Source organism: Bradyrhizobium sp. CCBAU 11434 (assembly GCF_028128895.1).
GTDB lineage: Bacteria > Pseudomonadota > Alphaproteobacteria > Rhizobiales > Xanthobacteraceae > Bradyrhizobium > Bradyrhizobium zhengyangense.
In genome coordinates this window covers 1-55,692 of the sequence record NZ_LBJX01000083.1, presented here as the reverse complement: position 1 = coordinate 55,692, position 55,692 = coordinate 1, and the positions used below count along the sequence as shown (strand labels likewise).

Sequence of the window (55,692 nt, the reverse complement as noted above, 5' to 3'; positions counted from 1 at the left end):
TTGCAGCGTTCGGCGTGGGCGGCGGCTCGACCCTTGCGGCGATGGAGGTTCAAAATCGCTTCTTTCGTCTTGGGATCGCCGTCTCGCACACCTCCGACCCGATCCTGATGCGCATGGTCGCCGCGACCTTTGGCCGGGGTGATGTCGTGGTCGCCATCTCGACCACCGGCATGGCGAAGGAGGTGATCGAGGCAGCTGGGATCGCCAAGCAATACGGTGCGCTGGTTGTCGCGATTACCAAGCCGCAAAGCAGGCTGGCCTCGATCGCCGATATTGCGCTCGGCGTGCACGTGCCCGAAGCGCCCGATGCGCTCAAGCCGACCGCGTCGCGCTATGCCTTTCTCGCTGCCATCGATCTGCTCGCCGCTTCGACGGCCTATTGCAAGCCGCTCGAAGGCCAGACACGGATGCGTCGGATTAAGTACGAGTTGCTGAAGGGGACGGACGGGAATTCAAATGGCCCGCTCGGCGACTGAATCGCGCTGCCGGGCACGCGGCGAGAAATCGCAAATATACGGAGGATGAATGTGAGTATGATGCATGACAACGGTGAGCTTTGATCCAGGAACAGTCGAAACCGTTCCATCGATCAACGGATGTTGACGGACGCTCTCTGCGACGCCTTCATGAAGCCCAGCGTCAGTTTCGCTCCCCCGCCGTCCGACTGGACTGAGAGACCTGTTCGTTCAGAAATGTCTCCAGGATGCGGCTGACAAACTGGTTGCCTTCAGGAGTAAAATGCGCCCCGTGCTCCGCGCCGTAGGCAGCTGCTCCATCCAGGGTCACGAATGGAATTCGACGCTGCTGCAAAGAAGAGATGAGCTGGTCGTCCTTGTGCTGCAGGGCGACGAGCAGCCGGCTGCTGTTGCCAGTGACGAAATCGTCGATCGCGCCCACCAGTCTGTCGGTGGGATCGGGGACGAAGATCTGCGGCGCGTGGACCTCGACATAAGTGAAAGAGGCGAGACGCGCCAGCCACGCATGGCGCGGCAGCCATTCATCGCGGATCATCAGCTTTAGCGATTTCGGGACCGGCTGCCCCCTGGCAATCAGCGACCCGTCAGCCGTCATCTCGAAATAGGGCTTGCGGTAGCCGCCGTATCTGACATTGGTTCCGTTGTCCAAGCGATCGTTGTCGGTGCAAAACAGCAGTACGACGACGGCGGGCTTGATTGTAGGCCAGAGTCGCTTCAGCCAGAGCAGCTCTTGATCCGTCCCGTATCCGGAGACGCCCGCATTGAGGATCGAGAAGCGCGGGAGCCGCTCCCTCAGCAGATCGGTGAAGCGTTCATTGGCCTCGGCATCAACACCCCACACGAACGAGTCGCCGAGAAACAGGATGGTTGGCCTGCCATTCGGTAGGAACTCGATGTCGCGCAGTCCGAGGCTGTTGTGTTTGGCGTGGATCGTTCGCGCGGTCGTGACGACGGCTTCGGAATAGGGGACCGGGATCCAGCCGAGTTCGGCATCGTAGTCATAGGACAGTGAGCGCTCGCTCGCATCCTGGCGCAGCACCCGAAAGTCGGCAAGCCGTAGCGCGGCTTCCACGGCGAGTAGCGACAAGAGGATGGTGACGAGCGTCGACCCAAGCGATTTGAGATTCAAGGCGGCTCCGTCGCGTGAAAATATGCCCTGGAATATTGATCACATTGACGACAATTTGCACCCGTCATGAATCGGCGCTTTGCGCTCGCGGCGCCACGTCTTCTTTTAGCGATGCTCGTCGCCGGAGGTCAAAGCCCGGCGCTCTTCGCAGTGCTTATTGTGGTGCAACAAAAACGAGCACCAGATTGAATCCGCCACTCCCTTGCCTTGAGTTTTGACGCCTCGAACGGATAAGCTGGCAGCGTCTGATGCCAGGCGAAGGTGCTTTGGCCAGACGGGGCGTGGGGGGCTGATGCAGTTTCTGGAACCGTCCGATGACGAAATCGTCGCCGGACCAAGCAATCGCAATTTCGGATTCACGATGGCGTCAGTGTTTGCGCTGATTGGTCTTGTCGGTCTCTATAAGCATTCGTCTCATGCGCCGCTCTGGCTTGGCGCCGCGGTCGCCTTCGCTGGTCTGACGCTCTGGCGGCCGCAAACGCTAGGATTAGCCAACCGGGCCTGGCTGAAGCTCGGCCTCTTGATGTATCGCGTCGTCAATCCGGTCATCATGGCGATCCTGTTCTTCGGCGTCATCCTGCCGATCGGATGGATCATGCGATTGTCCGGCACGGATTTTCTTCGGCTCGGGCGGGATCGTGCATCACCGACCTATTGGCTTCCCCGTTCCGACCCAAGAGACATATCCGAATCGATGCGCCAGCAATTTTAGGCACAGCACATGTCATTCCTGCAGGAGTTATTCGCGTTCATTCGAGCCCGCCGCAAATTTTGGCTCATTCCGATTTTGGCAGTAATGCTGGTTCTGGGCGGGCTGTTGATCGTCACCAAGGGATCGGCGCTGGCGCCGTTCATCTATACGCTTTTCTGAGTGGTCGCGATGCGCATCCTGGGGATCTCGGCCTTCTACCATGACAGTGCCGCGGCGCTTGTGATCGATGGCAAGATCGTCGCGGCGGCGCAAGAAGAACGCTTCACGCGCAGGAAGCACGATCCCGGCTTTCCCGGCTCCGCGATTCGTTATTGCCTTGAGGAAGCCGGCATTGGCGCGAGCGCGCTCGATCATGTCGTGTTCTACGAAAAGCCATTTCTCAAGTTCGAGCGCCTGCTCGAGACCTATCTTGCCTTTGCGCCGCGTGGCTTTCGGTCGTTCCGGACGGCCATTCCGGTCTGGCTCAAGGAAAAGCTGTTCCAGAAGAGCGTTCTCCGTAATCATCTGCGTGCGATTGATGACGCCGTCGATTGGGAGGCAAGGCTTCTGTTTGCCGATCATCATCAAAGCCACGCGGCCTCGGCCTTTTTCGCCTCTCCGTTCACGGAATCCGCGATCCTCACGCTCGATGGTGTCGGCGAGTGGACGACGACGTCGGCTGGCTTTGGCCGTGACAACACGCTCGATTTGCGGCGCGAGATCAACTTCCCGCATTCGATCGGGCTGCTCTATTCAGCTTTCACCTATTACACCGGCTTCAAGGTCAATTCCGGTGAGTACAAGGTGATGGGGCTCGCCCCCTATGGCGAGCCGAAATATGCGAAGCTGATCCTCGAGCATCTCGTCGATCTCAAGGACGACGGCAGCTTCAGGCTCGATCTCGGCTATTTCGATTATTGCACCGGTCTCACCATGACCAATAGCCGTTTCGACGACCTGTTCGGCGACAGGCCGCGCGATCCATCGGAGCTATTGGAGCAGCGTCACATGGATCTGGCGGCGTCTGTCCAGCATGTGACCGAGGAGATCGTGCTGCGTCTCACCCGCAGCCTGGCGCGCGAGGGTCTATCGAAAAATCTCTGTCTCGCCGGTGGCGTCGCGCTGAATTGCGTCGCCAACGGCAAGATCCTGCGTGACGGGCAATTCGAGAAGATCTGGATCCAGCCGGCTGCAGGCGATGCAGGAGGCGCGGTTGGCGCCGCGCTGGCGGCGTACCATCAATTCGCAGGCAAACCCCGCATCCCCGCCACGGGCGATGCCATGGCGGGGAGCTATCTTGGGCCCGCCTTCGCGCCATCGGAGATCGAAAGCCGGCTGCGAGCAGCCGGCGCCGTGTTCACAGAGCTCGACGATGACACCATCATTCGCGATACCGTCGCGGCGCTGATCGCGGAGAAGGCGGTCGGATGGTTCCAGGGGCGAATGGAGTTCGGTCCACGCGCGTTGGGCGCGCGCTCCATTCTCGGCGACCCTCGGTCCCCCACCATGCAGAGCTCGCTCAATCTGCGCGTCAAGTTTCGCGAAAGCTTCCGTCCGTTTGCGCCTGCGGTGCTCCGTGAGGATGTCGGCGACTGGTTCGAGCTCGATGAGGATAGTCCTTATATGCTGCTCGTCGCTGATGTTCTGAGGACGCGGCGGTTACCCGCCGACCCGCGCCACGAGACGCTGTTCGGTATCGAGCGCCTCAATATCGCTCGATCGGAAATCCCCGCCGTGACCCACGTCGACTATTCGGCGCGCGTCCAGACCGTGCATGCCGATACCAACCAGCGATTTCATGACCTGCTCACGGCCTTCAAGGCCGCGACGGGGTGTCCGGTGCTGGTCAACACCAGCTTCAACGTGCGCGGCGAGCCGATCGTGTGCACGCCGGAAGATGCCTTCCGCTGCTTCATGGGCAGCGATATCGAGGTCCTGGTGGTCGGCAATTGCTTCCTGAAGAAGGAAGACCAGTCGCCGACGCTGAAGCTCGACTACAAGAACCGCTTCGAGCTCGACTGATGGTCAGGGATGACGAGGCCGCTCGCAAAGATAAAATGCTTCGTCACTTGCTCCATTCGCTCGTCGCAATCTTGATCATGACGGCCGTGACGTTGGCAGCTTTGGAGATCGGGCTCCGGATCGCCGATTTTCGCGAGCTGCGGGAGGGCGTCAGCGAGCGCTCGCTGAGTTACGCCTATGACGCCGAACTCGGATGGGCCCCGGTTCGGGGATCGACCTCCGTCGGTGTGGTTGCGTCCGCCCCGCCGACACCGGAGGCGCGGCGCTGGTGACCTCAGGGCCTGGCCGCCTCCCGTCACCCGCCATCTCCCGTCTCCCGCGCGCTTCAGCACGGGATCGCTCACCCGTACCCTGACGGTTCGTCGCATTGGCGACCGCTGCCAATGCGCCATGCACAAACGCCGCTGTACAGAGGCCGCTGCCGTCCGTAACCTCTGCGCCGCACATTTGGGGAGATGCGGCGTGGCGAAGAAGACGGCGACCAAGAAGAAAAGTGCTTCAAAGAAAGCAAAGAAGATCGCGAGTAAGAAGACCTCATTCCGTAAAGGGGCTGTCGCGAAACCGACCGTCAAGACAGCGGTCAAGAAGGCCACGGCGCGTCGCCCCAAGGGGCCGGCCTGGCAATGGTCCGCGGTCGAGACCGCCGCCGCGATCCGCTCCGGCGCAATCTCCGCGGTGGAGACCGTTGAGGCGCATCTGGGGCGGATGCATGCGGTCAATCCCAGGCTGAATGCGGTCGTGGTCGATCTTGGAGAGGAAGCGCTGAAGGCGGCGCATGCGGCGGACAAGCAGCGCGCCAAGGGTGGCGAGCTCGGCCTTCTGCACGGCGTGCCCGTGACCATCAAGGAGAATGTCGACTACGAAGGCAGGCCCAATTTCAACGGCGTTCCCGCCAACAAGGATCTCGTTGCGCCGTCGGATTCGCCTGTCGTGCGCAACCTGAAAAAGGCCGGCGCGATCGTCATCGGCCTCACCAACACGCCGGAATTCTCGTTCCGCGGCTTCACCGACAATCCGCTGCACGGATTGACGCTCAACCCCTGGGATTCCGATATCACCTGCGGCGGCTCTTCGGGCGGCGCGGGATCGGCGGTCGCCGCCGGCATCGGCACCATCGCGCATGGCAACGATATCGGCGGTTCGCTGCGCTGGCCAGCACACTGCAACGGTGTTGCGACCATCAAGCCGACGCAGGGGCGCATTCCCGCCTTCAACGCGAGTGCCACCGCGGAGCGACCGATGCTGGCGCATCTGATGTCGGCGCAAGGGCCGCTCGCACGCCATGTTGCCGACGTTCGTCTTGCGCTGGAAGCGATGAGCCAGCGCGATCCGCGCGACCCCTGGTGGGTGCCGGCGCCGCTGGTCGGACCGAAGCCGAAGGGACCGATTAAGGTCGCGCTGGCAAAAATCCCTGAAGACATGAAGGTTGATCCGTCGGTCAGCGCGGCGCTGCGGCAGGCCGCCGATCATCTGGAGCGTTCCGGCTATCGCGTCAGCGAGGTCGAGGTGCCCGACATCAACGGCGTCTGGCAGACATGGTGCGACATCATCACCAACGAGACGGTGGTGATGCAGGAGGCCGGTATGCTGAAGGTGACGTCCGAAGACTTCCACAAGGCCTGGGGTGGCATGAAGGCCAAGGCCAATGTCCTCGACCTCAAGGCCTGGATGCAGGCGACAGCCGCGCGCAGCGGCCATATCCGCGCTTGGCAATTGTTCTTCGAGCAGTATCCAGTGGTGCTGGCGCCGACCACGGTGAAGCCGACGCCGGGCCCGCGCGACGACACCATCAGCGCCGAGCGCGTGCAGGAAATCTTCTGGGGTGAGATTCGCTTCATCTCCGCCATCAACGTCCTGGGCTTGCCCGGCGCTGTGGTGCCGGTGACCGCGCATGACGGCAAGCCGATCGGCGTGCAGCTCATCGCCGGCCGCTACCGCGAGGATCTCGCGCTGGACGCTGCCGCTGCGATCGAGAAGCGGGCGGGCGTGCTGACCCATCGGCTCTGGGAGATGATGGAGTAGGGCGATAGGACCGGTTCTCCCTCTCCATGTGTGAGGGAGAACCTTTTGGCGAGCCCGACGCAGTCGTTAATCCAAATTGACTCAAATTTTAGCCAATTCACCAACAACCGTTAGGGTTACTTCCTCGATCTCTAAGCGAATTATTGTCCGCTTTACCACCCGCCTCTAACAGAGGGACGGCGGACAGCGCACATGCCTCATACAGGCCAATAAGTGCGGCCCGCGTCCCACGCGGAGGTGGTACGATGCGCAACGAGACGATCGCTATTCACGCCGGCTACGAGCCCGAAGCCACCACGCACGCAGTCGCCGTGCCGATCTACCAGACTGCCGCCTACGCCTTCGACAGCGCTGACCATGGCGCAGCGCTCTTCAATCTCGAGGCCGAAGGCTTTCGCTACAGCCGCATCGCCAATCCCACCAGCGCCGTGCTGGAGAAGCGCATCGCACAGCTCGAAGGCGGCGTCGGCGCGCTCGCGGTTGCGACTGGCCAGGCCGCGCTGCATTTCGCTTTCGTCAACGTCGCCGACCACGGCGGCAACATCGTGTCAGTGCCGCAGCTCTACGGCACGACGCATACGCTGCTTTCCCACATCCTGCCGCGGCAGGGCATCACCGGCCGCTTTGCCGAGAGCGATGCGCCCGACGCGATCGCAAGGCTGATCGACGAGAACACCCGCGCCGTGTTCGCCGAGACCATCGGCAATCCCGCCGGCAATGTTTGCGACATCGAGGCGCTGGCAAAAATTGCGCATGCTGATGGCGTGCCGCTGATAGTCGACAACACCGTCGCAACGCCCATTCTGCTCAAGCCGTTCGACTACGGCGCCGACATCGCCGTGCACTCGCTGACCAAGTTCCTGGGCGGCCACGGCACCACGCTCGGCGGTGCCATCGTCGATTCCGGCAACTTTCCCTGGGCGAAGCACGCCGACCGTTTCCCGGCCTACAACAAGCCCGACGCCTCCTATCACGGCCTCGTCTATGCCGAGCGGTTCGGCAAGACCGCCTATATCGAGCGTGCGCGCAGCGTCTATCAGCGCACCATGGGCTCGGTGCTGTCGCCGTTCAACGCCTTCCTGCTGCTCCAGGGCATCGAGACCGTGGCGCTGCGCATGGAGCGCCATTGCGAGAATGCCCGCAAGGTCGCCGAATTCCTGCGCAACGACCCGCGTGTCGCCTGGGTCAATTACACCGGCTTCCCGGACAGCCCGTATTACCAGCTGGTCCAGAAATATCTCGACGGCAACGCCTCCTCCCTGTTCACCTTCGGCATCAAGGGCGGCATGGAAGCCGGCAAGGCCTTCTATGACGCGCTGAAGCTGATTACGCGGCTCGTCAACATTGGCGACGCCAAGTCGCTGGCCTGCCATCCGGCCTCGACCACGCACCGGCAGATGTCGGCGGAGCAGCAGCGCACTGCAGGTGTTCTGCCGGAGACGATCCGCCTTTCGATTGGCATCGAGCACGCCTCAGACATCATCGAGGACATCGATCAGGCGCTGGAAAAGGCCTGTCCGGCCGCGCGTCTTCAGGCCGCGGAGTAGGCAGTCGGACCGATGAGCGTCTTGATCGCCAGGGATCAAGGTATCGCGAGCCCGGCGCTGGTTCCAGCCGAAGGCGACCTCGCGCGCGATCATGCGGTTCCTGAGCTCACCATCGGGTTGATCAACAACATGCCGGATACGGCGCTAAAGGCGACCGAGCGGCAGTTCATGAAGCTGCTCCAGGCCGCTGCAGGGCCGCGCCGCATCCGCTTCCATTGCTTCTCGCTGCCGTCGGTGAAGCGCTCGCCGGAAGCGAAGTGGCATGTCGAGAGCGAATATTCCGACATCGCGGATCTCAAGCACCAAAAATTCGATGGCCTGATCGTGACGGGCGCGGAGCCGGTCGCGCCCGAGCTCGACCAGGAGCCGTACTGGCGCGATCTTACCGAGCTGATCGACTGGGCCAGGGTCAATACGCGCTCGACGATCTGGTCGTGCCTGGCCGCCCATGCGGCGGTGCTGCATCTTGATCGCATCGAACGACAGCGGCTGCCGTCGAAATGCCATGGGATATTCGACTGCGAGGCCGTGACCGGCGACCCGCTGACCCGCAATGCGCCGGCACCGCTCAAGGTCTCGCATTCGCGCCTGAATGAAGTGACCGAACGCGATCTAGCGCAGGCCGGCTATCAGGTGCTGAGCCGGTCGGCCCAGGCTGGCGTCGACGTCTTCGTCCGGCAGTATGCCAGCCGCTTCGTGTTCTTCCAGGGCCACCCCGAATATGATGCGCTGTCGCTGCAGCGCGAATATCTGCGCGACATCGGTCGTTATCTCGCGCGTGAGCGGGAGGTCTATCCCGCCCTTCCGGTGAGTTATTTTGACGCAACGACGGAGGATAAGCTCGCCCGCTTCGAGAAACGGGCGAAGCACCAGCGTCATCCGGCGCTGACCAACGAGCTGCCAGCGCTGACTTTGCGCACAGATATCGCGGCTGGCACCGCCGCAGCGGCGCTTTTCAGCAATTGGCTGCAATATCTCGGTGCGGACGCCGATGCTCCGCTGCTTGCGCGTTAGTCCGAGGCTGGTGGCTCCGCATTAGGATTACCCAAGCGTTAAGCTTGCCTCACACCCCGCGCAAATGTTTCAGTACAGAAACACAGACTCACAGGGAATGCACTCGTGCTGTCGGGCCTCAACGGACGCTTGAGCAATCGGCTGGCGCGGCATTTCCGCGCCGCTCCGCACCGCCTGCCGGCGCACGCGCCGATGGTGAGCTTCACCTTCGATGATGCACCCGATAGCGCAGCAGGCGAGGGCGCTGCGCTGCTGGAATCGCATGATGGGCGCGGCACGTTCTATATCGCAGGCAGCCTGATCAATCAGCCCGGAGACCACTGGCACGGTCTGTCGAACGAGGCGATCGTTCGGCTGCATCGCGCCGGTCACGAGATCGGCTGCCATACTTTCTCGCATTCGCGCGCGGTCGATCTCGACGAGAGTGCGATGGCGCGCGAGATCGAGCGGAACCGCAGCCATTTCCGCGGCATCGATAGCTCGATCCGGCTTGAGAATTTTGCCTATCCGTACGGCCTCGCCTCGGTCTGGCGCAAACCGCAGCTCGCCAAAATCTTCCGCTCGGCGCGGGGGATCCTTCCCGGCGTCAACAGCGACGTGATCGATCTCCAGTTCCTGCGCGCTTCGCCGCTGGTCAATTGCGAGATCGATACGGATGGTGTCGATCGCTATTTCGACGAGGCGGTGGCAAGCGGCGGCTGGCTGATCTTCTACGGCCATGACGTTGTCGATGCGCCGAGCCCCTATGGCTGCACGCCGGCCCTGCTGCGCCACGCGCTGATGGCGGCGGCATCACGCAACATGCCGATTGTGACGGTCGCCGAAGCCTTGCGCCGGATCGGGGCGTAGCTTTTCAACTCTTGCGGCAAGTGGAAGGTGAAGATGGGCTTGCCACGCCCGCGCGGTCATGCGACTGGCGTTGTGGCGAATCTCTTAGACCCTCGACACCCCCATGTCCGTCCCTTCCACCGCTCCGCTGCCCGCGCCGGCCGATGGCCGCGATGCGCTGTCGGTGTTGCGTTCGGTGTTCGGCTTGCCGGGCTTTCGCGGCGCGCAGGGTGAGATCATCCGTCATGTGACTGATGGCGGCAATTGCCTGGTGCTGATGCCGACCGGCGGCGGCAAATCGTTGTGCTATCAATTGCCGTCGCTGTTGCGCGAAGGCTGCGGCATCGTGGTCTCGCCGCTGATCGCGCTGATGCGTGACCAGGTCGCGGGCCTGATCGAGGCCGGCGTCAACGCCGCCGCGCTGAACTCGTCGCTGTCGTTCCAGGAGGCCTCCGAGATCGAGCGGCGCCTGATCGCAGGCGATCTCGACCTGCTCTATGTCGCGCCCGAACGGCTGGTGACGCCGCGCTGCCTGTCGATGCTGGCGCAGGCCAAGGTGGCGCTGTTCGCGATCGACGAGGCGCATTGCGTCTCGCAATGGGGGCACGATTTCCGGCCTGAATATGTCGGCCTCTCCATCATCGCCGAGCGCTTTCCCGACGTGCCCCGCATCGCGCTGACCGCGACCGCGGATGAGCTGACGCGGAAAGAGATCGTCCAGCGGCTCCAGCTGGCCGACAGCCCGCAATTTGTCTCCAGCTTCGACCGGCCCAACATCCGTTACGAGATCGTCGACAAGCGCAATGCGGTGTCGCAGCTGAAGGATTTCATCCGGGAACGGCATGCTGGCGACGCCGGCGTGGTCTATTGCCTATCGCGCAATCGTGTCGAGGAGGTCGCGGCCGCACTCGACGAGGCCGGCATTTCGGCGCTGCCCTATCACGCCGGCCTCGACAGCAGCGTGCGCTCGCGCAACCAGGACCGTTTCCTCAACGAGGACGGCATCGTCATCGTCGCGACCATCGCTTTCGGCATGGGCATCGACAAGCCCGACGTGCGCTTCGTCGCCCATCTCGACCTGCCCAAGAGCATCGAGGCCTATTACCAGGAAACCGGACGCGCCGGGCGCGACGGCAAGCCGTCGGTCGCCTGGATGGCCTATGGCCTCTCCGACATCGTGCAGCAGCGCCGGATGATCGACGAATCCAGCGGCTCCGACGATTTCAAGCGCGTGTCGATCGGCAAGCTGGATGCACTGGTCGGCCTCGCCGAGACCGCGCAGTGCCGGCGCAGGCGGCTGCTCGCCTATTTCGGCGAGACGGTAGGCACCGAGAATTGCGGCAATTGCGACAACTGCCTGACGCCGCCAAAAATGCGTGACGGTAAGGTGCTGGCGCAGAAACTGCTGTCCTGTGTTTATCGGACGGGACAACGTTTCGGCGCGATGCACCTGATCGACGTGCTGATCGGGCGCCTGACCGACAAGGTGACGCAGTTCGGCCACGACAAGCTGTCGGTGTTCGGCATCGGGCGCGAGCTCAACGAAAAGCAATGGCGGACCGTGCTGCGGCAGCTGGTCGCGATGGGGCATTTACAGGCCGACAGCGAAGCCTACGGCGCAATGAAGCTGACGGAGACTGCGCGGGGCGTGCTGCGCGGTGAGACCGAAGTTTGGCTGCGCGAGGAAGCACCTGGAACCCGCGTCCGCGCAAGTCGTGCCAAGGCCCGCCGCGGCGACCTTGCGCCCGCAGCGAACACGCCGCAGGGCGATATCGATCCCGAATTGCGCGCGCGACTACGGTCGTGGCGCTCGGATGTGGCGCGCGAGCGCGGCGTGCCGGCCTATGTCGTGCTGCACGATGCCACCATCGACGGCATCGTGCGGGCCTGGCCGACCACGCTCGACGAGCTGCGCAATGTCCCCGGCATCGGCGACAAAAAGCTCGAGCATTACGGCGAGGAGCTGTTGCAGATCGTCAGGACGCGGTAGGGGCGCGCCGATCTTTCCATATCGTCATCCCGGACAAGCGCGCCTGAAGCGCGCGCAGATCCGGGATCCATACCGCGTGATTGATCGATTGTGATCGGCAGAAGTCTCAAACTGCAAGTCTTCGCCAAACATCTCCCCGGGGGTATGGGTCCCGGGTCTGCGCTTGCGCTTGCCCAGGACGACACCAGTTGTGTTCGGCGCGAGCAGAGCCTCTTAACCGTTCCGGAACGCGTAACCGTAGCCGTTCAGTGCCGGCGCGCCGCCGAGATGGGCGTAGAGGACCTTCGCGCCCCTCTCGAAATAGCCCTTCTTGGTGAGGTCGATCAGGCCTTGCATCGATTTGCCTTCATAGACAGGGTCGGTGATCATCGCTTCTAACCGTGCGGTGAGGCGGATCGCTTCCTTGGTCTCTTCCGACGGCACGCCATAGGCGGGATAGGCGTAGTCCTCGATCAGCACGACGTCGTCTGCAACGATGTCCTTGCCGAGTTCGACGAGCTTGGCCGTGTTCTGGGCGATCGAGAGCACCTGCGCCTTGGTCTGATCAGGGGTGAACGAACCATCGATGCCGATCACCTTTCGCGCGCGGCCGTCGTCGGCGAAGCCGACCAGCATGCCGGCATGAGTCGAGCCGGTAACGGTGCAGACGACAATGTAGTCGAACTTGAAGCCGAGCTCTTTCTCCTGCTTACGCACTTCCTCGGCGAAGCCGACATAGCCGAGACCACCGAACTTATGCACGGACGCGCCGGCGGGAATAGCGTAAGGCTTGCCGCCCGCAGCCTTCACTTCCTCGACCGCCTGCTCCCAGCTCTTGCGGATGCCGATGTCGAAGCCGTCGTCGACCAGGCGCACGTCGGCGCCCATGATGCGCGAGAGCATGATGTTGCCGACGCGGTCATAGACGGCGTCCTCGTGCGGCACCCAGGCTTCCTGCACGAGCCGGCACTTCATGCCGATCTTGGCCGCGACGGCCGCGATCATGCGGGTGTGGTTGGACTGCACGCCGCCGATCGAGACCAGCGTATCGGCGTTCGAGGCGATCGCATCGGGAATGATGTATTCGAGTTTGCGCAGCTTGTTGCCGCCATAGGCGAGGCCGGAATTGCAGTCTTCGCGCTTGGCGTAGATCTCGACATTGCCGCCGAGATGTTTTGACAGCCGCTCCAGCTTCTCGATGGGCGTCGGACCGAAGGTCAGCGGATAGCGCGCGAATTTGTCCAGATTCATGGGATCATCCCTGATGGCGTTGTGTCTGGGATGTGGCTATCATTGCAGAATGAGAAGGTGCTCTCGAATTTTGCGCCAACATTGCGCGTTTTCTTGCAGAAATATCCATATCGGCTAAGATTTCTTCCTAGTAAGTCCAAATATTTGGAAGTTTCTTCCATGTCAGCGCGGCTCGACCGTATCGACCTCAAGATGTTGAGATTGCTGCAGAATAACGGCCGGCTCAGCAACGCCGAGCTGGCTGTGTCAGTCGCGATCAGCCCCGCCACCTGCCATCGCCGCACCCAGCGCCTGTTCGAGGACGGCTTTATCGCCACGGTTCGCGCCATGGTGGCGCCGAAGAAGGTGGCCAAGGGCACGCTTGTGATGGTCGGCGTCGTGCTCGACCGTTCGACACCGGAGAGCTTTGCCACCTTCGAGCAGGCGATTGCCAAGCTCAAATTCGTGCTCGACTGCCATCTCGTCGCCGGCGATTTCGACTACTTCCTCAAGATCCGAGTCGGCGACATGGAGGATTTCAACCGCATCCATGGCGAGCAGCTCATCGCGCTGCCCGGCGTGCGCCAGACCCGCACCTTCTTCGTGATGAAGGAAGTCGTCGACAACGCGCCGCTGGAGTTCTGAGCGATAGCGTTTTCCAGCGAAGTGGAAACCGGTTCGCGCTATGAAAACGCGTCAAACGACAGTCCAGAGCTATTGATGCGCGATGCGCATCGTGAGAGATTCGCCCAATGCCACCGCTTCCCTCTCGTCCGCATGATCCCGCCGCCCCTAGCTACCGGCGCGGCTGGGTCGACGAGGCCGTGGCCGCGATCGAAGCCGATCAGTGTCGCACGGCCGACACTCATCTGATCCGGCTGATCGTGCCGGCGCTGTCAGGCATCGATCTCTACCTGAAGGACGAATCCACGCATCCGACTGGCAGCCTGAAGCACCGGCTGGCGCGCTCGCTGTTCCTCTACGCGCTCTGCAATGGCCACATCCGCGAAGGCACGCCTGTGGTGGAAGCGTCGTCGGGCTCGACCGCGGTGTCGGAAGCCTATTTCGCAGAGATGATCGGTGTACCCTTCTACGCCGTGATGCCCCGCACGACTTCGGCGGAGAAGATCGCTGCGATCGAGCATTATGGCGGCAATTGCCATCTGATCGACGATGGCCGCGCGCTCTATGCGGAAGCCGCCGCGCTCGCGACCCGGTTGAACGGCCACTACATGGACCAGTTCACCTTCGCCGAGCGAGCCACCGACTGGCGCGGCAACAACAACATCGCCGAATCGATCTTCACGCAGTTGAAGGGCGAGCCGCATCCCCTTCCGGACTGGATCGTGATGGGGGCGGGCACCGGCGGCACGTCGGCCACCATCGGCCGCTATTTGCGTTATCGCCAATATTCGACGCGGCTCTGCGTCGCCGATGTGGAGCATTCCGCTTTCTTCGACTGCTTCCGCTCGCAAGACCGCTCCCGTGTTTGCGAACGCCCCTCGCTGATCGAAGGCGTCGGCCGGCCGCGCTGCGAGCCATCCTTCGTGCCTGGCGTGGTCGATCGCATGATAAAGATCCCGGATGCGGCGACGATCGCCGCGATGAACGTGCTGTCGCGCCGCCTGCGCCGCGCGGTCGGCGGCTCCACCGGCACGAATTTCCTGGCGCTGTGCCGGCTCGCATCCGAGATGCGAAAGGCAGGTCAGACGGGATCGCTGGTGACGCTGATCTGCGATTCCGGCGAGCGTTATCGGCAGACCTATTATGAGCCGGCCTGGCTCGCCGCGCGCGGTCTCGATCCCGCGCCCGTCGAGGCGGCGTTGTCGTCATTCCTCGAGACCGGACAGCCGCTGGAGCTCGCAATCGACGACGTCGTCAACCCACAGAGGCCGTGAGCCTTGTAGGCTTCGTGCTGCCATTTTGTGAATTTGCACGGTCGTCACAGCAACTTCACTTGTCATGTACGCGCACGCGGGCGACGGTCGCCCCTTCTCAACGAGGAGATCCTGCCGTGCGCCTTCCCATTCTCGATCCGAAAGAGCTGAGCGACGAACAGAAGCCGCTCTATGCCGACATGCAAGCGGGCATCAAGGATCACTTCAAGGGCTTTGTGAACATGCGCGAGGACGGCGCACTGCTTGGTCCCTGGAATCCCTGGATCAGCGAACCGCGCTTCGGCAAGCCGGTATGGGAGCTGGTCAAGGCGATTGCGTCGAACCCACTGCTTCCGGCGCCCGTGCGCGAGGTCGCGATCCTCGTCACCGGTTCGCATTTCCGCTCGGGCTACGAGCTCTACGCCCATGTGCTGGTGGCCGAGCAGCGCGGCCTCTCCGACGAGAAGCTCGCGACCATCGTCGCCGGACAGCGGCCGGTCGATCTCACCAAGCAGGAGGCCGTTGCCTATGACATGGCGTCTGCGCTGGTGAGCGGTGGCGTTCTGCCTGAGCTGACCTATCGGGCCGCGGTGAAGGAATTCGGCGAGCACGGCGCGGCCGAGCTGTCCTATCTCGTCGGGGTCTATTGCATGGTCTCGGTGACGCTGAACACTTTCGATGTACCTGTGCCGGATTAAATCGGCTGCGGACGATCACTCCGCCGCCCTGTTTGCAGGCGGCGGAGGATTCCAGGCGATGCAGCGATTGCGGCCCTCGTTCTTGGCCTGGTAGAGCGCCTCATCGGCCGCGCCCATCAGCGCGTCGATGCCGGACATGCTGACGGTGGCCTCGGCAATTCCAATGCTGACGGTGACGCCGAACTGCACCTGATGGGCGTTCAGCCGGATCGCCATCGCGCGTTTGCGGATTCGCTCTGCGACGAGTTTGGCGCGTGACAGGCTGGTCTCGGGCAGCAGAACCGCGAACTCCTCGCCGCCGATACGACCGACGAGATCGGACTTGCGCTTGCCCTCGTTGCATGCGGCTGCAACGGCCTTGATCGCTTCGTCACCGACCGCATGACCGTACCGGTCATTGACCGACTTGAAATGGTCGATGTCGAGCATCAGAACCGAGACGGAGCGGTAATAGCGCTGGAAGCGGCTCCATTCCGCATCGAGCGCCCCCAGGAAATGCCGACGGTTGTACAGGCCCGTGAGCGAATCGGTGGTCGCCAGTCGCTCCAGCATGGCGGCCTTGTTGGTGAGATCAGTGATGTCGACATAGGTCAGCATCCGGCCGCCATTCGACATCGTGGTGCAATGAGCCCTGATCCGCCGCCCGTCGGGCGTTTGAAGGTCGCGCACGTGATCGCCGGCCATGACCTCGGCAACGCGCTTGCCCGGGAATTTTGCCAGCTCGTTCGCCGCCAGGTCGGGTGCGCTGGCGCGCTGCATGCGGCTCACAAGTGAAGCGTAGGCCGGGCGGACCGCGGCCTCCTCCTCGCTCGCCTCCCAGAACCGGCGCATCCGCAGATTCATGAAGCTCGCGTTCAAGTCGGAGTCGAGCAGGAGAACGCCGTCCTGAACATTCTCCAGGGCGTCCCGCAGCAGCTTCAGCTCGTCCGAGGTACGCACAATGTCGGTGACCGGCGTATAGGTCAGCATGCGCCCGCCGTCCGGCAATGGCGTGCATTGGACGCGCACGACGTCGCCATTGGTTTGGCGCACATCGATGGGGGTCGGATCGCCAGCCTCAATCACGCGGACGCGCTCCATCACGTGGGCCTCGAGGACGGGGTCTGGCACCTCATAGGCTCCGATGTCGCGCCCGTGATGAAGCAGCGTGAGAATGGACGGATTGCTGTCGGCGACCTGGTCAGGCAAGTGCCACATCTGGCGAAACGACCGGTTGATGAGGCGCGCCCTGAGATTGGCATCGAGCAGCACGATTCCGGTCGGCACGTGATCGAGGGCCGCGCGCAGCGCCAGCATCTGGGCGCGCATCAGCGCATCGGTCGAGCGTCCCTGTCCGTCGCCGGCCGGGCGATCGATGGCGTCCGGCTGCTCGAAGGCAACCCCGACCTGACGGTCCGACCGCCAGATCACCCGGCAGCTCAGGATATCGCGTCCCTGAAGCCTGAGCTGGAACCGGTCGGGAACACCGAGGCCGCTCTCCATTTCGAGCGTCGCGGCTTCCTCGGAAAGCCGGCGCACGACGCAGTCGATCGACGACTGGCCGAAATTGAAAAAGATCTTCCCAGCAAGGAACGTCCGTTCCGTGACCAAGCGGGACATTCGCAGACTCCAGTGCGAAAACGAAGTGAAAGGTCGCCTCAGTGTCGCGCTAGGTTACTTGCGGCAATGTAACGCGCTCGACGTTTTCGGAAGAGGATTAACGAGCGGTTGACGCGGTGTTTGCAAAATATCCACCATGGCTCGCGGTCAATTGCGCACGGCGTAAAGCGGCGTGCGCAGGGTCACCTGATAGGACGGCTTCGGCATCCACGCGATCTGCGCGGTGATGCCGAACAGACGGTTGTCATTGTCATCCATGCGGTCGAGGTCGAGCCGCAGGATGGGCTGGGTGAAGGCCTCGGCCAGCGTCCGGCCCGCGAGCTGCGCGCCGCCGAATGATTGCACGCCCAGGCGTCCGGTGAACTTCCAATTGCTTGGCCATTGGTAATAGCCGCCGGCATAGAGGATCGTGTTCGGCTTGATCCGGGCGAGCGGACTGGCGATGTCGGTGTGGGTGTATTGCACGCCGGCGAGCCAGCCCCGCGTCTCGTCCTCGTCAAGCGCGTTGTCGAATTCCAGAACGTGGTTGAACGAATTCGTCATGCCCTGTTCGTTCGGCACCGACTGCGTCAGGGTGGATTGCAGCGTGATGGTCGGGATCGTGCCTCCGTTCTGCTGGTGGAGATCGGCCTGCACGCCGATATTCCAGCTGGTGATGTCGAAGGACGACCAGCCGCCACCGATATCCGTCGACGAGCCGGAGACGCCGCCATAGAGGGACACGCGATCGCTGACATCCACGGTCAGCGGCAGGTCGACGGCGATCGATTTCGCGGCCGGCAAGCCGTTCGGCAGTGTCCCGCCGCGCAGCGTCGCCAGCGCCTCGAACGCGGCTGAGAGTGAGGTGTTGCCGAACCCAAGTCCGAACGTGCCCGCGGGGATCGTTGCATAGGTCGTGCGGAGATCGAGATAGATGTTCGGGACAGCAGGCTTTGCCGGCGTGTCCTCCTCATCGGCGGCGTAGGCGGCGCCCGCCGAGGCCGTCAGGCAAAGCAGTCCCATCGCGACGGCGCGCCAAGCCGGACGATATGGTGGGCTGCGGTGGAGCACGTGACTATCCGACGCGTGGCACTCAGGTGACGGAATGGCTCGCTAGATGGAACGTGATCGTCCGTGGGGTCAAGGTCTATCCGTGCGCCGTGGACGATGCGGACGTGCCCGGTTACCTTGCCGTAATCGCGCAGACACACTTGCCCACCACAGTGCCGGCAGGCCAATAGAGGACGACAGCCATGAACACGTCACGCCGCATCCTGCTCGCTGGTCTGGCTGGGCTTGCCGTGGCTCCGACCGCCGTGACCGCCGCGCCGATTCCGGCTGTTGGTGACACTACCGTCGCCGAAGAGCGCTTCGCGCGCATGATTGCCGCAGCCCATGCACCCGACGTCACCTGCGTGCGGCAGGCCGGACGCTATGCGGATGCGCATTGGCCGGAATATGTTGCCGCTGCGAAGGCCGTGCTCGACGCGAGAGCGTGACTCGCGTGCCTACTTCTCCACCGCGCGTCTGACCTGCTCGCCGATCTGCGACAGTACGAGCTGCGCCTGCGGCAGGATCGCGCCCATGGCGTGGAAATTGTGGACCATGCCGTCATGGCAGACGTGCTCGACCGAGACGCCCGCGGCGAGCAGCTTGCGCGCATAGGCATTGCCCTCGTCGCGCATCGGGTCGAACTCGGCGGTGTGGATGATCGTCGTCGGCAGGCCTGCGAGCCGCGTCGCGCGCAGCGGGGAGATGCGGGGATCGGCGGCATCCAGCCCCTCGGGCAGATAGTCGGACAGATCGGCCTCGATGGTGACGCGGTCGATCAGATGCCCTTCCGCGAACGCCTCGCGCGAGGGGGAGATCTCCTCGAAATCCAGCACCGGACAGATCAGGCATTGTGCGGCGATAGAGAGGCCGGCGATCTGTGCCGCCTCCTGACAGACGATCGCCGCAAGCGTGGCGCCAGCAGAATCGCCGCCGACAACCAGCCGCTCGGCATCGATGCCGAGTGTTTCAGCTTCGCGCGCCACCCATTCGGTGGCCGCGATCGCGTCGTCGACGGCAGCGGGATATCGGTGCTCGGGCGCGAGGCGGTAGTCGACCGACACGAGACGGCACCCGGTCGCATGCGCCAGCGCCGCCGCGATACGGTCATGCGTCGCAATGTTGCCTGCCACCAGCCCGCCGCCATGAAAGAAAACGAAGCCTGGCGAGCGGGCGCCGGCAGACGTTGGCGAATAGAGCCGATAGGGCAGCTCTCCGCCGGGGCCGGGCAATACGCCGTCGGAGGCAGTCACATCAGGCGCCTCGGCTCGGGCAAACTGCATCAGCTTCGCCAGCGATTGCCGACGCGCCTCGACGCTCGGCCGGGTCCGCGCCTGCGGCGCAGCTGCGGCCATCATGGTCAGCAAGCGCTTCGCGAGTGGATCGAGCGGCATGGGAAACTCCAGTGACGTGCCGGGCATTATAGCCGGTTTGCTCGCGATGTTGTCTCAACCTCCGTTCGGGGCGAGAGTTGATGCTTCGCCGCAGCAAATCGTTTAGAAATTGGGACAATAGTGCCCGGATATTTTTCGAGGGAGGCCTGTCGTGGCCGAGATCAAGAAGCCGATTGACTATTCGCCGAGCTGGACCTTCTTCGAAGGCAAATGGCACGAGGGCAATGTGCCGATCATGGGGCCGCGTACGCATGGCGCCTGGCTCGGCTCGGTGGTGTTCGACGGAGCGCGGGCCTTCGAAGGCGTCGCGCCCGATCTCGACCGTCACATTGCCCGCGCCAATCAATCCGCGATCAATTTCGGCCTGAAGCCGGTGGTCGATGCCGACACCTGGTTGGCGCTCGCCAATGACGGCATCGCGCGATTCGCACCGAATGCCGAGCTCTATATCCGTCCGATGTATTGGGCACAGAATGGCGCCGGCGGCGGCGTGCTGTTCGACCCCGAGACCACCAATTGGTGCCTGTGCATCTACGAGGCGCCGATGCCAAAACCAACCGGCAATGCGATCACGCTGTCGCCGTTCCGCAGGCCTACCGCCGAATGTGCGCCGGTCGATGCGAAAGCCGCCTGCCTCTACCCGAACAATTCGCGCTCTCGCCGAAGCAGCATCGCGCGGCTTCCAGAACGCGCTGATGCTCGACCTGCTCGGCAATGTCGCCGAGTTCGGCAATTCCAATGTGTTCATGGCCAAGGACGGTGTTGTCTTCACGCCGGCGCCGAACGGCACCTTCCTCAATGGGATCACGCGCCAGCGCGTGATCAACCTGCTCCGCGGCGACGGCGTCACCGTGGTCGAGAAGACGCTGCGCTATCAGGACTTTCTCGCCGCCGACGAGATTTTCTCCACCGGCAATTTTGCCAAGGTCGCGCCCGTGATTCGTATCGACGAGCGGGAGCTGCAGCCGGGTCCGTTCTACACCAAGGCGCGCAAGCTCTATTGGGACTTTGCCCATGCGGTGAAGCTGGCGGCCTGACGAAAGCTAGCCCCGCCGCCGAAACCGGCTGAACTGAAACGCCTGTGTCGATTGCCACGGCGTTTGATGTGTCTCGCTGCGCGTCTCGACCAGCTCGAACCCGGGCCCAAGCTCGCTTGAGAGGCTCGCGCTGTCATGCCGTTGCACCGGCAGCCCGCTGCATTTCTCCGGGCCGTCAGGCGCGAACGTTGCGATGATCACGTGTCCGCTCGGCGCAACCGCCGACCGCAGTCGCTCGACATAGGCAGCCCGGTCGTGCGGATCGGTTAGGAAGTGAAACGCGGCGCGATCGTGCCAGACATCCCACGTCCTCGCCGGGCGCCATGACGTGGCGTCGGCAACGATCCAGTCGACCGCTGAGGCGGCCGTACCGATTCGCGTCTTTGCAGCGTCGAGCGCGTTGGCGGAGAGGTCCAGCACCGCAATGTCGCGATATCCATCTTGTAGCAGCGCATCGACCAGCCGCGATGCGCCGCCACCGATGTCGATGATGCCGACGGTATGATCCGGACTGGCCGCTCGGATCATCTCGAGCGAGATCGCCGGGTTGTCCTGAAACCAGCTGACCTCGGTCTCGCCCTTGGTGGCGTAGACATTCTGCCAGTGCGTAGTTCGGTCAGACATGGCGGCTCCGGCCCTGGCCGGGGAGGGCGGCGCCGCCAACGGCGATGCCGCAATCAATCGGGAATTCGCGCGCCCGCCGCAGTCGGACGCGCCCGCCGTTGTGAAGGGACTTACTCGTCCTTCTTCGACATCCGCTCGAGGCGTTCCTGCATGTCCTTCATCTGCTGGCGCAAGTCGTCGATGTTGGTGTCCTTGGCCGGCTCCGCGCTGGCGTCGGGTTCTGGCTCCGGCGTGCCCGCCGGGCGGCCCGGCGTGGGGACAAACGGCTTGAACATCGAGAAGGTCTGCTGGAACAGCTCCATGTTGCGGCGGACCTGTTCTTCCAGCGGCGCGAAGGGCGTGCCGGACAGCGTGTTGGCGATCTGCTTGCGGAACTTCTCCTGCTCCTGGGTCAGCGTCGCGATCGACTGCTCCAGATATTTCGGCACCACCATCTGCATGCTGTCGCCGTAGAAGCGGATCAGCTGGCGAAGGAAGGTGGTCGGCAGGAGATTCTGGCCGGCCTTGTTCTCCTGCTCGAAGATGATCTGGGCGAGCACGGAGCGGGTGATGTCGTCACCGGTCTTGGCGTCGTAGACCAGGAAATCTTCGCCGTCCTTGACCATGGCGGCGAGGTCTTCGAGCGTCACGTAGGTGCTCGTTCCGGTGTTGTAGAGCCGGCGGTTCGCGTATTTCTTGATCGTGGTGGGTTGGTCTGATTTCGCCATGGGCTCTCACTTGCAAACGCGGAGAACAGGAACCTGCAGGGCTATGCCGCAGGGCGGGAAGAGTACGCAACGCAACAAAATAAGCATTTTCAAAGGGCTCACGCTACCGTTTTGTGCGGCACGGTTAATCGCGGTGCAAAATCTTGCTTGCGAAAGCGCCAAGAACGCTATTTTGAATGCGCTGCGGCATGAATTCGGTCGCCGGCCGATTGACATGCCTCAACGACGTTAACAGGATGGCTCACGAGACTGGCGAACGCTTTTCCAGCCCCGCCGCCCCCTCTACACAGAACCTCAAGCCTCAGGAGATGCCCATGTCAGACGATGTCGTCATCGTCAGCGCCGCCCGCACCCCGGTCGGAAGCTTCAACGGAGCCTTCGCGACCCTTCCCGCACATGACCTCGGCGCCGTCGCCATCAAGGCCGCGCTGGAGCGCGGTGGCATCGAGCCCGGCCGGGTCTCGGAAGTCATCATGGGCCAGATCCTGACCGCTGCCCAAGGCCAGAATCCGGCCCGCCAGGCCTCGATCATAGCCGGCATCCCCGTGGAGAGCCCGGCCTGGGGCGTCAACCAGCTCTGCGGCTCGGGTCTTCGCACGGTCGCGCTCGGCTACCAGGCGCTGCTCAATGGTGATTCCGAGATCGTGGTCGCTGGCGGCCAGGAATCCATGAGCATGGCTCCGCACGCCCAGTACCTTCGCGGCGGCGTCAAGATGGGCGCGGTCGAGTTCGTCGACACCATGATCAAGGACGGTCTGTGGGATGCCTTCAACGGCTACCACATGGGCAACACCGCCGAGAACGTCGCGCGGCAGTGGCAGATCACCCGCGCCCAGCAGGATGAGTTCGCAGTCGCCTCGCAGCAGAAGGCTGAAGCTGCGCAGAAGGCCGGCAAGTTCACGGATGAGATCGTCCCCGTCACCATCAAGACCCGCAAGGGCGACATCGTCGTCAGCGCTGACGAATATCCGCGCCATGGCGCCACGATCGATGCGATGGCCAAGCTCAAGCCTGCCTTCGAGAAGGACGGCACGGTCACCGCCGGCTCTGCCTCCGGCATCAATGACGGCGCCGCCGCCGTGGTGCTGATGACGGCCAAGCAGGCCGCCAAGGAAGGCAAGAAGCCGCTCGCGCGCATCGTGTCCTGGGCGCAGGCCGGCGTCGATCCGAAGATCATGGGCTCGGGCCCGATCCCGGCCTCGCGCGCCGCGCTGAAGAAGGCCGGCTGGAGCGTCGGCGATCTCGACCTGATCGAGGCCAACGAGGCCTTCGCGGCGCAGGCCTGCGCCGTCAACAAGGACCTTGGTTGGGACACCTCCAAGGTCAACGTCAACGGCGGTGCGATCGCGATCGGTCATCCGGTCGGCGCGTCCGGCGCGCGCGTGCTGGTGACGCTGCTGCACGAAATGCAGAAGCGTGATGCGAAGAAGGGCCTTGCCACGCTGTGCATCGGCGGCGGCATGGGTATCGCGATGTGTCTCGCGCGCGACTGAAGCTGACACTTGACTGACGGGTGCGCTGCACACGTCAGTGAGTGCGTTGCACGCGATTAAAAAAGCAGCGGTTGCAAATCAAATATTCTTCGCAACCGCGCAAGCCTCAACTAAATACAAACGCCCGGCTCAACGCCGGGCGTTTTGTTCTTGATGTCCGTCAAACCAACCGCATAATCCATCACTAAAAACGATCACTCAGAACGTCCGAAGAGTCCAAGGGAAGGAATACGATATGGCACGAGTTGCATTGGTGACGGGTGGTACGCGGGGCATCGGAGCTGCGATCAGCAAGGCGTTGAAGGCGGCCGGCTACAAGGTCGCCGCGAGCTACGCCGGCAACGACGCGGCGGCTGAGAAGTTCAAGGCCGAGACCGGTATTGCCGTCTACAAATGGGACGTCAGCAGCTTCGATGCCTGCGCCGAGGGCGTGAAGAAGGTCGAGGCCGATCTCGGGCCGGTCGAGGTGCTCGTCAACAATGCCGGCATCACCCGCGACACCGCCTTCCACAAGATGACGCTCGAGCAGTGGAACGCCGTCATCAACACCAATCTCGGATCGCTGTTCAACATGACGCGCCAGGTGATCGAGGGCATGCGTTCGCGAAAATTCGGGCGCATCATCTCGATCTCGTCGATCAACGGCCAGAAGGGTCAGTTCGGCCAGGTCAACTATTCCGCGGCGAAGGCCGGCGACATCGGCTTCACCAAGGCGCTCGCGCTCGAGAACGCCAAGGGCGGCATCACCGTGAACGCGATCTGCCCCGGCTACATCAACACCGAAATGGTGCAGGCGGTGCCGAAGGACGTCCTGGAGAAGAACGTGATTCCGCAGATTCCCGTCGCCCGGCTCGGCGAGCCCGAGGAGATCGCGCGCGCGGTCGTGTTCCTCGCGGCCGACGACGCCGGCTTCATCACGGGCTCGACGATGACCATCAATGGTGGTCAGTATCAGGCCTGATAGGACATCAAGCCTGTAGCGTTGGACGCGACAAGGCGATAGTGAAAACGCAAATGCCCGGCCTCGTGCCGGGCATAAGCGTCCTCAGAGCCTTTTGATCGATGACCCCGCGCACCGCCACACTGATCGGATTGACCGCGATCCTGATGTGGTCGCTGCTGTCAGTGATGACGGTCGCGACCGGCAAGATTCCGGCGTTCCAGCTCGCCGCCATGACGTTTGCGATCGGCGGTCTCGTCGGGCTCCTCACCTGGATCGGCCGCGCTGACGCCGCGAACAGCCTGCGTCAGCCACTGGTCGTGTGGGTCGTCGGCGTTGGCGGCTTGTTCGGCTACCACGCGCTCTATTTCCTCGCGCTGCGCTTTGCGCCGCCCGCCGAAACCGGCCTTCTGAACTACATGTGGCCGCTGCTGATCGTGCTGTTCTCGTCCTTCCTGCCTGGCGAGCGGTTGGCCGTGCATCACATCATTGGTGCTGTCCTCGGTCTCGTCGGCACAGTGCTGCTGTTCGCCGGCAATACGTCAGGCTTCGCGCCGGGTGCGGTGCCGGGATTGATCGCGGCCTTCATCGCCGCCTTCGTCTGGGCGACCTATTCGGTGCTGTCGCGGCGATTGAAGGCAGTGCCGACCGATGCGGTCGCCGGCTTCTGCCTCGCCACATCGCTGCTCGCCGCGCTGATGCATGGTCTGCTCGAGACCACGGTATGGCCGGAGACCATTTTGCAATGGCTCGCCGTGATCGCGCTCGGCATCGGTCCCGTCGGTGCGGCCTTCTATGCGTGGGACATCGGCATGAAGCGCGGTGACATCCGCGTGCTTGGCGCCGCTTCCTACGCGACGCCGCTGCTCTCGACCGGCTTCCTCATCGCCGCCGGCTTTGCCAAGGCCAGCGCCAACATTGCGATTGCCGCGATCCTGATCGCCGGCGGCGGCTTGATTGCGGCGAAGGACATGGTGTGGAGGAAGCGATGATTCGCTTGATCGCCGTTTTACCGATCCTGATCTCCGTGCTCGCTGCTCCGGGCGCGACGGCGCAAGTCAGTGCGACGCCCAAGACGTTCACGGGTATTCATCGGAGCGAGCGCGGGAATAGCCGACCCGAGACGGTTACGGTCACCGATGGAAAATCCTTCATCCAATTGACAGTCGAAGAATATCGAATCGGTGGTTATCGACCGGCCTACGAAAAGCTTCCGACGAGGATTATTCGTCGACTGCCTGTCCGGGCTCCCGCGCCAGCCGATCTGGATTGATGAGCGCGCATCAAGGCGCCGGCTGCCAGCCCGGCGGTCGATACATCGCTTCCGGAATCTGTCCGAGTTCGGAGCGCTGCAAGCGCTCTGGTGTCAGGCCATAAAATTCCTGGAAGCTAAGGATCAGCGGCCGCCATTTGTCGGGATCGATGCGGTTGCTGGTTCCGCTCATCATGATTCCGCGATGCGCATGCACGCGGGTGATGCGGACCTCGATTGCTGCGAGATTGCCGCGCCAGACCGCGTCATCCTGTGCCATGTCGTGTAGATGGGCGACCTTGGCCTCCATCTGCACTGGACATTCAACCGCGCGCGGCGCGCTGACCGTTTCGCCCTGTAGCGCCGTCAAGCCGCTGAGGCCGAACTTGTCCTTCTCGTGCCTGTAGCCGCGATAGAGTTTTCCGAGCGGGACTGGATCCGAGCCCGTAGTGCGGGCGAGGCGGTCGACCGTCGCGACGAGGTCGGCCGACGGCAGATTGAGCACGCATTCGCCGGTGCGAATCATGTTCTCGGTGGTCTTGGAATTGCGGGCGAGTCCGAGCATGCAGCGCCACCCCACCCACCACGCCGAGGACATCGGTGCGAGATTGTGTGAGCCGTCCTCATTGGTCGACCCGATCAGGACGACGGGTGTTCCGAAATAGAGAATGGCCGGGTCGATCTGAACCGTCGGGGGATCGAATGTACCGTGCATCTTGCGCTCCTGCTTATTGATAGCGCCGTCCTACGATGCGCGATGGACCGAACCCACCCGATTCCAGATTGCGGCGCTACGGCTCCCAGCCCTTCGGCGCGAGCTCGAACTTTGCGAACTCGAACGCCGGCGCCACTGTGCAGCCGACCAGCGTCCACTCACCGGTGGTCTTCGCCATTTGCCAGGCGTCCGCCGGCACGATCGCCTGCGGCCGCTCGCCGCCCACAAGATCGGTGCCGAGCCGCACCTCGTGTTGGGAGCAGCCCTCATGGGCGATGCGCAGTATCAAGGGGCTACCGGCGTAGTAGTGCCAGGTCTCGACCGCATCGATCCGGTGCCAGTGCGAGCGCTCGCCGCGCGCAAGCAGGAAGTAGATCAGGGTCGAGCGCGAGCGGCCATTAACGTCGGTGGTCTGGTCGCGAAAGGTCTCGCGGTAATGGCCGCCCTCGGGATGCGGGCGGAGTTCGAGGCGCGCGATGATCTCGGCTGCGGTCGGCATCGATCCCCGTCAGGAGTTAGTCTTCAGGACTTTGCTTTAGGATTTGTTCTTCAGGACTTGTTCTTGCGCTCGCGCAGCTCGCCGAACACTGCGGCGGCATCCGCGCCCTTCATGTGTAGCCTGGCTGCGACCGCCGGTTCATCGGCGCGCAGGAACACGTTTGCTCGCTTCTCATCACCAAGCAGTGAGGGAATCGTCGGCTTGTTCTCTGCCCGCAGCCTCGCAACCTCCGCCGCTCGTGCCTGAAGCGCCGCATTGTCGGGCTCGACCGTGAGCGCGAACTTGACGTTGGACGCCGTGTATTCGTGGCCGCAATAGAGCTTGAAGTCGTCGGGCAGGGCGCGCAGCTTCAACAGCGAGTCCCACATCATCGGATAGTTGCCTTCGAACACGCGGCCGCAGCCGATCGAGAACAGCGTGTCGGCGGCGAACAGCGTCTTTTCGGTGTCGAACACGTAAGAGATGTGGTCGAGCGTATGGCCGGGCGTCTCCAGCACGCGCGCGAGCAGCGTGCCGACCTTGACCACGTCGCCATTGGCAACGCGCAAATCGACGTCCGCAATTTTCGTCGTCTTGTCATGCGGCGCGACGACGCGGCAATCGTATTTCTGCTTGAGCTCGGCAACGCCGCCGACGTGATCGCCGTGATGGTGTGTGATCAGGATGTCGGTGAGCTGCCAGCCCTCCCGCTCCAGCGCCCTGATGATGGGGCCAGCTTCGGGGGCGTCGATCGACGCGGTTGCCTTGGTTTCCACATCGTGGATCAGATAACCGAAATTGTCGTTTAAACAGGTGAAAGTACGAATTTCGGCGGCCATGACATCTCCATCGCGCTCAGCCCCGCCAGACAAATATGGCGTTAACGTTGCGCAGGCAATGCAATATTGGGCGCGCGACCGCGCCCCGGCGCATGTTACATTGCCGTCATGACCATCGACGTTGTCGACCTTCGCGAATTTTATTCCCGCCGCCTCGGCATCGTGGCGCGGCAGATGATCAATCGCGGCATCAGGGAACGCTGGCCGGGCGCCGGAGGCCAGCGCGTGCTCGGCATCGGCTACCCGACACCCTATCTCGGGCTGTTCCGCGAGGACGCGGAGCGTTGCATCGCCTTCATGCCGGCAGCCCAGGGCGTGCTCAAATGGCCGACCGGGCGGCCCGCGCTGGCCGCGCTGGTCGACGAGTTCTCGCTGCCGCTTCCCGATGCCGCGGTGGACCGCATCCTGCTGGTCCATGCGTTGGAGATGTCGGACGATCCGGCCGCGCTGTTGCGCGAGGTCTGGCGCGTGCTGTCGCCCTCGGGGCGGGTCATTGCGGTGATTCCGAACCGGCGTGGCGTGTGGACGCGCAGCGACAACACGCCGTTCGGCCATGGCCGTCCCTATTCGCGCTCGCAGATCACGGACCTGTTGCGGCAGGCCTGGTTCACGCCGACCGGCTGGGGCGAGGCGCTGTTCATGCCGCCCTATGCGGGCCGCTGGGTGCTGAAATCGGCGCAGATGTGGGAGCGTGCCGGCGCAGCACTGTCGCTGCCCTTCGCCGGCGTCCACATCGTCGAGGCGACCAAGCAGGTCTATCGCGCGATCCCGGCCAAGCGCGAACGGGCGCGGTTGATTCCCTCCCTTGCAAAGCCGGTGCTGGTGCCGTCCTCGACCACGGTGACGGGGGGCTGAAAACAAATCGTCCCGGCGAGGCCGGGACGATTGCAATCCATCAAGATCGGAAGTGTGACCTACTCGCCCGGGGCGAGATCGTCGCTGGTCGCGGCAGGAGCTGCCTCGCGCTCAGGACGCGGGCCGTTATGCGGCCGGCGACGTCGCCGCGGATAGCGCTCGCCACCGCCGCCATTGCCACCTTCGAAGCCGCCCGGAGCGGCGTTCGCCTGCGGCTGCGCGCCGGTGATGAAGGACGGCAGGCGATCGACGCTGCCAGCATCACCGACGACAGGCTGCGGCTGGTTCGGCGGTTGCGGCTGCTGATGATATTGCGGCTGCGGACGATGGTCGCGTTCGCGATGCTCGCGCGGCTGCTGCTGATCGCGCTGATAGGGCTGCTGCTGGTTGTCGCGGTTGTCGCGCTGCTGGTAGTCACGCTGGTGGTCGCGCTGGCCGTCGCGGTCGCGCGTGAATGGCTGCTGCTGCGGCGGCTGCGGAACGAAACCCGGCTCCTGGCCGAAGGCCGAAAAATTCTCGCCGTCGTCCTCGCCGTCGTCGCTGCTGGTGCTGACGGGTTCGTCGCCGCGCGGCTGCTGGTTCTGGCGGAACTGTTCCTGGGCCGCCGCGATCAGGCGGAAATAGTGCTCGGCATGCTGGTAGTAGTTTTCGGCGGCAACCGGATCGCCCGAGGAGCGCGCGTCACGCGCAAGCTGAAGATATTTTTCGGCGATGTGGGAGGCGGTGCCGCGGATCTTGATGTCGGGGCCGTTCGATTCGTAGACCCGGGTCATCGGGTTCTGGCCGCGTCGGTTGTTGTTATTGTTGTTGTTGTTGTTGCGGTTGCGCATCCGCTGCTTGTTCTGACCGTTTCTCATGTCCTGCCTTTAATTCCAGCCCTAAAGGTTGCACGCATTACTGATTGCTAGGAGTGACCTGATGACAGCGGTTCACAGGCCTCGCGCGCACCGCGCGCAAGGGCGGCTTGAACCCTGCCAATGTTCGTCGACCGTCGCGCTCAACAAAGACGCGTTCCCCACCCGCCAGCATTCATTGCCAGCGAACCCATTCATATCGCCTGCCGAAACAAGCCCAGCTTTGTTGCGTAAGTCTTCAAGCGCAATATCAGGCTTTCGTTCACGTTGCGGTCGGAGAGCAGCGCAGCTCCAATGGCCATCGCGCTCAACAGGACCTGCGGCTTGGAACCTATAATCAGTAAAGCTCTCGCCCGAGAGCCCGGCTTTCGCCCGTAGGTCTACGGGGCCGGCACCGATGTGTTGATCGGAACGTAGTCGTTCCCACGGGATATTCCAAGAGGTTTTTTCGAGCCCAATCCGGCTTTTATGGGGGCATTTTTCGGGCCGAGACGGCCCGGGGAATGCCCGCCAGGTCAGCCTTAGGGGGCCTGTCGATCAATAACGCGGCGGCTGCCATCAAGGTTTCAATATTCCCGGCTTGGCCCTGTCCGGCCTCGACGATCAGCGCCCCGCCGGGGGTGAGCAGGCCGGCTGCCTGGGGAATCAAGGCCCGGTAGGCATCGTATCCGTCATTGCCGCCATCGAGCGCCAGATGCGGATCGTGCTCGCGAACCTCGATGCTCAATTTCGGAATCTCCCCTGCGGGAATGTAGGGCGGGTTCGACACGATCAGATCGAACGGGCCGCGAAGGGCCGCCGCGTAGGAGCAGGCGACGAAGTCGGCGCGGTCGGCAAGGCCAAGGGCGGCGGCATTGCCCTTGGCGGTATGAAGCGCGGTCAGGCTGAGATCGGTGCCGACACCAAAAGCCTCGGGAATCTCGTGCAGCAGCGCAAGCAGGATCGCGCCCGATCCGGTGCCGATATCGGCGATAACAGGCGGATGAGAGAGACCGAACTCGCGAAAATGCTCGAGTGCACGCTCGACCACCGTCTCGGTATCAGGGCGAGGGACCAGGGTTGCTTCCGATAAGCGAAACGGCAGGCCCCAGAATTCCCTGACGCCGAGAATGCGGGCGATCGGTTCATGTGCGAGCCTCCGCTGCGCGTACCCTTCGAGCCGCGTCGCCTCCTCTGGCGTGAGCGGTCTCGTCGCCTGCGTGATCAGGCCCGTCAAATCGAGTCCCAGCGCGGCACCGACCAGCAGGCGCGCATCGAGGGACGGCTCCTCGATGCCGGCCGATTGCAGCAGCGCCGACAGCGTGCGTCGCGCGCTCTCGATGCTCTGTCCGGGATCAAAGCCTGTCGCCAAGGGAACCATCCTGCCTGGCATCGTGGATAGATCGGCTGCCTTGCTTGCGTCAACGGAAAGGAGCGCGTTTGATCGCACCGCGCAGCGAAGGAGGACATCCATGACGGCCTATGACGATCAGAATGTCTTCGCAAAGATCCTGCGCGGCGAGATTCCCTGCTTCGAGGTGTTCAGGGACGAGCGCAGCTTCGCCTTCCTGGACATCATGCCGCGCTCGCCAGGGCATACGCTGGTGATTCCACGGGCGCCGGCGCGAGGTATTCTCGACATTGCCGATGACGATCTCGCCGCGGTCGCCCGGACCGCCAAGCGGATCGCGGTCGCGGCCATGAAGGCGTTCGATGCGGAAGGGATTATCCTCCAGCAGTTCAGCGAGCCGGCCAGCGGGCAGGTGGTGTTTCACCTGCATATGCATGTCATGCCGGTCCGGGCCGGCGTCGAGCTGCTGCCGGCGCAGACGCGCAAGGAAGACATGGCCGCGCTCGCCGGTCACGCCAAGCGGATGATCGCGGCGCTTGGTCGCTGATCTTCGCGATTAAACGCCGAGATAACGCTGGAGCAGCTCCGGCTGGGCCTTGAGCTCCTGCGCCGGCCCCTCATGCACGATATGGCCGTTGTTGATGATGTAGATCCTGCTCGCCAGTGCCAGCGTCGCCGCCAGGTTCTGCTCGACCAGCACGATGGTCTGGCCGGCGGCCGCGAGCTCGCGGCAGGCCTTGACGAGATCGTGGACGATCACGGGGGCGAGGCCCTCGAACGGCTCGTCCAGCAGCACGATCTTGGGATCGCGCACCAGCGCACGCGCGATCGCCAGCATCTGCTGTTCGCCGCCGGAAAGCTCGGTGCCGCGGTTGCTGCGTCGCTCCTTCAGCCGCGGGAACATCTCGTAGATGCGGCCGAGCGGCCAGCGTTTTGGCGCGGTGATGCCCGCAAGGAGGATGTTCTCCTCCACCGACAGGCTGCCGAAGATGCGGCGCTCCTCGTGCACCAGCTGCATGCCGGCTTGCGCGATCTTGTGGCTCCGGCGGCCGGCGATATCGATGCCATCGAACTTCACGCTGCCGCTGCGTGGGGCCACCACGCCCATTAGGCTCTTCAGCGTCGTGCTCTTGCCGGCGCCGTTACGGCCGAGCAGCGCCACGACCTCGTGACGTTCGACATGCATGGCGATGTCGAACAGAATGTGCGAGTCCCGGTAATAGCTGTTCAGGCCAACGACCTCGATCAGGCTCATGCGGCGATCTCTCCGTGCACGCCGCCGAGATAGGCTTCCTGCACCGCGGCGTTGGTCTTGATTTCCTCGGGCGTGCCGGAGACCAGCACGCGGCCCTCCTGCAGCACGGTCACGCGCTCGACCAGCTCGAACAGCGAATCCATGTCGTGATCGATGATGATCATGGTGCGGCCGCGCGCGATCGATTTGAGCAGCCTGACGGTCTCGATTCGCTCGCGCGGGCTCATGCCCGCGAGTGGCTCGTCGAGCAGCAAGAGGCGCGGTGACGTCGCGAGCGCGAGCCCGATCTCCAGCCTGCGCTTCTCGCCATAGGCGAGCGCGGATACGGGCGTGTCGGCGCGGCGGGTCAGGTTGACCAGCGCGAGGGTGTGCTCCACCTGCTCCGTGAGACCCTTGACGCCGGCGAGCGTGCGGAACAGGTCGAGCCGGAATTTTCCGCGCAGCTCGGCGAGGGCTGCGATCGTCAGGTTCTGCCGCACGGTCAGGCCCGTGAAGAGCTGGTTGACCTGGTAGCTCTTGGTAAGCCCGAGCTGGCAGACGTCCGTGACCTTCAGTCCCGTGATATCGCGGCCCTCGAACACGATCTGCCCCGACGTCGGTGCGATCTCGCAGGTCAGCATCTTGAAGAAGGTCGATTTGCCCGCGCCGTTGGGGCCGATGATGCCGCGCAGCTCGCCTTGGTTCACGCTGAAATCGATATCGCTGTTGGCAACGAGTCCGCCATAGCGCTTGGTGAGACCGGTGGCTTTCAGGATCGGGCCGGAATAGGCGGGGTGTGCCACCTCCTTGGCCTGCATCGGCGCGGGCGGAGCTTGCAGTGGCGGCTCGACCTCAGCTTCCTCCGTCTCCGAGGCCTTCCGGGCTCGCTTGCCCGAGACGAGGCCGTAGAGATCGATGAGGCCGCCCACGATCCCGCCACGCAGGAAGCAAACCAGCAGCACGAACACGACGCCGAGCACCAGTTTCCAGGCTGCTCCCAGACCCAGCGCGGACTGAAGGAAATCCTGAAGGAACAGCCAGACGGTGGCGCCGACCAACGGGCCGAACAACGTGCCCCGGCCGCCGATGGCGGTCTGCATCACAAGCTGGCCGGAGGTGTCAAAGGTGAAAGCGTCGGGGGGCATGAAGGCCTGGAGCACGCCGAGCAGGCCGCCGGCAAAGCCCGCATAGGCCGCGGCGATCACGAAGGCCGTCAGCTTGTAGCTATGGATGTTGTGGCCGACCGCGGTGGCGCGCAGCGGATTGTCCCTGATGGCGCTGAAGATGGCCCCGACCGGCGAGCGCACGATCCTGAGCGCAATGATGACGCCGATGAAGTAGCACAGCGCGATGAACTGATAGAGCGACCAGCCATTGGTGAAATGGATGGTGGTGAAGCCGAGATTGAAGCTCGGCGTCGGCACGCCCGGCAGGCCGTTCTCGCCGCCGGTGAAGTCGGAGAGCGGATTGAACTCGACGAAGAAGAACACTTCCGCGATCGCCACCGTGATCATGGCGAAGTAGATGCCGGTGCGGCGCAGCGCGATCAGGCCGATCAGATAGCCGGTTGCCGCCGCCGCGATCATGCCAATGACCAGCGCGCCCAGCACATTGCTGAAGCCGGCGCGGGTCAGCAGATAAGCGGCGACGAAGCCACCGGTGCCGTAAAAGGCGGACTGGCCGAACGACAACAGGCCGGTGAAGCCGAACAGGATGTCGAAGCCGAGGCCGAACAGGCCCCAGACCAGGATCCGGTTCACCGTGTTCGGCGCGAAGCCGAGATGAGGCAGCACGAAGGGAGCCACGATCAGGCCGACGGCCGTCAGTGTCTCGATCAGGAGCGGGCGTTGCTTGAGCATCAGCGGATCACTTATTCGCGGCCCTGCACGCCGAGCAGGCCATGCGGTCGCACCACAAGCACGAGCGTCATCGCCGCAAACAGCATCACATAGGCGTAGCCGGGGTTGAACATGGAGGTGACGCTGATGATCTCGCCGGCGATCAGGCCGCCGAGAATCGCGCCGGGGAACGAGCCGACGCCGCCGATCACCACCACCACGAAGGTCTGGACCAGGATGTCGTCACCGATGCCCGGGGTCAGCGACACCACCGGCGCATTGACGATGCCGGCAAAGCCGGCGGCCATGGCGCCGATGCCGAACACGATCATGAAGACGCGGTAGACGTTGATGCCGAGCGAATCGACCATCACCGAATCCTCGATGCCGGCGCGCACGATCATGCCGAGCCGGGTGCGGTAGAGCACGATGAACAGCGCGCCGAGCGCGATCGCGACGATGCCGACCACGGCGAGGCGGTAGGTCGGATAGAACATGAAGCCGAGATTGGTGATGCCCTGGAACAACGCCGGCGGCGGCACGATCTGCGACTGGCTCGAAAAGACCAGGCGCACGAGCTCGACGAAACAGATGCCGAGCCCGAAGGTCACCAGCAACTGATCTTCATGCGGGCGGTGATAGAAGTGCCTGATAATGGCGCGCTCCATCAAGACGCCGAGCAGCATCACGAACAGCGAGCCGGCGATGACGGCGAGGATGAACGATTCCGTGTACTGGTAGGTGACGAAGCCGGCATAGCCGCCGATCATGAACATCGCGCCATGCGCAAGGTTGAGCACGCCGAGCGTGCCGTAGATGATGGTCAGGCCGGAGCTGATCAGCGCGAGCAAGGCGCCGAGCGCCAGTCCGTTGAAAAGCTGCGAAACGAGATTGGGCCAACTGATCATGCAATAATCGCTGTCGTGACGCGGCGCTGCGCCAAAAAAGGCGACGCCGCAGGTCCAGAGGTCGGCCTACGGCGTCACAGGGGTTGGCTCGGGATCAGGTGTAGTCGCCGAGATGGCAGCCGAAGGCATCCGGCTTCTGCATCAGGCCTTCACCCGGGACGATCTCGACGACGTCGTACCAGTCTTCCTTGTTCTTCATGTCCTTCTGCTGCTTGCCCTTGACGATGATGACAGGGCGGACGCACTGATGATCCTCCGGGCGGTAATGCACATCGCCGACCAGCGAGGGGATGGTCTCGCCCTTCTCATAGGCCTTGATCACGTCGGGCGGGTTGAAGCTGCCGGCTTCCTCACACATGCGGGCCCAGTGGGCGAAGCTGACATAGGCGTTCTCGGCGCCCCATTCCGGCTTGTAGCCGTACTTCTTCTCGAAGGCCTCGTTGAACATCTTGGCGAGCGGGAACTTGTCTTCGATCGTCCACCAATAATCGGTCGCGGCGTAGACGCCCTGCATCAGGCCGCCGGTCTCGCGCGCGATGAACGGCACCTGGTAAGGGACGACCAGCTTCATCTTGTCGAGCACGCCGAACTGCTTGGCCTGCTGGGTCGACAGCACCGCGTCGTGGCCCCAGTTGACGTTGATGAGCACATCGGCGCCGGAATTCGCGACGTTCAGCAGATAGGACGAATAGTCGGGCGCGCCGAGCGGGGCGACCTGGTTGGTGACGGTGGTCCAGCCGGCGGTCGCGAGGAAGTCCTGCATCGACTTGGTGACGGTGTGGCCGTAGGTGTAGTCAGGCGTGAGATACGCGGCCTTCTTGCCCTTGCCGAACTCCCGCACCATCACCGGGCCGATAGCCGCCGCAGCGGTCTGGCCGAAGAAGTTCTGGCGGACGCCGTAGCGCACGCAGTCCTTGCCGGTGGTGTCGTTCGAGCCGGAGATGCCGCAGACGAACAGCACGTGCTCGCGCTGGGCGAGCTTGTTCAGCGCGACCGCAACGGCGCTCGAGGTGCCGCCCGTGATCATGATCGCCTTGTTCTCGCTGATGAAGCGCTGCTGCGCCTGCACCGCTTCGTTGGGCTTCGCCGCCGAATCCGCGACGCCGAATTTCAGCTCCTTGCCGAGCACGCCCTTGCTGGTCTTGGGTGAAATCTTCTTGATCAGCTCGTGGCCTTCGTTGATGTGATCGATCGCGAGCTGATAGCCCTTGAGCTCGTCCTCGCCCTGCACGGCGTAGGTTCCGGTGCGCGGCACCGATATGCCGATGAAGGCGGTGGAACCCGACACGCCCGCGGGATAGGAGCCGATCGCCGGCTTGTCCTCGGCGAATGCCGGCATTGCCGGCAGCATCGAGCCGCCGATGAGGCCTGCGGTGGTCTGGAGCAGGCCACGGCGCGAAAGGCCGCGGCGGATGAGATCGTCAGTCATGGTGGTTCCTCCGAACATCGTTCTTGTTTGCAGGCAAAACACGACCTGTCCGGCGGCGACCGACCTCATCGGCCTGCCGTGCCGGGCACGTCACATCCGCGTGTAGTTCTTGGACGCAAGCATTGCTTGTGAAGGCCTTCTGTCAATTTCGCCTTTGGTCGAACGACGAAAATTATGTCGTGAAAACATATCGGATAACGATATATATTAGTCTTTGTGAGTACGGCTATGGCGGGTTCGGCGAGAGACATGGTGCGGCAGACGACAGTGGCGGGTAGCCGGAAGCAACAATCCTGGCCGCAGGAAACGGAGCGGCAGGAGGCCGCGTGGCCTTCGGAGGGCGGAGATGCCGCTCGCGCGTCCGAGTCGCGCAATCGCCCGGGCGGCGAGCGAGGGCCGGCTGTGGGCGCCGTTCAGGCCAAACGTGCGCCTGCGCCGATGAAGCGGCTCAGCGTCCGAGCCCAGAACGTCCTGAAGGAACTCGCAGTCGAGCTGACCGGCGAGCAGCCGCCGAAGGGCAATTGGTCGCCCTCGCGCGAGCTGTTGCTTGCGCTGACAGCCGAGCGCCTCACGACTGCGCGCAATTGCGGACCCCATACGATGCGGGAGATCGTCGACTGGGCGCAGGGCTGCGGCGTCACCATCAAGCCGGTGATCACAGCAGGCGGCTCGCTGTCGCAGATGTGGGCGGATTTGATTGCCAATGCGTCGGCAGGCGGCCTGACCGCCGCAGAGATCGCGGGCGCGCTGCAGCGCTCCATCCGGCGCAAGAGCGTCCGCATCCCGATCGCATTTCAGGTCATCCTGGTGAAAATCCTGCTGTCCAGCTTCGAATAGGCCATCGGATAGCTGTGCATCCGTGACATCGGCCGGTTGGTCCGGCTGCGGCCGTTTGCTACTTTAGGCTAAGTCTTCCGCGACGGCGGGCGGCATGGTCGAGGCAGGCATGGCTCAAGCGAAGAAAGCGCAGCGGTCGAAAGTGGTGATCTCGGCGAGGCGCAGCACGATGCGTGACTCCGATTACGCGGCGCTGGCGCAGTTTCGCTACCAGATCCGCAGCTTTCTGGCCTTCAGCGAGGCGGCGGCCGCCGAACAGGGATTGACGCCGACGCAACACCAGGCCCTGCTCGGCATCAAGGGCTTTGTCCGTCCGGGCCCCGCAACTGTCGGCGATGTCGCGAAGTTTCTGCTGATCCGGCATCACTCCGCTGTCGAGCTGATCAATCGCCTCGAAAAGCAAGGGCTGGTCAGTCGCGCCGCTGATCCCGAGGATGCCAGGCGCGTGCATCTCAAGCTGACGAAAAAAGGCGAACAGAAGCTGCAGGCGCTCTCGCGCAAGAACCTCGAGGAGCTCCGCCGCGCCGCAAGCCCGGCGCTGAGCCGTCTGTTGAAATCCTTCGGAGAGCCCGGCGAGGCCTGAACGCCCCGCGGCCTGTTAGGCCGCTGCGCCCTGTGCCGCGAGCTGTGCGGCCTGGTGCTCTGTGGTCAGCGCATCGGTCAATTCGCCGAGCGCTTCGCCGGCGATCACCTGCGGCAGCTTGTAGAGCGTCAGGTTGATGCGGTGGTCGGTGACGCGGCCTTGCGGGAAATTATAGGTGCGAATGCGCTCGGAACGATCGCCAGAGCCGACCTTCTCCTTGCGCTCGGCCGAGCGTGCAGCGTCGACGCGCTGCCGCTCGGCATCGTAGATGCGCGAGCGCAGGATGTTCATGGCGGAGGCGCGGTTCTTATGCTGCGAGCGGCTGTCCTGCATCATCACGACGATGCCGGTCGGAATGTGAGTGATGCGGATCGCCGATTCGGTCTTGTTGACGTGCTGGCCGCCGGCGCCTTGCGCGCGCATGGTCTCGATGCGCAGGTCGTCGTTCTTGATCTCGACGTCGACATCCTCGACCTCGGGCAATACGGCGACCGTGGCGGCCGACGTATGGATGCGCCCCTGCGTCTCAGTGTCCGGCACGCGCTGCACCCGGTGCACGCCGGATTCGAACTTCAGCTTGGAGAACGCACCGCGGCCCTGCACCTCCGCGATGATTTCCTTGTAGCCGCCGACAGTGCCTTCGCTCGCCGAGATCACCTCGACCTTCCAGCCCTGCAAGCTGGCAAAACGCTCGTACATCCGGAACAGATCGCCGGCGAACAGCGAGGCCTCGTCGCCGCCGGTGCCGGCGCGGATTTCCAGCACCACGTTGCGGTCGTCCATGGCGTCCTTCGGCAGCAGCGCGATGCGGATCTTCTGGACCAGATCCTCGATCTTCGGATTGAGCTCGTCTCGCTCGGCCTCCGCCATGCTGCGCATCTCGGCGTCGGTTGAGGGATCGGCGATCAACGCCTCGGTGTCGGCGAGTTCCTTCACGGCGGACCGATACGTCTTCACCGCTTCGACCAGCGGGGCGATCTCGGCGAGCTCGCGCGTGACCTGCACATAGCGCTCAGACGATAGTTGCCCCAGCGATTCGGCTTCGAGCGAGGCGTGATGCGCGAGCAGGACGTCCAGTTTGGCTTCGGGGAGTGACGACATGGTTCAGTCTCAAATGGCGGAGGGAGGCGAGGTAGCGAGGGCCAGCGGCAGGCCCGCTACAACGCCAGGCCCTCGGCCTCGGCAAATTCCGTCAGCTTCTGCCGGATCGAGACGCTGCCGGTCGGCGCATCCAGCAGGGGCCCCAGCATCGCTGCGGCCTTCTTGACGTCGAGATCGATCACCATCGCCTTGACCGGGCCGAGCGCGGTCGCCGACAGCGACAGCGAGCGGTAGCCCATCGCCAGCAGCGCCAGCGCGCCGATCGGCTTCGAGGCCATCTCGCCGCAGAGCGAAAGCGATTTCTTCGCGGCCTGCGATTTCCGTGCGATGTCGCGCAGTGCGCGCAGGATCGGCGTCGACATGGTGTCGAAGCGCTCGGAGACCTTGGCATTGCCGCGGTCGACCGCGAACAGGAACTGGAACAGATCGTTGGAGCCGACCGAGATAAAGTCGACCTTCTTCAGCAATTCGTCGAGCTGGTAGAGCAGCGCCGGCACCTCGACCATGGTGCCGATATCGATGCGCTCCGGCAGGGTGTGGCCATGCTGGCGCAAATAAGTCAGCTCGCGCTCGACCAGCGCCTTCGCGGCATCGAACTCGGCAACCTCCGAGATCATCGGGAACATGATGCGCAGTGCGCGGCCGCCGCCGGCGCGGAGCAACGCGCGGATCTGGCCGCGTAAGAGGCCCGGACGGTCGAGCCCGAGCCGGATCGCACGCCAGCCGAGCGCGGGATTCTCCTCGATCACCGTCTCCATATAGGGCAGCGCCTTATCGCCGCCGATGTCGAGGGTGCGGAAGGTCACGGGCTTGGGGCCTGCGGCATCCAGCACGGCGCGGTAGAGCGCGAGTTGGTCGCTGGTGCGCGGCAGGCTCTGGCCGACCATGAACTGCAGCTCGGTGCGGAACAGGCCGATGCCGGCGCTGCCGGTGTCGTCGATATGCGGCAGGTCGATGGCGAGGCCCGCATTGATCAACAGCTCGACCTTCTCGCCGTCCTTGGTGACGCAGGGCCGGTCGCGCAGCGCCAGATATTGCGCCTGGCGGCGGGCGCGGAAGCGCACCCGTTCGGCATAGGCTGCTTCGATCTCCTGCGACGGGCGCACATAGATCGCGCCCGAGGTGCCATCGACGATGATGGCATCGCCTGGATCGGCAATGCCGGGCGCGTTGGGCACCTCGCCGACCGCGGGAATGCCGAGCGCGCGGGCCACGATCGAGACGTGGGAGTTGGCGGTGCCTTCCTCCAGCACGATGCCGCGCAAGCGCTTGCGGTCGTAGTCGAGCAGCGCCGCCGGTCCCATCGCACGCGCGATGACGATGGCGTTGTCGGGCATCTGCTCGCGCGAGGGCGCATGATCCTGGCCGACCAGCTGCCGCATCAGGCGGTAGCCGAGATCCTCGAGATCGTGCAGCCGGTCGCGCAAATAGGGATCGGTCACGCGCAGCATGCGGGCGCGTGTGTCGGATTGCACGCGCTCGACGGCGGCTTCCGCGGTGAGGCCCGTCGCCACCGCCTCGTGCAGCTTGTGCGACCAGCCCTGGTCGTTGGCGAACATGCGGTATGCTTCGAGCACGTCGCGGTGCTCGCCGCCCTCGGCGACGTCGCCGCGCTCCAGCATGCGGTCGAGATCCGAACGCAGCTTGGCCAGCGCGGTGTCGAGCCGCTTGATTTCCTTCGGCAGGTCCTCGGCGATGTAGTCCTTGATGACGACGCGCGGCTCGTGCAGCACGACGTGGCCGAGCGCGATGCCTTCCGAAAGGATCGCGCCGGCCTTCTGCGTCGAATGGCGCGCGGCCGGCTCCAGGCCGGGCTGGGCGAGCGCGGACAATTCGCCTGACGCGATCAGCTCCGCCAGCACCATGGCGGTGGTCTGCAGCGCCTCGAGCTCCTCCTCGACATAGGTGCGCTTGGCGCGGTTCTGCACCACCAGCACGCCGAGCGTGTTGCCGGCGCGCAGGATCGGCACGCCAAGGAAGGAGTGATAGATCTCTTCGCCGGTCTCCGGGCGGAACGAGAAGGCGGGGTGGCTCTGGGCGTCGTTCAAATTGAGCGGCGTCGCCTCACTGGCGACGAGGCCGACAAGGCCCTCATGGGCACTGAGCACGGTATGGTGCACGGCCTCACGGTTGAGGCCTTCCGTAGCGTAGAGCTCGAGGGTGTTGTCGATGCGCAGCACATAGACCGAGCACACCTCGGCCACCATGTTGGCGGCGATCAGCACCACGATCTTGTCCAGCCGCTCCTGGGCCGAGACCTGCTCCGCCATGGTTTCGCGGAGCCGTCTCAACAAGACGCGGGGACCTCCCGACGCGCTCCGCATGAACCGTCAATCTCCTCCGTCTGCCTGGCCCGGCGATATTGGCCGGCGGCTGGCCCAAAATTCCAGAAAAACAATCAATTTGTTTGTCCGGCGCAGGCGCAAACAACCGCTTGCGCCGAATCAGCGCCGCCTGAACTGGGACACAGTCTGCGGCAGCCCACCCTGTCCGCCGTATAGCGAATTGAGGCTTGTTTTGCCAAGCAAAACGCCTGCCAAACGCGAAGGTGTGTACACCTTCGCGTTTGCTGCGACCGCTAAGAGAAAATTAGCCTTGGCATGGTCCGGAAAAGTGCGAAGCGGTTTTCCGGAAAGACGGGTAGCGCCTCAGGCCTGATCGAGGCCGTAAAGCGTATGCAGCGTGCGCACCGCAAGCTCGGTATAGGCGGTGTCGATCAAAACCGAGAATTTGATCTCGGAGGTTGTAATGGCCCGGATGTTGATATTCCGTCCTGCGAGGGCCGAAAACGCCTGGGCCGCGACGCCGGCATGGCTGCGCATGCCGCTGCCGATCACCGAGATCTTGGCGACGTCGGTTGCGGTATCCAGCCGTGCATACCCGATCTTGGCCTTGGCGGCGGTAATCGTGTCCTTTGCCCTGACGTGGTCGGCGGCCGGCACCGTGAAGGTCAGGTCGGTGGTCTTGCCGTCTTCGGACACGTTCTGAACGATCATGTCGACGTTGATATTGGCATCCGCGAGCGGGCCGAAGATCGATGCGGCAACGCCAGGCTTGTCCTCGATCTGGCGCACCGAGATCTGCGCCTCGTCCTTCGAAAAGGCGATACCGGTGACGACGTGGTTTTCCATGATCTCCTCCTCGCCGCAGATCAGGGTGCCGGGCGGCTGGTTGGCATGCGGGTCGATATCCTCGGGCTTGTCGAAGCTCGAGCGGACGAAGATCGGCATGTTGTGGACCATGCCGAGTTCCACCGAGCGCACCTGGAGCACCTTGGCGCCCTGGGAGGCCAATTCCAGCATGTCTTCGAATGCGATCTTGTCGAGCCGCTTGGCCTTCGGCACGATTCGCGGGTCGGTGGTGTAGACGCCGTCGACATCGGTGTAGATGTCGCAGCGGTCGGCCTTGACGGCGGCGGCGACGGCCACGGCCGAGGTATCGGAGCCGCCTCGGCCCAGTGTGGTGATGCGGTTGGTCCTGGGATCGATACCCTGGAAGCCGGCGATGACAGCGACCTCCTTGCGATCCTTGAAACGGGAGATGATCTCGCTGCCGTCGATGTCCTCGATCCGGGCCGAGGCATGCGCGTCGCTGGTTTTGATCGGGATCTGCCAGCCCTGCCAGGAGCGGGCCTGGATGCCCATACCCTGGAGAACGATGGCCAGCAGGCCCGAGGTGACCTGTTCGCCGGAGGCGACGACTGCGTCGTATTCGCGCGCGTCGTGCATCGGCGAGGCCTCGGTGCACCAGGCCACCAGCTCGTTGGTCTTGCCCGACATCGCCGAGACGACCACAGCCACTTCATGGCCGGCATCGACCTCACGCTTCACATGGCGTGCGACGTTGCGGATACGTTCGATATTGGCGACGGACGTGCCGCCGAATTTCATCACGAGACGGCTCATGACGACGCGTGCATTCCCTCTTGAGGATCAGTATGGTGACCCGCGCCGGACGGATGCCCAGGGGGATACCGACCGCGCGTATACAGAGGGGCGGGGCCGGGGGCAAGCGGGTTCCTGCACGGCCAATCCTGGCAATGGGTTATCAGAGGTTATGGCGCGCTATATTGACGAAATCCTGCAGCCCGGCGAGCGGGTGCTGTATTCGACCAATGCGCACTGGATCTTCTATGTCCCGGCCATTCTGGCCTGGATCGTGGCAATCGTCCTGTTCGCGGTCTCCCGCCAGAGCGACGTCTACAGCATCATGATCCTCTGCCTGTTCGGCTCCGGCCTGGTGGCCTTGGCCGCCCTGTACTGGACGGTGAAGGGCTGGTTCCATCGCCTCACCACTGAAACCGACGTCACCAATCTCAGGGTTGTGCACAAGATCGGCTTCATCAAGCGCCGCACCTTTGAAATGGCGCTGGACAAGGTGGAGAGTGTCGACGTCAACCAGACCATCCTTGGGCGTATTCTCAACTACGGCGACGTGACCATCAATGGCGTCGGCGAAGGACGCGAGACGATCAAGACCATCGCCTCTCCGCTGGCCTTCCGTAGTTCGATCACCACGCGGTAGGACCGCGCGTAACCATGAGCATGCAGCAAGATAGTTCCGCAACTGCCACCGTACCGCCGGGCTCGACCGTCGACGCCGCCGAGATCGCGAAATTCTCAAAACTCTCGGCCGAGTGGTGGGACCCCAAGGGCAAGATGGCGCCGCTGCACCGGATCAATCCGCTGCGGCTCGGCTACATCCGCGACGCCGCCTGCCGCAAGTTCGAGCGCAATGTGCGCAGCCTCAACTGTCTCGGCGGCCTGCGCGTGCTCGACATCGGCTGCGGCGCCGGCCTCTTGTGCGAGCCGCTGTCGCGGCTCGGCGCGCAGGTGATTGGCGTCGATCCATCGCAGAGCAACATTGCCGCCGCGAAGCTGCATGCCGACAAGAGCCATCTGTCGATCGACTACCGCTGCACCACTGTGGAGGAGATCGACCCGCGCGAGCGCTTTGACATCGTGCTGGCGATGGAAGTGGTCGAGCACGTTGTCGACGTCGGCGTATTCCTCAAGCGCTGCGCCTCGATGCTGAAGCCGAACGGGCTGATGGTGGTCTCCACCCTCAACCGCAATTGGAAGAGCTTTGCGCTCGCCATCGTCGGCGCCGAATACGTGTTGCGCTGGCTGCCGCGCGGCACCCACGAGTGGAACAAGTTCGTCACCCCGGACGAGCTGACCAAGTATCTCCTCGACAACCGCCTCGTCATCACCGAGCAGACCGGCGTCGTCTACTCCCCCTTCGCCGACAAATGGACGCTCTCGTCCGACATGGACGTGAACTACATGGTGGTGGCGGAAGGGATGGTGTGAGGGTGGCATGAGAGAGATGCGAGCTCTCACAACCCGAACTGTGTCGTCCCTGCGGACGCAGGGACCCATAACCACAGGCCCCAGTCCTTAGCCGAGATGGGCGTTTCGAGCATGTACTTCGTCTACATCCTCGCCAGCAGCCGTCACGGAACACTCTATATCGGGGTCACCAATTCGCTCTAAAAGCGGTTGGAAGAGCATCGCGCCGGCAAGGGCTCGAAATTCGTCAAGCGATATGGGGTGTATCGGCTCGTCTATACCGAAGCCTACGAGCGGGCAGAAGAGGCGATTGCCCGTGAAAAGCAGCTGAAGCGCTGGAAGCGCGACTGGAAGATCGAGTTGATCGAGCGCGAAAACCTGGAGTGGCGCGATCTGAGCGATCTCCTGGTTTGATTTGGTATTAAGCAACCAAGCAAAAGCTGTCGTCCCTGCGCACGCAGGGACCCATACTGCGGAATCTGTCGGTGAGGGCGCGGTGTTGGAGGCGCGTGTTAGCAGCCTCCGCAAAACTGCTCCCTGGGGTTATGGGTCCCTGCGTTCGCAGGGACGACAGTGTGCTTGTTGCGAGAGCATCGCTCCCATGACGTTCGTGTGGTTGACCCGTTGAATAGCTGACGGCAGGTTGGCTGCAACAACCCTCCTGTCCCAGCCACCCACCCCATGTTCACCGTCACCAGCCTCTGGATTCCCTTCACCGTCGTCGCTGCGCTCGGCCAGGTGGCGCGCAATGCGATGCAGCGGTCGCTGACCAAGCCGCTGGGGACATGGGGCGCGACCAACATCCGCTTCCTGTTCGGCTTCCCGTTCTCGCTGCTGTTTCTCGGCGTGGTGCTGGTCGCAACCGGTGACCATATCGGCATGCCGCCATCGATGTTCTGGCCGTGGCTGCTGCTGGGCGCGCTCAGCCAGATCGTCGCCACCGGGCTGATGCTGCTCGCGATGAACGACCGCTCCTTCGTGGTGACGACGGCGTATCTCAAGACCGAGGCGATCCAGACCGCGATCTTCGGCTTCGTCTTCCTCGGCGATCACCTGACCTGGCTGAAGGTGCTGGCGATCGTGATCGCGACCGTTGGCGTCGTCATCACCGCGCTGCGCCCCGGCGGCGAGAAGAGTTTTGCGGAGATGAAGCCGACTATCACGGGCCTCGTTGCCGCCGCCGCGTTTGCGCTGTCGGCTGTCGGCTTCCGCGGCGCCATCATCACCGTACCGAACGTGTCCTTCGTGACCGCGTCGTCGTTCACGCTGGTGCTCGGCCTGTTCGTGCAGACGCTGATCCTGACGATCTATCTGCTCTGGCGCGCGCCAAAAGTGCTTCAGTCGATCCTGGGATTATGGAAGCCGTCGCTGCTGGCGGGCTTCATGGGCGCCTTCGCCTCGCAGTTCTGGTTCCTGGCCTTCGCGCTGACGGCGGCCGCCAATGTCCGCACGCTCGCCTTGGTCGAGGTGCTGTTCGCGCAGGGCGTGGCGTACTATTCGTTCAAGCAGCCGATCGCGCCGCGCGAGATCATTGGTATCGTGCTGATCGTTGTGGGCGTGGCGCTGCTGGTGGGCTTCTGACGCGGTTTGCGCGTCAGTTCCGGTCTTCCGGCAGGGTCGGCAGCGGTGACACCTCGATGCCCTCATCGATCAGCGACTTCGCTTCATCAGGCGAGGCCTCGCCATAGATCGGGCGGTGCTCCTTGTCGCCGTAATGCATCGCACGGGCTTCGTTCGCAAAGCGCTCGCCGACATTGTCGGCATTCTTCACGATGTGGTCGCGCAGCTCTTTCAGCTTGGCGCGCAGCTCGCGCTCCTGCGCCATCATCAGCGAGGTGGGTCCTGACGGGGCGGCCTCGGGAGCGGTGGTTGCAACAGGCTCCGGCGGCGGTGTCGCAGGGCCGCGGCCCTTCTTGCCGACGATACGCGGTGCCATGATCGCCTTGTCGACCTTGGCCGAGCCGCAGATCGGACAGGCCACCAGCTTGCGCTTCACCTGCGAATCATAGGCCGACGAGCTCTGGAACCAGCTCTCGAACTCATGGTTGCGGTCGCAATGCAGCGCGTAGCGAATCATGCCGATCCCCGCACCAGATGCAGATGATCCGGCCCGGCCTTGGGATCGGAGACGCCGAAGCGGCGGCCGTGCTGGAGCGATGGGATCGCGCGGCGCGCAGTCTCGACCTTGGCCGGGTCGATCTTGGCCATGATGATGCCGGGCTCGACATCGCCCTCGGCGAGGATCTCGCCCCAGGGGTCGATGATCAGAGAGTGGCCATAGGTCTCGCGCTTGTTCTCATGGGTGCCTGCCTGGGCCGCGGCGAAGATGAAGCAGCCGGTCTCGATCGCACGCGCGCGCAGCAGGATGTGCCAGTGCGCCTCGCCGGTCTTGCGGGTGAAGGCGGAGGGAACGGTGATGAAATAAGCGCCGCTTTCAGCCAGTGCGCGATAGAGCGCGGGGAAGCGCACGTCGTAGCAGATCGTGAGGCCGACGCGGCCCCAGGGCAGGTCGGAGATCACGGCGGTTTCGCCGGGCTGGTAATTGGCGGATTCGCGATAGCTCTCGCCGTCCGGCAGCTCGATGTCGAACATGTGGATCTTGTCGTAGCTCGCGAGCACATTGCCCTCGGGCCCGATCAGAAACGAACGGTTGACCGCCTTTTCGGGCGAGAACCGCAGCGCCAGCGAGCCGACATGGATGTGAATCTTCAACTCGGCCGCGAGCGCGCGATACGCCTTCAGCGAGGTATCGTCCTCCTCGCTCTGCAGGTGTTCGAACAGCGCCTTGCGGTTGAGCTGCATCATGTTGCTGACTTCGGGCGTCTGCACGTAGTCCGCGCCCTTGGCCGCCGCTTCCCGGATGAGTTTCGTCGCCTGAGCGAGGCTCGGCCCCGGCATCAGGCCGGTGCGCATCTGCACCATGGCGGCGGTGAAGGTCCTGTCCTCGCTCATGAGACCGCCTTGACGTTTTCGAGCAGGCCGTCGAGCTTGCCTTCGCGGTCGAGCGCGTAGAGGTCGTCGCAACCGCCGATATGAGTTCCGCCGATCCAGATCTGCGGGAAGGTCGAGCCCGCGCCGGCGCGGTCGTACATTTCCTCGCGCCAGGACGGGTTCTTGGCGACATCGAATTCCGTGAAGGTCGCCTTCTTGCGGGTCAGAAGCGACCTGGCGGCGGAACAATAGCCGCATCCCGGCCTAGTATAGATCTCGACAGCAGCGGTCATGGGATCAAACGCTCTCATGTCATGAATTTATTGAATTATATGGGGGTTTACCTGATCTCGACAACCCGGGCGAACACCAGCACATCGACCTGGGCCGCCTTGGCGCGCAGCAGGGCGCGGGCGCAGGCGTCCAATGTTGCACCTGATGTCAGGACATCGTCGACCAGGATGATGCGCCGGCCCTGGACCTCGGCCTGACGGTCGGGGGATACCTGGAACGCGCCCTGCACATTGGTGGCGCGCTGAGCCCGCGACAGGCCGATCTGCTGCTCCGTGGCGCGCACCCGGCGCAGCACCTCAGCTCTCACCTTCACTCCGCTCTGCCGTGCGATGATCTGCGCCAGCGCGCCGGATTGGTTGTAGCGGCGGCGCCAGGCCCGCCGCCAATGCAGGGGCACCGGCACCAGCATGTCGGCGCCGTTGAGCAACTCGCCGCCCGCGCGCGCCATCCAGCGGCCCATGGCGGGCGCGAGATCGGTGCGATCCTGGTATTTCAGCGCATGCACCAGCGTGCGCGCGACGTCGTCATAGCGAACCGCCGCGCGTGCCCGCATGTAAGCCGGCGGGCTCGCGATCGCCTCCATCGACAGCATGTCGGGGCCGGGGTCATAGACGAAGGGAATGCCGAGCCGCGGGCAATAGGGCCGCTCAATGAACGACAGCCGCGACCAGCACGCCGGGCATACGCCCTCGCCATCGACCGGCTCGCGACAGGACACGCACAGCGTCGGCAGCGCGATGTCGAGCGCGAGCTTTGCCGTCCGTGTCAGCACATAGCGGCCAGCCGTCCACGCAGCACGCAAAGGTGCGGCAATGGAACGGGATGGGGTGGCATCAGCTTCCATGAAAGGAGGCTAGCGCCGCATTCGCCGGATTGCCAGAACCGTCGTGATCGGCGTAACCAGCGGCATGGCTCAGACACCGCAGACCCCACCCGCCTTGTTCGATCGCTCCCTGCTGCACGCGCGGCAGCGGCGTGCAATGGCGCTGGGTGTCGAGAGCTTCCTGCTCGACCGGGTTGCCGAGGACATGTCCGACCGGCTCGCCGCGGTGATGCGCGAGTTTCACGCACCGGCCGATCTCTGGACGCCTGGTGAAGGGCTCGCAGGTCTGCGCGGCCGGTTACCTTCGATCCAAGGGATCGCGCTCGACGCTGCGGGCTCCGAGAAATTGCCCGTGGTGCCCGAGAGCCTCGATCTCGTCGTCTCGGCTCTAGCGTTGCAATTCGTCAACGACCTGCCGGGCGTGTTCGCGCAGGTTCGCCGTGCGCTGAAGCCGGACGGGCTGCTGCTCGCCGCGATGATCGGCGGAGATAGCCTGACCGAGCTGCGGCAGGCTTTTGCAGAGGCGGAAGCCGAATGCGAAGGCGGTGTCTCTCCGCGCGTTGCACCCTTTGCTGACCTGCGCGACATCGGTGCGTTGTTGCAGCGGGCGGGCTTTGCACTGCCGGTTACCGACGTTGATCGCGTCGTGGTGCGCTATGGCAACGCGTTCACGTTGATGCAGGATCTCCGCCGCATGGGCGCGGCCAATGTGCTGATCGAGCGGCGGCGCACGCCGACGCGACGCGCGACGCTGCTCCGCATGGCCGAAATCTATGCCGAGCGTTTTGCCGATGCCGACGGCCGCATCCGTGCGACCTTCGACATCATCTGGCTGTCCGGCTGGGCGCCACATGCGAGCCAGCAGCAGCCGCTAAAGCCGGGCTCGGCGAAGGCGAGCTTGGCGGAGGCGGTGAAGAAGGCGGGAGAGACGTGATCCCAGCGCCGCTGCCATTCCGGGTTCGATGCTCCGCATCGCCCCGGAATGACGATGCGTCGTCACATCAGCAAGTCGATCAAATGCGGGATCAGCGGAATATCCGCCGGCGGCATCGGATAGTCGCGCAGCTTGTTGGCGCGCACCCAGGCTAGGGTCTGGCCTTCGCGAGCTTGGACAATCCCTTCCCAGCGCCGGCAGATGTAGAGCGGCATCAGCAGATGAAACGTCTCGTAGCCGTGGCTTGCAAAGGTCAGTGGCGCGAGGCACGGCTCGGCGACGGTGATGCCGAGCTCCTCGTTCAGCTCGCGGATCAGGCTCTGCTCGGGCCGTTCGCCGGGTTCACACTTGCCGCCGGGAAACTCCCACAAGCCCGCCAGCGTCTTGCCCTCCGGGCGCTGCGCGATCAGAACACGCTTGTCGGCGTCGACCAGCGCGCAGGCCACCACCAGTGTCAGCTTCAGCTCGGCCATGATCCTAGGACCGGTAATCCCCGTTGATCGCGACATATTCCTTCGTGAGGTCGCAGGTCAGCACCCGGTCGCGGCCCTTGCCGAGGCCAAGCGAGACCTTGATCGCGATCTCCGGCGCCTTCATTGCTTCCGATACCTGGGTCTCGTCGTAATCAGGATCGCGTGCGCCGCTCTTGGCGACGCGGATGCCGTTGAAGGAGATCGACAGCTTGTCGCGATCGGCCGGCTCGCCGGCCTTGCCGACCGCCATCACCACGCGGCCCCAATTGGCGTCCTCGCCGGCGATCGCGGTCTTCACCAGCGGCGAGTTGGCGATCGACATCGCGATCTTGCGGGCGGAGGCCTTGGTCTTGGCGCCCTCGACCGTGATCTCGACCAGCTTGCGGGCGCCTTCGCCGTCGCGGGCGACTTGCTCGGACAGATTGGCAAGGATCTGATTGAAGGCTTTCACGAAGGCCTTCAGGCGCGGATCGCTGGCGCGGCTGATCTTGGGTGCGCCATGCTCGGCCGCAGCGCCGGTCGCGAACGCGAGCAGCGTATCCGAGGTCGAGGTGTCGCCATCGATCGTCACCGCGTTGAAGGTGTCCTCGACACCAGCCTTGAGCAGCGCCTGCAGCGCGGCGGGTGCGATCGGGGCGTCGGTGAAGATGAAGGACAGCATCGTCGCCATATCGGGGGCGATCATGCCGGCGCCCTTGGCCATGCCGTTGATGGTGACCTTGGCCTTGCCGAGCTTCACCGTCGCGGTCGCGACCTTGGGGAAGGTGTCGGTGGTCATGATCGCCTTGGCGGCGGCAAGGTAGTCACCTGGCTCGGCGGTCTCGGCGAGGCGGCCGAGCACGCCGTCGAACTTGGTCGCGTCCAGCGGCTCGCCGATCACGCCGGTCGAGGCCAGGAAAATCTCGCTCTCGCTGCAGCCGACAGCCTTGGCCGCAATCTTCGCGGTCAGCGCGGTGGAGGCGCGGCCGGTCTTGCCGGTGAAGGCATTGGCATTGCCGGAATTGACGACCAGCGCGCGCGCCTTGCCGCCCTTCAGTTTCGTACGGCACCATTCAACCGGCGCAGACGGGCACTTCGACTTGGTGAAGACACCGGCGACCGCGGTGCCCTTGTCCATGATGGCGAGCAGCACGTCGGTGCGGTTCTTGTAGCGGATGCCGGCCTCGGCCGTCGCAAGACGGACGCCCGCGATCACGGGCATATCAGGAACATTCTTGGGGGCAAGGGGAGAGACGGAGGAGGACATCGCGGGGGGCCTTGGTGAGGTCTGGATATGCAGATGCCCGGCCCCTCGTTGCGGGGCCGGGCATCAGGAAGGCTTAGATACTCTTCGCGTCACCGAAGTGACAGCAAATTCTTACTTCTTGGCCGGAGGGGCCATCTTGCTGTCGGAGGGCTTCGCGTCCTTGGCCGCATCGGCCGGCTTGGCGTCCTTGGACGCGTCCGCCGCCGGCTGGTCCAGCCGCTCGACCTTGGCCTCGGCGCGGAGTTTTGCCACGTAGTCGGCCTGGGCCTTGCGGGTGACGTACTGCTCGATCTGGGGCTTGACCTGGTCGAACTCCGGCGCCTTGCGATTGCGCTTTTCCTCGACCTTGATGACGTGCCAGCCGAACTGCGACTTCACGGGGTCGGAGATCTTGCCCGGCTCCAGCGCGAAGGCCACGGCCGAGAATTCCGGCACCATCTGTTCCTTGGTGAAGAAGCCGAGGTCGCCGCCGTCGGCAGAGCCCGGATCCTTGGACTTCTTCTTGGCGAGTTCGGCGAAATCGGCGCCCTTGTCGAGCTCGGCCTTCACCGCCTTGGCCTCGTCCTCGGTCTCGACCAGGATGTGGCGGGCGCGCACTTCCTGCTCGCCGGTGATCTGCTTGGAGGCCTCCTCATAGACCTTCTTCATGGCGTCGTCGTTTGTCGCCGCCTTGCCTTCCTGGGCCAGCAGGCTGTCCATCAGCAGGCGGTTGCGGGCGAACGCCATGCGCTTCTTGAACTCGTCGCCGTCAGCGACCTTCTTGTCCTCGGCGGCCTTGGCCACGATCTTCATGTCGATCAGGAACGACAGGACGTTTTCGTCCTTGGTCGCCGGATCCATCTGGGCAAGGCTCGGTCCGAGCTCTTCCTCGGCCATGGTGACGTCGCTCTTCTTGATTTCAGCACCATTGACCTTGGCCAGGACCGGATCGTCGGCCGCCCGGAGCGGGCCTGCGAAGGCCAGGGTCAGCGCCAGGGCGAGGCTGCCAGCCAGGGCGGACGCAGGGCGGAAACGCAGGCCGGTGGTTACCGGGAACGAGGTGGTCATGGAAAATCCTTTTGTTGAAGCAGGGGGCTGCTCGAGCGGGGCGGACACTCGCCCAATTCAGGGGGGCTTGGCAACGCGAAAAGTCTGTCAAAATGATGAATTAGCCGCAATGCGCCCGCCGTTGACAAGGCCCTGACCGGGCCATATCTCTGCGCGGTCGCGACCATGGCGATGGCGTTTATTTTGCTGCGTTTTTGGCCGTTGAACCCAGACTAGCCCAATTCCCACCCATATGGCGGATGAACCCCCGCAGTCCGGGCTCTGGCGCCATAAGGCGTCACGGTGAGTTGATAGGCCGGAGGGTGACAACTTCTTGGCTGCAACGCGGTTAATTCGCGAACACAGGAACTAGGCATGATCGGCGCGCTCGCCCGCAAGTTTTTCGGCTCCGCCAACGACCGGCGGGTGAAGGGATATCAATCCCGCGTCAACGCGATCAACGCGCTGGAGGCGGAGGTCTCGAAACTCTCCGACGAGGCGCTCAAGGCTCGCACCGCCGAGTTCAAGAAGCAGCTTGCCGAGGGTAAGACGCTCGACGACCTCTTGGTGCCCGCCTTCGCCACCGTGCGCGAGGCCGCCAAACGCACGCTCGGCCAACGTCATTTCGACGTTCAGCTGATCGGCGGCATCGTGCTGCATGAGGGCGACATCGCCGAGATGAAGACCGGCGAAGGCAAGACGCTGGTGGCGACGCTCGCGGTGTACCTGAACGCGCTCGCCGGCAAGGGCGTCCACGTCGTCACCGTCAACGACTACCTCGCCCGCCGCGACTCCGGCTGGATGGGCCAGATCTACGGTTTCCTCGGCCTGACCACCGGCGTCATCGTTCATGGCCTCGACGATGCCGAGCGCAAGGCGGCCTACGCCTGCGACATCACCTACGGCACCAACAACGAATACGGCTTCGACTATCTCCGCGACAACATGAAGTACCGGCTCGAGGACATGGTCCAGCGACCGCACTTCTATGCCATCGTCGACGAAGTCGACTCCATCCTGATCGACGAAGCGCGCACGCCGCTGATCATCTCCGGTCCGCTCGACGACCGTTCCGATTTCTACAACACCATCGACAGCTTCCTGCCCAGGCTCGACAAGACCGATTACGAGGTCGACGAGAAGCAGCGCACGGTGACCCTCACCGAAGCTGGCATGGAGAAGATCGAGGGTCTTCTGCGCGATGCCGGCCAGCTCAAGGGCGAGTCGCTCTACGACGTCGAGAACGTCTCGGTCGTGCACCACATCAACCAGGCCTTGCGCGCCCACACGCTGTTCACGCGCGACAAGGATTACATCGTCCGCGACGACGAGGTCGTGATCATCGACGAGTTCACCGGCCGTATGATGCAGGGTCGCCGCTATTCCGAAGGCCTGCACCAGGCGCTGGAGGCCAAGGAGCACGTTACGGTTCAGCCCGAGAACCAGACGCTGGCCTCGATCACGTTCCAGAACTACTTCCGCATGTACGAAAAGCTCGCCGGCATGACCGGCACGGCGCTCACCGAAGCCGACGAGCTGTTCGACATCTACAAGCTCGAGGTCGTGGAAATCCCGACCAATCTGGCGGTCGCCCGTCTCGATGAGGACGACGAGGTCTATCGCACCCAGAACGAGAAATACGCCGCGATCCTGGCCGAGATCGAGCGCGCCAATGCGCGGTTGCAGCCGGTGCTGGTCGGCACGGCTTCGATCGAGAAGTCGGAAGTGATTGCCGAATATCTCAAGAAGCACGGCTACCGGCAGATCGATTTCGGCAACGAGAACTCGATGCAGAAGCTGTACGCCGCGGCGCGTGCCAACAAGCCGGCCAAGCTGTTCGCGGTGCTGAACGCGCGCTTCCACGAGCAGGAAGCCTATATCGTCGCCGAGGCCGGCGTTCCCGGCGCGATCACGATCGCGACCAACATGGCCGGCCGCGGCACCGACATCAAGCTCGGCGGCTCGCTCGAAATGCGCATCCAGCAGGAGACTGCTGATATCGCGGACGAGGCCGAGAAGGCCAAGAAGATCGAGCAGATCAAGGCCGATATCGAGCATTTCCGCGACATCGTGCTGAAGGCTGAAGAAACAGTCGAGATCGAACCGGCCAAGGGTTCGAAGCCGGCCAAGACCGTCAAGAAGCCGGGCGGCCTCTACATCATCGGTTCCGAGCGTCACGAATCCCGCCGCATCGACAACCAGCTGCGCGGCCGTTCCGGCCGTCAGGGCGACCCCGGCCGCTCAAAATTCTTCCTGTCGCTGGAAGACGATCTGATGCGCATCTTCGGTTCGGACCGCCTCGACAGCATGTTGCAGCGTCTCGGCCTGCAAGAGGGCGAGGCGATCATCCATCCCTGGATCAACAAGGCGCTGGAGAAGGCGCAGCAAAAGGTCGAGGCCCGCAACTTCGACATCCGCAAGAACCTGCTCAAGTTCGACAACGTCCAGAACGACCAGCGCAAGGTGATCTTCGACCAGCGCGTCGACCTGATGAAGGACGAGAGCGTCGCCGAGACCGTCGCCGACATGCGTCACGCCTTCATCGAAGATCTCGTCGCCAAGCACGTGCCCGAGCACGCCTATGCCGAGCAGTGGGACGTCGCCGGCCTGAAGGAAGAATTGAAGCGCGTGCTCGATCTCGACCTGCCCGTCGATGACTGGGCCAAGGAAGAAGGCATCGCCGACGAGGAGTTGCTCAACCGCATCGAGACCAAGGCCGACGAGCACATGGCGGCCAAGGTGGGGCAGTGGGGTCCCGACGTGATGCGTTACGTCGAGAAGACCATCCTGCTGCAGACGCTCGACCATCTCTGGCGCGAGCATCTGATCATGCTCGACCATCTGCGCCAGGTCATCGGCCTGCGCGGCTACGGCCAGCGCGATCCGCTGCAGGAGTACAAGACCGAGGCCTTCAACCTCTTCCAGGAGATGAGTGCCCATTTGCGTGAGGCAGTCACGGCGCAGCTGATGCGGGTGGAGATCGTGCCGCCCGAGCAGGAAGCCCCCGCGCTGCCGCAGATGGAAGCGCACAAGCTCAATCCGGATACCGGCGAAGACGAGATGGCCATCGCCAGCGTCTCGCTGGCCCCGCAGGCCACCGACGCCGCGCTGCGCGACCCGAAGAACCCCGCAAGCTGGGGCAAGGTCGGCCGCAACGAGGATTGCCCCTGCGGCTCCGGCAAGAAGTTCAAGCACTGCCACGGCCGGTACGCTTAACCAGTGATTTCAATGCGTTAGACGGACGATTCACCCGCTGTGAATTTTTCAGCCGTCTAACCGTTGAAAGCATTTCGTCTCGTGTGGTGCTTGCTGATCTTCAGGGGCACCACGAATGGTCGGCGCTCGCTATCTTGAGGATGGCCGGCTCACGGTTTTTCGGCGCAACGGCACCTACTACGCCCGCCTGCGACTTTCACCGCGGAAATATGTAACTCGATCGTTGAAGACGACAGTCGAGGAGACCGCAGTTCAGCTAGGCCGTAGGCTGCTGTTCCAATTAGAACACAGGGCCGAGCAAGGCCTTCCGCCAAAATCCAAATTATTCTCCGCCGTCATTGACGACTACATCCGCTTCCGTGAACGGGATCATGCGCACGGCAAGACCTCGGCTGGGATGCTGCGGCAGATTAAGCGAGTCTCGAAGTTTTGGCGAGAATACGCTGGCCACCTGGCCGTCGAGGACATCGATGACAAGGTGATGCGGGAGTTCATTCCCTGGCGCCGGGATTACTACGCTTCCTTCGACAAGTTGCCGAAGAACGCAAAGCGGCATCCAACCGACAAGACGCTGCAATGGGACATGATGCTCGGCAAAGCCATTGTGAAATGGGCTGCAGGGCAAGGATTGCGTGGCAACCGATCAAATATCACCACAACATTCACGCCTAAGAAGAAGCGGGTCCGACCTGCGTTTGAGCAATGGGAATTTCGTCAACTATGGCGAACGCTGTGCAGACGCATCAACACAGCTCGTGATGAACGAACAAGGAAAAGCCGAGAGCTGCTGCAGATATATGGTATCCCTCCATTGAAGGCCGCCTTGTTTGACGAACGTGATCGCTGCAGGTCCTAGGGGTAATCCTAGGAGAAGCGTTA

54 protein-coding genes and 2 pseudogenes (1 of these 56 only partly in view) are annotated in these 55,692 nt (G+C 63.6%); 30 read left to right on the top strand and 26 right to left on the bottom strand.

Annotation, left to right across the window (positions count from 1 at the left end):
• Window positions 1–476 carry the 3' portion of a MurR/RpiR family transcriptional regulator gene (locus XI06_RS18635; RefSeq protein ID WP_271606103.1) on the top strand. 481 nt of this gene lie to the left of the window's left edge, so only the last 476 of its 957 coding nucleotides appear in the window; its start codon lies off the left edge, out of view; its stop codon occupies window positions 474–476.
• Window positions 477–639: 163 nt separating this feature from the next.
• Here the strand turns inward: XI06_RS18635 and XI06_RS18630 are convergent, their stop codons facing one another.
• Window positions 640–1,605 (bottom strand): SGNH/GDSL hydrolase family protein, encoded by a 966-nt coding sequence (locus tag XI06_RS18630; RefSeq protein WP_271606102.1) that lies wholly within the window; start codon window positions 1,603–1,605, stop codon window positions 640–642.
• A gap of 292 nt (window positions 1,606–1,897) precedes the next feature.
• Between XI06_RS18630 and XI06_RS18625 the strand changes: the two genes are divergently transcribed.
• From XI06_RS18625 to recQ, 9 genes are all read left to right on the top strand, one after another.
• Window positions 1,898–2,317 carry an SxtJ family membrane protein gene (locus XI06_RS18625; RefSeq protein WP_237870772.1) on the top strand — a complete coding sequence of 140 codons (420 nt, stop codon included), beginning with the start codon at window positions 1,898–1,900 and terminating at the stop codon, window positions 2,315–2,317.
• A gap of 9 nt (window positions 2,318–2,326) precedes the next feature.
• Window positions 2,327–2,476, top strand: coding sequence for a DUF5989 family protein (locus XI06_RS18620; RefSeq protein WP_237864243.1), 150 nt, complete (start codon window positions 2,327–2,329; stop codon window positions 2,474–2,476).
• Between the two features lie 9 nt (window positions 2,477–2,485).
• A complete protein-coding gene (locus tag XI06_RS18615; protein WP_271606101.1) occupies window positions 2,486–4,318 on the top strand; it encodes a carbamoyltransferase family protein in 1,833 nt (610 codons plus the stop codon).
• 35 nt (window positions 4,319–4,353) lie between these two features.
• Window positions 4,354–4,590 (top strand): hypothetical protein, encoded by a 237-nt coding sequence (locus tag XI06_RS18610; protein WP_271606100.1) that lies wholly within the window; start codon window positions 4,354–4,356, stop codon window positions 4,588–4,590.
• A 190-nt stretch (window positions 4,591–4,780) separates the two neighbouring features.
• Window positions 4,781–6,340, top strand: a complete 1,560-nt coding sequence (locus tag XI06_RS18605; RefSeq protein WP_271606099.1) for an amidase family protein — start codon at window positions 4,781–4,783, stop codon at window positions 6,338–6,340.
• Window positions 6,341–6,585: 245 nt separating this feature from the next.
• Entirely contained in the window at window positions 6,586–7,887 is a 1,302-nt protein-coding gene (locus tag XI06_RS18600) for an O-acetylhomoserine aminocarboxypropyltransferase/cysteine synthase family protein (protein WP_271606098.1), read from the top strand.
• Between the two features lie 12 nt (window positions 7,888–7,899).
• Complete coding sequence (gene metA / locus XI06_RS18595) at window positions 7,900–8,901, top strand: homoserine O-succinyltransferase MetA (RefSeq protein ID WP_271606097.1); 1,002 nt, start codon at window positions 7,900–7,902, stop codon at window positions 8,899–8,901.
• A 105-nt stretch (window positions 8,902–9,006) separates the two neighbouring features.
• On the top strand, window positions 9,007–9,750 hold the full coding sequence (locus XI06_RS18590) for a polysaccharide deacetylase family protein (RefSeq protein ID WP_271606096.1): 744 nt from the start codon (window positions 9,007–9,009) through the stop codon (window positions 9,748–9,750).
• Between the two features lie 103 nt (window positions 9,751–9,853).
• The gene (gene recQ, locus XI06_RS18585; RefSeq protein WP_271606095.1) at window positions 9,854–11,719 is read left to right on the top strand and encodes a DNA helicase RecQ; all 1,866 of its coding nucleotides are present in this window, start codon (window positions 9,854–9,856) and stop codon (window positions 11,717–11,719) included.
• 213 nt (window positions 11,720–11,932) lie between these two features.
• On the opposite strand, the gene XI06_RS18580 is transcribed toward recQ, so the two are convergent.
• On the bottom strand, window positions 11,933–12,949 hold the full coding sequence (locus tag XI06_RS18580) for a 1-aminocyclopropane-1-carboxylate deaminase (protein WP_271606094.1): 1,017 nt from the start codon (window positions 12,947–12,949) through the stop codon (window positions 11,933–11,935).
• A 159-nt stretch (window positions 12,950–13,108) separates the two neighbouring features.
• On the opposite strand from XI06_RS18580, the gene XI06_RS18575 reads away from it, so the two are divergent.
• The 3 genes from XI06_RS18575 to XI06_RS18565 all read left to right on the top strand — a co-directional run bounded on the left by XI06_RS18575 (window position 13,109) and on the right by XI06_RS18565 (window position 15,503).
• Window positions 13,109–13,573, top strand: a complete 465-nt coding sequence (locus XI06_RS18575) for an Lrp/AsnC family transcriptional regulator (protein ID WP_237864234.1) — start codon at window positions 13,109–13,111, stop codon at window positions 13,571–13,573.
• A 107-nt stretch (window positions 13,574–13,680) separates the two neighbouring features.
• Window positions 13,681–14,826 (top strand): PLP-dependent cysteine synthase family protein, encoded by a 1,146-nt coding sequence (locus XI06_RS18570; protein ID WP_271606093.1) that lies wholly within the window; start codon window positions 13,681–13,683, stop codon window positions 14,824–14,826.
• 116 nt (window positions 14,827–14,942) lie between these two features.
• The gene (locus XI06_RS18565) at window positions 14,943–15,503 is read left to right on the top strand and encodes a carboxymuconolactone decarboxylase family protein (protein WP_237864232.1); all 561 of its coding nucleotides are present in this window, start codon (window positions 14,943–14,945) and stop codon (window positions 15,501–15,503) included.
• 15 nt (window positions 15,504–15,518) lie between these two features.
• Here XI06_RS18565 and XI06_RS18560 read toward each other — a convergent pair whose 3' ends face one another.
• Together XI06_RS18560 and XI06_RS18555 are read right to left on the bottom strand one after the other, a co-directional pair.
• A complete protein-coding gene (locus tag XI06_RS18560; RefSeq protein WP_271606092.1) occupies window positions 15,519–17,102 on the bottom strand; it encodes a sensor domain-containing diguanylate cyclase in 1,584 nt (527 codons plus the stop codon).
• Between the two features lie 147 nt (window positions 17,103–17,249).
• On the bottom strand, window positions 17,250–18,104 hold the full coding sequence (locus XI06_RS18555; protein ID WP_333909350.1) for a hypothetical protein: 855 nt from the start codon (window positions 18,102–18,104) through the stop codon (window positions 17,250–17,252).
• A gap of 230 nt (window positions 18,105–18,334) precedes the next feature.
• Here XI06_RS18555 and XI06_RS18550 point away from each other — a divergent pair, with 230 nt between their 5' ends.
• Entirely contained in the window at window positions 18,335–18,580 is a 246-nt protein-coding gene (locus XI06_RS18550) for a hypothetical protein (RefSeq protein ID WP_237864229.1), read from the top strand.
• 9 nt (window positions 18,581–18,589) lie between these two features.
• Here XI06_RS18550 and XI06_RS18545 read toward each other — a convergent pair whose 3' ends face one another.
• Entirely contained in the window at window positions 18,590–19,525 is a 936-nt protein-coding gene (locus tag XI06_RS18545) for an alpha/beta hydrolase (RefSeq protein ID WP_271606090.1), read from the bottom strand.
• 151 nt (window positions 19,526–19,676) lie between these two features.
• Here XI06_RS18545 and XI06_RS43900 point away from each other — a divergent pair.
• Window positions 19,677–20,562, top strand: a pseudogene (locus tag XI06_RS43900) (branched-chain amino acid aminotransferase).
• A gap of 6 nt (window positions 20,563–20,568) precedes the next feature.
• Here XI06_RS43900 and XI06_RS18535 read toward each other — a convergent pair.
• Window positions 20,569–21,186 carry a class I SAM-dependent methyltransferase gene (locus tag XI06_RS18535; protein ID WP_237864226.1) on the bottom strand — a complete coding sequence of 206 codons (618 nt, stop codon included), beginning with the start codon at window positions 21,184–21,186 and terminating at the stop codon, window positions 20,569–20,571.
• A gap of 110 nt (window positions 21,187–21,296) precedes the next feature.
• Window positions 21,297–21,893, bottom strand: coding sequence for a polyhydroxyalkanoate synthesis repressor PhaR (phaR, locus tag XI06_RS18530; RefSeq protein ID WP_237864225.1), 597 nt, complete (start codon window positions 21,891–21,893; stop codon window positions 21,297–21,299).
• A 314-nt stretch (window positions 21,894–22,207) separates the two neighbouring features.
• Here phaR and XI06_RS18525 point away from each other — a divergent pair, with 314 nt between their 5' ends.
• The 4 genes from XI06_RS18525 to XI06_RS18510 all read left to right on the top strand — a co-directional run bounded on the left by XI06_RS18525 (window position 22,208) and on the right by XI06_RS18510 (window position 25,599).
• Complete coding sequence (locus tag XI06_RS18525; protein ID WP_237864224.1) at window positions 22,208–23,386, top strand: acetyl-CoA C-acetyltransferase; 1,179 nt, start codon at window positions 22,208–22,210, stop codon at window positions 23,384–23,386.
• Between the two features lie 235 nt (window positions 23,387–23,621).
• A complete protein-coding gene (phbB, locus tag XI06_RS18520) occupies window positions 23,622–24,347 on the top strand; it encodes an acetoacetyl-CoA reductase (RefSeq protein ID WP_237864223.1) in 726 nt (241 codons plus the stop codon).
• A 101-nt stretch (window positions 24,348–24,448) separates the two neighbouring features.
• Window positions 24,449–25,318, top strand: coding sequence for an aromatic amino acid exporter YddG (gene yddG / locus XI06_RS18515; protein ID WP_271606089.1), 870 nt, complete (start codon window positions 24,449–24,451; stop codon window positions 25,316–25,318).
• A complete protein-coding gene (locus XI06_RS18510) occupies window positions 25,315–25,599 on the top strand; it encodes a hypothetical protein (RefSeq protein WP_271606088.1) in 285 nt (94 codons plus the stop codon). Before yddG ends, XI06_RS18510 begins: the two co-directional genes overlap by 4 nt.
• 10 nt (window positions 25,600–25,609) lie before the next feature.
• Here XI06_RS18510 and XI06_RS18505 read toward each other — a convergent pair whose 3' ends face one another.
• From XI06_RS18505 to gloB, 3 genes are all read right to left on the bottom strand, one after another.
• Window positions 25,610–26,293, bottom strand: coding sequence for a flavin reductase family protein (locus XI06_RS18505; RefSeq protein ID WP_271606087.1), 684 nt, complete (start codon window positions 26,291–26,293; stop codon window positions 25,610–25,612).
• 76 nt (window positions 26,294–26,369) lie between these two features.
• Window positions 26,370–26,792 (bottom strand): cupin domain-containing protein, encoded by a 423-nt coding sequence (locus XI06_RS18500; protein ID WP_237864219.1) that lies wholly within the window; start codon window positions 26,790–26,792, stop codon window positions 26,370–26,372.
• Window positions 26,793–26,842: 50 nt separating this feature from the next.
• Entirely contained in the window at window positions 26,843–27,610 is a 768-nt protein-coding gene (gene gloB, locus XI06_RS18495) for a hydroxyacylglutathione hydrolase (RefSeq protein WP_271606086.1), read from the bottom strand.
• A gap of 108 nt (window positions 27,611–27,718) precedes the next feature.
• On the opposite strand from gloB, the gene XI06_RS18490 reads away from it, so the two are divergent.
• Window positions 27,719–28,465, top strand: coding sequence for a methyltransferase domain-containing protein (locus XI06_RS18490; RefSeq protein WP_271606085.1), 747 nt, complete (start codon window positions 27,719–27,721; stop codon window positions 28,463–28,465).
• Window positions 28,466–28,524: 59 nt separating this feature from the next.
• On the opposite strand, the gene XI06_RS18485 is transcribed toward XI06_RS18490, so the two are convergent.
• Together XI06_RS18485 and prmC are read right to left on the bottom strand one after the other, a co-directional pair.
• Entirely contained in the window at window positions 28,525–29,322 is a 798-nt protein-coding gene (locus tag XI06_RS18485) for a DUF4167 domain-containing protein (protein ID WP_237864216.1), read from the bottom strand.
• Between the two features lie 463 nt (window positions 29,323–29,785).
• A complete protein-coding gene (gene prmC, locus XI06_RS18480) occupies window positions 29,786–30,679 on the bottom strand; it encodes a peptide chain release factor N(5)-glutamine methyltransferase (protein ID WP_271606084.1) in 894 nt (297 codons plus the stop codon).
• A 91-nt stretch (window positions 30,680–30,770) separates the two neighbouring features.
• Between prmC and XI06_RS18475 the strand changes: the two genes are divergently transcribed.
• A complete protein-coding gene (locus XI06_RS18475; protein ID WP_271606083.1) occupies window positions 30,771–31,196 on the top strand; it encodes an HIT family protein in 426 nt (141 codons plus the stop codon).
• Between the two features lie 9 nt (window positions 31,197–31,205).
• Here the strand turns inward: XI06_RS18475 and XI06_RS18470 are convergent, their stop codons facing one another.
• The 4 genes from XI06_RS18470 to XI06_RS18455 form a co-directional block, all read right to left on the bottom strand.
• The gene (locus tag XI06_RS18470; RefSeq protein WP_271606082.1) at window positions 31,206–31,904 is read right to left on the bottom strand and encodes an ABC transporter ATP-binding protein; all 699 of its coding nucleotides are present in this window, start codon (window positions 31,902–31,904) and stop codon (window positions 31,206–31,208) included.
• Window positions 31,901–33,742 (bottom strand): branched-chain amino acid ABC transporter ATP-binding protein/permease, encoded by a 1,842-nt coding sequence (locus tag XI06_RS18465; RefSeq protein ID WP_271606081.1) that lies wholly within the window; start codon window positions 33,740–33,742, stop codon window positions 31,901–31,903. Before XI06_RS18465 ends, XI06_RS18470 begins: the two co-directional genes overlap by 4 nt.
• 11 nt (window positions 33,743–33,753) lie before the next feature.
• Window positions 33,754–34,629: a branched-chain amino acid ABC transporter permease gene (locus XI06_RS18460; protein WP_237864212.1), complete on the bottom strand. Its 876-nt coding sequence runs from the start codon at window positions 34,627–34,629 to the stop codon at window positions 33,754–33,756.
• Window positions 34,630–34,723: 94 nt separating this feature from the next.
• Complete coding sequence (locus XI06_RS18455) at window positions 34,724–36,058, bottom strand: substrate-binding protein (protein WP_237864211.1); 1,335 nt, start codon at window positions 36,056–36,058, stop codon at window positions 34,724–34,726.
• A 402-nt stretch (window positions 36,059–36,460) separates the two neighbouring features.
• Here XI06_RS18455 and XI06_RS18450 point away from each other — a divergent pair, with 402 nt between their 5' ends.
• Window positions 36,461–36,895, top strand: a complete 435-nt coding sequence (locus tag XI06_RS18450; RefSeq protein ID WP_237864210.1) for a hypothetical protein — start codon at window positions 36,461–36,463, stop codon at window positions 36,893–36,895.
• A gap of 109 nt (window positions 36,896–37,004) precedes the next feature.
• Window positions 37,005–37,478, top strand: a complete 474-nt coding sequence (locus XI06_RS18445) for a MarR family winged helix-turn-helix transcriptional regulator (protein ID WP_237864209.1) — start codon at window positions 37,005–37,007, stop codon at window positions 37,476–37,478.
• 15 nt (window positions 37,479–37,493) lie between these two features.
• Here XI06_RS18445 and prfA read toward each other — a convergent pair whose 3' ends face one another.
• From prfA to XI06_RS18430, 3 genes are all read right to left on the bottom strand, one after another.
• Window positions 37,494–38,579: a peptide chain release factor 1 gene (gene prfA / locus XI06_RS18440; RefSeq protein ID WP_271606080.1), complete on the bottom strand. Its 1,086-nt coding sequence runs from the start codon at window positions 38,577–38,579 to the stop codon at window positions 37,494–37,496.
• Between the two features lie 56 nt (window positions 38,580–38,635).
• Window positions 38,636–40,903 (bottom strand): phosphoenolpyruvate--protein phosphotransferase, encoded by a 2,268-nt coding sequence (ptsP, locus tag XI06_RS18435; protein ID WP_237864207.1) that lies wholly within the window; start codon window positions 40,901–40,903, stop codon window positions 38,636–38,638.
• A gap of 324 nt (window positions 40,904–41,227) precedes the next feature.
• Window positions 41,228–42,484: an aspartate kinase gene (locus XI06_RS18430; RefSeq protein ID WP_237864206.1), complete on the bottom strand. Its 1,257-nt coding sequence runs from the start codon at window positions 42,482–42,484 to the stop codon at window positions 41,228–41,230.
• A 151-nt stretch (window positions 42,485–42,635) separates the two neighbouring features.
• Here XI06_RS18430 and XI06_RS18425 point away from each other — a divergent pair, with 151 nt between their 5' ends.
• From XI06_RS18425 to XI06_RS18410, 4 genes and pseudogenes are all read left to right on the top strand, one after another.
• Window positions 42,636–43,103 carry a PH domain-containing protein gene (locus XI06_RS18425; protein ID WP_271606079.1) on the top strand — a complete coding sequence of 156 codons (468 nt, stop codon included), beginning with the start codon at window positions 42,636–42,638 and terminating at the stop codon, window positions 43,101–43,103.
• A gap of 14 nt (window positions 43,104–43,117) precedes the next feature.
• Window positions 43,118–43,891 (top strand): bifunctional 2-polyprenyl-6-hydroxyphenol methylase/3-demethylubiquinol 3-O-methyltransferase UbiG, encoded by a 774-nt coding sequence (gene ubiG / locus XI06_RS18420; RefSeq protein ID WP_237864205.1) that lies wholly within the window; start codon window positions 43,118–43,120, stop codon window positions 43,889–43,891.
• 111 nt (window positions 43,892–44,002) lie between these two features.
• Window positions 44,003–44,284 (top strand): annotated as a pseudogene (locus XI06_RS18415) (GIY-YIG nuclease family protein).
• A 267-nt stretch (window positions 44,285–44,551) separates the two neighbouring features.
• Window positions 44,552–45,451, top strand: a complete 900-nt coding sequence (locus tag XI06_RS18410; protein WP_271606078.1) for an EamA family transporter — start codon at window positions 44,552–44,554, stop codon at window positions 45,449–45,451.
• A 13-nt stretch (window positions 45,452–45,464) separates the two neighbouring features.
• Here the strand turns inward: XI06_RS18410 and XI06_RS18405 are convergent, their stop codons facing one another.
• The 4 genes from XI06_RS18405 to XI06_RS18390 are packed head-to-tail and all read right to left on the bottom strand — an operon-like array spanning window position 45,465 to window position 47,939.
• Window positions 45,465–45,947 (bottom strand): DUF1178 family protein, encoded by a 483-nt coding sequence (locus tag XI06_RS18405; RefSeq protein ID WP_271606077.1) that lies wholly within the window; start codon window positions 45,945–45,947, stop codon window positions 45,465–45,467.
• The gene (locus XI06_RS18400) at window positions 45,944–46,822 is read right to left on the bottom strand and encodes a carbon-nitrogen hydrolase family protein (protein WP_237864201.1); all 879 of its coding nucleotides are present in this window, start codon (window positions 46,820–46,822) and stop codon (window positions 45,944–45,946) included. The genes XI06_RS18405 and XI06_RS18400 overlap by 4 nt, the downstream gene beginning before the upstream one ends.
• Window positions 46,819–47,094, bottom strand: a complete 276-nt coding sequence (gene grxC, locus XI06_RS18395; RefSeq protein WP_237864200.1) for a glutaredoxin 3 — start codon at window positions 47,092–47,094, stop codon at window positions 46,819–46,821. Before grxC ends, XI06_RS18400 begins: the two co-directional genes overlap by 4 nt.
• Before the next feature lie 47 nt (window positions 47,095–47,141).
• Window positions 47,142–47,939, bottom strand: coding sequence for a ComF family protein (locus tag XI06_RS18390; protein WP_271606076.1), 798 nt, complete (start codon window positions 47,937–47,939; stop codon window positions 47,142–47,144).
• A 64-nt stretch (window positions 47,940–48,003) separates the two neighbouring features.
• Between XI06_RS18390 and XI06_RS18385 the strand changes: the two genes are divergently transcribed.
• A complete protein-coding gene (locus XI06_RS18385; protein ID WP_271606075.1) occupies window positions 48,004–48,852 on the top strand; it encodes a methyltransferase domain-containing protein in 849 nt (282 codons plus the stop codon).
• 62 nt (window positions 48,853–48,914) lie between these two features.
• Here the strand turns inward: XI06_RS18385 and XI06_RS18380 are convergent, their stop codons facing one another.
• The 3 genes from XI06_RS18380 to XI06_RS18370 all read right to left on the bottom strand — a co-directional run bounded on the left by XI06_RS18380 (window position 48,915) and on the right by XI06_RS18370 (window position 51,618).
• Window positions 48,915–49,325: a (deoxy)nucleoside triphosphate pyrophosphohydrolase gene (locus XI06_RS18380; RefSeq protein ID WP_237864197.1), complete on the bottom strand. Its 411-nt coding sequence runs from the start codon at window positions 49,323–49,325 to the stop codon at window positions 48,915–48,917.
• A 4-nt stretch (window positions 49,326–49,329) separates the two neighbouring features.
• Window positions 49,330–50,571, bottom strand: a complete 1,242-nt coding sequence (gene argJ / locus XI06_RS18375) for a bifunctional glutamate N-acetyltransferase/amino-acid acetyltransferase ArgJ (protein WP_237864196.1) — start codon at window positions 50,569–50,571, stop codon at window positions 49,330–49,332.
• 111 nt (window positions 50,572–50,682) lie between these two features.
• Window positions 50,683–51,618: a peptidylprolyl isomerase gene (locus XI06_RS18370; protein ID WP_237864195.1), complete on the bottom strand. Its 936-nt coding sequence runs from the start codon at window positions 51,616–51,618 to the stop codon at window positions 50,683–50,685.
• Window positions 51,619–51,972: 354 nt separating this feature from the next.
• Here XI06_RS18370 and secA point away from each other — a divergent pair, with 354 nt between their 5' ends.
• Together secA and XI06_RS18360 are read left to right on the top strand one after the other, a co-directional pair.
• Entirely contained in the window at window positions 51,973–54,813 is a 2,841-nt protein-coding gene (gene secA / locus XI06_RS18365; RefSeq protein ID WP_237864194.1) for a preprotein translocase subunit SecA, read from the top strand.
• 115 nt (window positions 54,814–54,928) lie between these two features.
• Window positions 54,929–55,669 (top strand): hypothetical protein, encoded by a 741-nt coding sequence (locus XI06_RS18360; protein ID WP_271606074.1) that lies wholly within the window; start codon window positions 54,929–54,931, stop codon window positions 55,667–55,669.
• Window positions 55,670–55,692 lie beyond the last annotated feature (23 nt).

Excerpts from the sequence above, each read along its gene's own strand:
- XI06_RS18625 (WP_237870772.1), top strand. The coding sequence starts at position 1,898 with ATGCAGTTTCTGGAACCGTCCGATGACGAAATCGTCGCCGGACCAAGC.
- XI06_RS18620 (WP_237864243.1), top strand. The coding sequence starts at position 2,327 with ATGTCATTCCTGCAGGAGTTATTCGCGTTCATTCGAGCCCGCCGCAAA.
- XI06_RS18615 (WP_271606101.1), top strand. The coding sequence starts at position 2,486 with ATGCGCATCCTGGGGATCTCGGCCTTCTACCATGACAGTGCCGCGGCG.
- XI06_RS18610 (WP_271606100.1), top strand. The coding sequence starts at position 4,354 with ATGCTTCGTCACTTGCTCCATTCGCTCGTCGCAATCTTGATCATGACG.
- XI06_RS18600 (WP_271606098.1), top strand. The coding sequence starts at position 6,586 with ATGCGCAACGAGACGATCGCTATTCACGCCGGCTACGAGCCCGAAGCC.
- metA (WP_271606097.1), top strand. The coding sequence starts at position 7,900 with ATGAGCGTCTTGATCGCCAGGGATCAAGGTATCGCGAGCCCGGCGCTG.
- recQ (WP_271606095.1), top strand. The coding sequence starts at position 9,854 with ATGTCCGTCCCTTCCACCGCTCCGCTGCCCGCGCCGGCCGATGGCCGC.
- XI06_RS18580 (WP_271606094.1), bottom strand. The coding sequence starts at position 12,949 with ATGAATCTGGACAAATTCGCGCGCTATCCGCTGACCTTCGGTCCGACG.
- XI06_RS18575 (WP_237864234.1), top strand. The coding sequence starts at position 13,109 with ATGTCAGCGCGGCTCGACCGTATCGACCTCAAGATGTTGAGATTGCTG.
- XI06_RS18570 (WP_271606093.1), top strand. The coding sequence starts at position 13,681 with ATGCCACCGCTTCCCTCTCGTCCGCATGATCCCGCCGCCCCTAGCTAC.
- XI06_RS18560 (WP_271606092.1), bottom strand. The coding sequence starts at position 17,102 with ATGTCCCGCTTGGTCACGGAACGGACGTTCCTTGCTGGGAAGATCTTT.
- XI06_RS18555 (WP_333909350.1), bottom strand. The coding sequence starts at position 18,104 with ATGGGACTGCTTTGCCTGACGGCCTCGGCGGGCGCCGCCTACGCCGCC.
- XI06_RS18550 (WP_237864229.1), top strand. The coding sequence starts at position 18,335 with ATGAACACGTCACGCCGCATCCTGCTCGCTGGTCTGGCTGGGCTTGCC.
- XI06_RS18545 (WP_271606090.1), bottom strand. The coding sequence starts at position 19,525 with ATGCCGCTCGATCCACTCGCGAAGCGCTTGCTGACCATGATGGCCGCA.
- XI06_RS18535 (WP_237864226.1), bottom strand. The coding sequence starts at position 21,186 with ATGTCTGACCGAACTACGCACTGGCAGAATGTCTACGCCACCAAGGGC.
- phaR (WP_237864225.1), bottom strand. The coding sequence starts at position 21,893 with ATGGCGAAATCAGACCAACCCACCACGATCAAGAAATACGCGAACCGC.
- XI06_RS18525 (WP_237864224.1), top strand. The coding sequence starts at position 22,208 with ATGTCAGACGATGTCGTCATCGTCAGCGCCGCCCGCACCCCGGTCGGA.
- phbB (WP_237864223.1), top strand. The coding sequence starts at position 23,622 with ATGGCACGAGTTGCATTGGTGACGGGTGGTACGCGGGGCATCGGAGCT.
- yddG (WP_271606089.1), top strand. The coding sequence starts at position 24,449 with ATGACCCCGCGCACCGCCACACTGATCGGATTGACCGCGATCCTGATG.
- XI06_RS18510 (WP_271606088.1), top strand. The coding sequence starts at position 25,315 with ATGATTCGCTTGATCGCCGTTTTACCGATCCTGATCTCCGTGCTCGCT.
- XI06_RS18505 (WP_271606087.1), bottom strand. The coding sequence starts at position 26,293 with ATGCACGGTACATTCGATCCCCCGACGGTTCAGATCGACCCGGCCATT.
- XI06_RS18500 (WP_237864219.1), bottom strand. The coding sequence starts at position 26,792 with ATGCCGACCGCAGCCGAGATCATCGCGCGCCTCGAACTCCGCCCGCAT.
- gloB (WP_271606086.1), bottom strand. The coding sequence starts at position 27,610 with ATGGCCGCCGAAATTCGTACTTTCACCTGTTTAAACGACAATTTCGGT.
- XI06_RS18490 (WP_271606085.1), top strand. The coding sequence starts at position 27,719 with ATGACCATCGACGTTGTCGACCTTCGCGAATTTTATTCCCGCCGCCTC.
- XI06_RS18485 (WP_237864216.1), bottom strand. The coding sequence starts at position 29,322 with ATGAGAAACGGTCAGAACAAGCAGCGGATGCGCAACCGCAACAACAAC.
- prmC (WP_271606084.1), bottom strand. The coding sequence starts at position 30,679 with ATGGTTCCCTTGGCGACAGGCTTTGATCCCGGACAGAGCATCGAGAGC.
- XI06_RS18475 (WP_271606083.1), top strand. The coding sequence starts at position 30,771 with ATGACGGCCTATGACGATCAGAATGTCTTCGCAAAGATCCTGCGCGGC.
- XI06_RS18470 (WP_271606082.1), bottom strand. The coding sequence starts at position 31,904 with ATGAGCCTGATCGAGGTCGTTGGCCTGAACAGCTATTACCGGGACTCG.
- XI06_RS18465 (WP_271606081.1), bottom strand. The coding sequence starts at position 33,742 with ATGCTCAAGCAACGCCCGCTCCTGATCGAGACACTGACGGCCGTCGGC.
- XI06_RS18460 (WP_237864212.1), bottom strand. The coding sequence starts at position 34,629 with ATGATCAGTTGGCCCAATCTCGTTTCGCAGCTTTTCAACGGACTGGCG.
- XI06_RS18455 (WP_237864211.1), bottom strand. The coding sequence starts at position 36,058 with ATGACTGACGATCTCATCCGCCGCGGCCTTTCGCGCCGTGGCCTGCTC.
- XI06_RS18445 (WP_237864209.1), top strand. The coding sequence starts at position 37,005 with ATGGCTCAAGCGAAGAAAGCGCAGCGGTCGAAAGTGGTGATCTCGGCG.
- prfA (WP_271606080.1), bottom strand. The coding sequence starts at position 38,579 with ATGTCGTCACTCCCCGAAGCCAAACTGGACGTCCTGCTCGCGCATCAC.
- ptsP (WP_237864207.1), bottom strand. The coding sequence starts at position 40,903 with ATGCGGAGCGCGTCGGGAGGTCCCCGCGTCTTGTTGAGACGGCTCCGC.
- XI06_RS18430 (WP_237864206.1), bottom strand. The coding sequence starts at position 42,484 with ATGAGCCGTCTCGTGATGAAATTCGGCGGCACGTCCGTCGCCAATATC.
- XI06_RS18425 (WP_271606079.1), top strand. The coding sequence starts at position 42,636 with ATGGCGCGCTATATTGACGAAATCCTGCAGCCCGGCGAGCGGGTGCTG.
- ubiG (WP_237864205.1), top strand. The coding sequence starts at position 43,118 with ATGAGCATGCAGCAAGATAGTTCCGCAACTGCCACCGTACCGCCGGGC.
- XI06_RS18410 (WP_271606078.1), top strand. The coding sequence starts at position 44,552 with ATGTTCACCGTCACCAGCCTCTGGATTCCCTTCACCGTCGTCGCTGCG.
- XI06_RS18405 (WP_271606077.1), bottom strand. The coding sequence starts at position 45,947 with ATGATTCGCTACGCGCTGCATTGCGACCGCAACCATGAGTTCGAGAGC.
- XI06_RS18400 (WP_237864201.1), bottom strand. The coding sequence starts at position 46,822 with ATGAGCGAGGACAGGACCTTCACCGCCGCCATGGTGCAGATGCGCACC.
- grxC (WP_237864200.1), bottom strand. The coding sequence starts at position 47,094 with ATGACCGCTGCTGTCGAGATCTATACTAGGCCGGGATGCGGCTATTGT.
- XI06_RS18390 (WP_271606076.1), bottom strand. The coding sequence starts at position 47,939 with ATGGAAGCTGATGCCACCCCATCCCGTTCCATTGCCGCACCTTTGCGT.
- XI06_RS18385 (WP_271606075.1), top strand. The coding sequence starts at position 48,004 with ATGGCTCAGACACCGCAGACCCCACCCGCCTTGTTCGATCGCTCCCTG.
- XI06_RS18380 (WP_237864197.1), bottom strand. The coding sequence starts at position 49,325 with ATGGCCGAGCTGAAGCTGACACTGGTGGTGGCCTGCGCGCTGGTCGAC.
- argJ (WP_237864196.1), bottom strand. The coding sequence starts at position 50,571 with ATGTCCTCCTCCGTCTCTCCCCTTGCCCCCAAGAATGTTCCTGATATG.
- XI06_RS18370 (WP_237864195.1), bottom strand. The coding sequence starts at position 51,618 with ATGACCACCTCGTTCCCGGTAACCACCGGCCTGCGTTTCCGCCCTGCG.
- secA (WP_237864194.1), top strand. The coding sequence starts at position 51,973 with ATGATCGGCGCGCTCGCCCGCAAGTTTTTCGGCTCCGCCAACGACCGG.
- XI06_RS18360 (WP_271606074.1), top strand. The coding sequence starts at position 54,929 with ATGGTCGGCGCTCGCTATCTTGAGGATGGCCGGCTCACGGTTTTTCGG.